The sequence below is a fragment of the Tenacibaculum tangerinum genome, assembly GCF_029853675.1.
In the GTDB taxonomy this organism is placed as follows: Bacteria; Bacteroidota; Bacteroidia; order Flavobacteriales; family Flavobacteriaceae; genus Polaribacter; species Polaribacter tangerinum_A.
This window is the reverse complement of record NZ_CP122539.1, coordinates 288,358-346,028: the sequence shown is the minus strand read 5'-3', so window position 1 is coordinate 346,028 and position 57,671 is coordinate 288,358. Positions and strand designations below refer to the sequence as shown.

General features: G+C 31.6%; 54 protein-coding genes, 1 other RNA gene and 2 pseudogenes (2 of these 57 only partly in view). 30 read left to right on the top strand and 27 right to left on the bottom strand.

Annotation, left to right across the window (positions count from 1 at the left end; translation table 11 throughout):
* The 6 genes from rplI to P8625_RS01505 form a co-directional block, all read right to left on the bottom strand.
* On the bottom strand, nucleotides 1-246 hold the 5' portion of the coding sequence (gene rplI / locus P8625_RS01530; RefSeq protein ID WP_279651742.1) for a 50S ribosomal protein L9. The gene continues 207 nt to the left of window position 1, outside the view; only the first 246 of its 453 coding nucleotides appear in the window; its start codon is at nucleotides 244-246; the stop codon falls past the left edge of the window.
* Nucleotides 247-261: 15 nt separating this feature from the next.
* Nucleotides 262-558: a 30S ribosomal protein S18 gene (gene rpsR, locus P8625_RS01525; RefSeq protein ID WP_028892048.1), complete on the bottom strand. Its 297-nt coding sequence runs from the start codon at nucleotides 556-558 to the stop codon at nucleotides 262-264.
* A 3-nt stretch (nucleotides 559-561) separates the two neighbouring features.
* Nucleotides 562-903 (bottom strand): 30S ribosomal protein S6, encoded by a 342-nt coding sequence (gene rpsF, locus P8625_RS01520; protein WP_279651741.1) that lies wholly within the window; start codon nucleotides 901-903, stop codon nucleotides 562-564.
* A gap of 112 nt (nucleotides 904-1,015) precedes the next feature.
* Entirely contained in the window at nucleotides 1,016-2,086 is a 1,071-nt protein-coding gene (locus P8625_RS01515) for a hypothetical protein (RefSeq protein WP_279651740.1), read from the bottom strand.
* A 68-nt stretch (nucleotides 2,087-2,154) separates the two neighbouring features.
* On the bottom strand, nucleotides 2,155-2,931 hold the full coding sequence (locus tag P8625_RS01510; protein WP_279651739.1) for a hypothetical protein: 777 nt from the start codon (nucleotides 2,929-2,931) through the stop codon (nucleotides 2,155-2,157).
* Nucleotides 2,918-3,478 (bottom strand): RNA polymerase sigma factor, encoded by a 561-nt coding sequence (locus P8625_RS01505; RefSeq protein ID WP_279651738.1) that lies wholly within the window; start codon nucleotides 3,476-3,478, stop codon nucleotides 2,918-2,920. The genes P8625_RS01510 and P8625_RS01505 overlap by 14 nt, the downstream gene beginning before the upstream one ends.
* A 336-nt stretch (nucleotides 3,479-3,814) precedes the next feature.
* On the opposite strand from P8625_RS01505, the gene P8625_RS01500 reads away from it, so the two are divergent.
* From P8625_RS01500 to P8625_RS01490, 3 genes are all read left to right on the top strand, one after another.
* Nucleotides 3,815-6,031 carry a RelA/SpoT family protein gene (locus tag P8625_RS01500; protein ID WP_279651737.1) on the top strand — a complete coding sequence of 739 codons (2,217 nt, stop codon included), beginning with the start codon at nucleotides 3,815-3,817 and terminating at the stop codon, nucleotides 6,029-6,031.
* Nucleotides 6,032-6,105: 74 nt separating this feature from the next.
* A complete protein-coding gene (locus P8625_RS01495; RefSeq protein WP_099214482.1) occupies nucleotides 6,106-6,555 on the top strand; it encodes a Fur family transcriptional regulator in 450 nt (149 codons plus the stop codon).
* A 25-nt stretch (nucleotides 6,556-6,580) separates the two neighbouring features.
* Nucleotides 6,581-7,852, top strand: a complete 1,272-nt coding sequence (locus tag P8625_RS01490; RefSeq protein WP_279651736.1) for an adenylosuccinate synthase — start codon at nucleotides 6,581-6,583, stop codon at nucleotides 7,850-7,852.
* Nucleotides 7,853-7,951: 99 nt separating this feature from the next.
* On the opposite strand, the gene P8625_RS01485 is transcribed toward P8625_RS01490, so the two are convergent.
* Entirely contained in the window at nucleotides 7,952-8,509 is a 558-nt protein-coding gene (locus P8625_RS01485) for an outer membrane beta-barrel protein (protein ID WP_279651735.1), read from the bottom strand.
* A gap of 123 nt (nucleotides 8,510-8,632) precedes the next feature.
* Between P8625_RS01485 and P8625_RS01480 the strand changes: the two genes are divergently transcribed.
* Nucleotides 8,633-9,556 carry a site-specific tyrosine recombinase gene (locus tag P8625_RS01480; RefSeq protein WP_279651734.1) on the top strand — a complete coding sequence of 308 codons (924 nt, stop codon included), beginning with the start codon at nucleotides 8,633-8,635 and terminating at the stop codon, nucleotides 9,554-9,556.
* Nucleotides 9,557-9,576: 20 nt separating this feature from the next.
* Here P8625_RS01480 and ffs read toward each other — a convergent pair.
* Nucleotides 9,577-9,675: signal recognition particle sRNA small type (gene ffs / locus P8625_RS01475), an RNA gene on the bottom strand.
* A gap of 176 nt (nucleotides 9,676-9,851) precedes the next feature.
* Here ffs and P8625_RS01470 point away from each other — a divergent pair.
* The 15 genes and pseudogenes from P8625_RS01470 (at nucleotide 9,852) to aroQ (ending at nucleotide 27,034) form a co-directional block, all read left to right on the top strand.
* Nucleotides 9,852-10,373, top strand: coding sequence for a DUF4199 domain-containing protein (locus P8625_RS01470; protein ID WP_279651733.1), 522 nt, complete (start codon nucleotides 9,852-9,854; stop codon nucleotides 10,371-10,373).
* A 79-nt stretch (nucleotides 10,374-10,452) separates the two neighbouring features.
* Nucleotides 10,453-11,409 carry a glycosyltransferase family 2 protein gene (locus P8625_RS01465; protein ID WP_279651732.1) on the top strand — a complete coding sequence of 319 codons (957 nt, stop codon included), beginning with the start codon at nucleotides 10,453-10,455 and terminating at the stop codon, nucleotides 11,407-11,409.
* Nucleotides 11,410-11,442: 33 nt separating this feature from the next.
* Complete coding sequence (locus P8625_RS01460; protein WP_279651731.1) at nucleotides 11,443-13,155, top strand: phospho-sugar mutase; 1,713 nt, start codon at nucleotides 11,443-11,445, stop codon at nucleotides 13,153-13,155.
* Nucleotides 13,155-14,977 (top strand): annotated as a pseudogene (locus tag P8625_RS01455) (ABC transporter ATP-binding protein). Before P8625_RS01460 ends, P8625_RS01455 begins: the two are co-directional and overlap by 1 nt.
* Before the next feature lie 345 nt (nucleotides 14,978-15,322).
* Complete coding sequence (locus tag P8625_RS01450) at nucleotides 15,323-16,186, top strand: RluA family pseudouridine synthase (protein ID WP_279651730.1); 864 nt, start codon at nucleotides 15,323-15,325, stop codon at nucleotides 16,184-16,186.
* 246 nt (nucleotides 16,187-16,432) lie between these two features.
* Entirely contained in the window at nucleotides 16,433-17,878 is a 1,446-nt protein-coding gene (locus P8625_RS01445) for an energy transducer TonB (protein ID WP_279651729.1), read from the top strand.
* A gap of 23 nt (nucleotides 17,879-17,901) precedes the next feature.
* Complete coding sequence (trmD, locus tag P8625_RS01440; RefSeq protein WP_279651728.1) at nucleotides 17,902-18,576, top strand: tRNA (guanosine(37)-N1)-methyltransferase TrmD; 675 nt, start codon at nucleotides 17,902-17,904, stop codon at nucleotides 18,574-18,576.
* A gap of 123 nt (nucleotides 18,577-18,699) precedes the next feature.
* Nucleotides 18,700-19,047 (top strand): 50S ribosomal protein L19, encoded by a 348-nt coding sequence (gene rplS, locus P8625_RS01435; protein WP_279651727.1) that lies wholly within the window; start codon nucleotides 18,700-18,702, stop codon nucleotides 19,045-19,047.
* 909 nt (nucleotides 19,048-19,956) lie between these two features.
* On the top strand, nucleotides 19,957-22,182 hold the full coding sequence (locus P8625_RS01430; protein WP_279651726.1) for an NADP-dependent isocitrate dehydrogenase: 2,226 nt from the start codon (nucleotides 19,957-19,959) through the stop codon (nucleotides 22,180-22,182).
* A 205-nt stretch (nucleotides 22,183-22,387) separates the two neighbouring features.
* The gene (murQ, locus tag P8625_RS01425; protein WP_279651725.1) at nucleotides 22,388-23,203 is read left to right on the top strand and encodes an N-acetylmuramic acid 6-phosphate etherase; all 816 of its coding nucleotides are present in this window, start codon (nucleotides 22,388-22,390) and stop codon (nucleotides 23,201-23,203) included.
* Nucleotides 23,196-23,441, top strand: coding sequence for a DUF6095 family protein (locus tag P8625_RS01420; RefSeq protein WP_279651724.1), 246 nt, complete (start codon nucleotides 23,196-23,198; stop codon nucleotides 23,439-23,441). The genes murQ and P8625_RS01420 overlap by 8 nt, the downstream gene beginning before the upstream one ends.
* Nucleotides 23,438-24,493: an ATP-grasp domain-containing protein gene (locus P8625_RS01415; protein WP_279651723.1), complete on the top strand. Its 1,056-nt coding sequence runs from the start codon at nucleotides 23,438-23,440 to the stop codon at nucleotides 24,491-24,493. Before P8625_RS01420 ends, P8625_RS01415 begins: the two co-directional genes overlap by 4 nt.
* A gap of 268 nt (nucleotides 24,494-24,761) precedes the next feature.
* Entirely contained in the window at nucleotides 24,762-25,661 is a 900-nt protein-coding gene (locus P8625_RS01410) for an IS982 family transposase (protein ID WP_456129264.1), read from the top strand.
* 324 nt (nucleotides 25,662-25,985) lie between these two features.
* Entirely contained in the window at nucleotides 25,986-26,516 is a 531-nt protein-coding gene (locus P8625_RS01405) for a DUF3575 domain-containing protein (RefSeq protein WP_279651721.1), read from the top strand.
* Between the two features lie 101 nt (nucleotides 26,517-26,617).
* On the top strand, nucleotides 26,618-27,034 hold the full coding sequence (gene aroQ / locus P8625_RS01400; protein ID WP_279651720.1) for a type II 3-dehydroquinate dehydratase: 417 nt from the start codon (nucleotides 26,618-26,620) through the stop codon (nucleotides 27,032-27,034).
* Here the strand turns inward: aroQ and P8625_RS01395 are convergent.
* A complete protein-coding gene (locus tag P8625_RS01395; protein ID WP_279651719.1) occupies nucleotides 27,011-28,195 on the bottom strand; it encodes a lipoprotein N-acyltransferase Lnb domain-containing protein in 1,185 nt (394 codons plus the stop codon). The genes aroQ and P8625_RS01395 overlap by 24 nt on opposite strands.
* Nucleotides 28,196-28,281: 86 nt before the next feature.
* On the bottom strand, nucleotides 28,282-29,259 hold the full coding sequence (locus tag P8625_RS01390) for a YheT family hydrolase (protein ID WP_279651718.1): 978 nt from the start codon (nucleotides 29,257-29,259) through the stop codon (nucleotides 28,282-28,284).
* A gap of 64 nt (nucleotides 29,260-29,323) precedes the next feature.
* Here P8625_RS01390 and P8625_RS01385 point away from each other — a divergent pair, with 64 nt between their 5' ends.
* Complete coding sequence (locus P8625_RS01385) at nucleotides 29,324-30,112, top strand: CDP-alcohol phosphatidyltransferase family protein (protein WP_279651717.1); 789 nt, start codon at nucleotides 29,324-29,326, stop codon at nucleotides 30,110-30,112.
* A gap of 150 nt (nucleotides 30,113-30,262) precedes the next feature.
* Here P8625_RS01385 and P8625_RS01380 read toward each other — a convergent pair whose 3' ends face one another.
* Nucleotides 30,263-30,757, bottom strand: a complete 495-nt coding sequence (locus tag P8625_RS01380) for a DinB family protein (protein WP_279651716.1) — start codon at nucleotides 30,755-30,757, stop codon at nucleotides 30,263-30,265.
* Between the two features lie 240 nt (nucleotides 30,758-30,997).
* Here P8625_RS01380 and P8625_RS01375 point away from each other — a divergent pair, with 240 nt between their 5' ends.
* On the top strand, nucleotides 30,998-31,717 hold the full coding sequence (locus P8625_RS01375; protein WP_279651715.1) for a hypothetical protein: 720 nt from the start codon (nucleotides 30,998-31,000) through the stop codon (nucleotides 31,715-31,717).
* A 513-nt stretch (nucleotides 31,718-32,230) separates the two neighbouring features.
* Here the strand turns inward: P8625_RS01375 and P8625_RS01370 are convergent.
* From P8625_RS01370 to P8625_RS01355, 4 genes are read right to left on the bottom strand one after another with little or no spacing between them, the layout of a single operon-like run.
* The gene (locus P8625_RS01370) at nucleotides 32,231-33,733 is read right to left on the bottom strand and encodes a lipopolysaccharide biosynthesis protein (protein ID WP_279651714.1); all 1,503 of its coding nucleotides are present in this window, start codon (nucleotides 33,731-33,733) and stop codon (nucleotides 32,231-32,233) included.
* Nucleotides 33,734-33,744: 11 nt separating this feature from the next.
* On the bottom strand, nucleotides 33,745-35,031 hold the full coding sequence (locus P8625_RS01365) for a glycosyltransferase family 4 protein (protein WP_279651713.1): 1,287 nt from the start codon (nucleotides 35,029-35,031) through the stop codon (nucleotides 33,745-33,747).
* Nucleotides 35,028-36,206 (bottom strand): glycosyltransferase family 4 protein, encoded by a 1,179-nt coding sequence (locus P8625_RS01360; RefSeq protein ID WP_279651712.1) that lies wholly within the window; start codon nucleotides 36,204-36,206, stop codon nucleotides 35,028-35,030. Before P8625_RS01360 ends, P8625_RS01365 begins: the two co-directional genes overlap by 4 nt.
* On the bottom strand, nucleotides 36,203-36,730 hold the full coding sequence (locus P8625_RS01355; protein WP_279651711.1) for a methyltransferase domain-containing protein: 528 nt from the start codon (nucleotides 36,728-36,730) through the stop codon (nucleotides 36,203-36,205). Before P8625_RS01355 ends, P8625_RS01360 begins: the two co-directional genes overlap by 4 nt.
* Before the next feature lie 299 nt (nucleotides 36,731-37,029).
* Here P8625_RS01355 and P8625_RS01350 point away from each other — a divergent pair, with 299 nt between their 5' ends.
* Complete coding sequence (locus tag P8625_RS01350; RefSeq protein ID WP_279651710.1) at nucleotides 37,030-38,718, top strand: helix-turn-helix domain-containing protein; 1,689 nt, start codon at nucleotides 37,030-37,032, stop codon at nucleotides 38,716-38,718.
* Here P8625_RS01350 and P8625_RS01345 read toward each other — a convergent pair.
* Together P8625_RS01345 and P8625_RS01340 are read right to left on the bottom strand one after the other, a co-directional pair.
* On the bottom strand, nucleotides 38,715-41,111 hold the full coding sequence (locus P8625_RS01345; protein ID WP_279651709.1) for a YfhO family protein: 2,397 nt from the start codon (nucleotides 41,109-41,111) through the stop codon (nucleotides 38,715-38,717). The two genes, P8625_RS01350 and P8625_RS01345, sit on opposite strands and share 4 nt — an antisense overlap.
* A gap of 2 nt (nucleotides 41,112-41,113) precedes the next feature.
* Nucleotides 41,114-41,395 (bottom strand): DUF4834 family protein, encoded by a 282-nt coding sequence (locus P8625_RS01340; protein WP_279651708.1) that lies wholly within the window; start codon nucleotides 41,393-41,395, stop codon nucleotides 41,114-41,116.
* Between the two features lie 138 nt (nucleotides 41,396-41,533).
* On the opposite strand from P8625_RS01340, the gene P8625_RS01335 reads away from it, so the two are divergent.
* The 7 genes from P8625_RS01335 to P8625_RS01305 all read left to right on the top strand — a co-directional run bounded on the left by P8625_RS01335 (nucleotide 41,534) and on the right by P8625_RS01305 (nucleotide 49,122).
* Nucleotides 41,534-42,934, top strand: a complete 1,401-nt coding sequence (locus P8625_RS01335; RefSeq protein ID WP_279651707.1) for a transporter — start codon at nucleotides 41,534-41,536, stop codon at nucleotides 42,932-42,934.
* A 9-nt stretch (nucleotides 42,935-42,943) separates the two neighbouring features.
* Complete coding sequence (locus P8625_RS01330) at nucleotides 42,944-44,062, top strand: GTP cyclohydrolase (RefSeq protein WP_279651706.1); 1,119 nt, start codon at nucleotides 42,944-42,946, stop codon at nucleotides 44,060-44,062.
* Nucleotides 44,062-44,772, top strand: a complete 711-nt coding sequence (locus tag P8625_RS01325; RefSeq protein ID WP_279651705.1) for a 16S rRNA (uracil(1498)-N(3))-methyltransferase — start codon at nucleotides 44,062-44,064, stop codon at nucleotides 44,770-44,772. The genes P8625_RS01330 and P8625_RS01325 overlap by 1 nt, the downstream gene beginning before the upstream one ends.
* Before the next feature lie 40 nt (nucleotides 44,773-44,812).
* On the top strand, nucleotides 44,813-45,979 hold the full coding sequence (locus P8625_RS01320) for a helix-turn-helix domain-containing protein (protein WP_279651704.1): 1,167 nt from the start codon (nucleotides 44,813-44,815) through the stop codon (nucleotides 45,977-45,979).
* Between the two features lie 556 nt (nucleotides 45,980-46,535).
* Nucleotides 46,536-47,177 carry a DUF4159 domain-containing protein gene (locus tag P8625_RS01315; RefSeq protein WP_279651703.1) on the top strand — a complete coding sequence of 214 codons (642 nt, stop codon included), beginning with the start codon at nucleotides 46,536-46,538 and terminating at the stop codon, nucleotides 47,175-47,177.
* Nucleotides 47,161-48,075: a bile acid:sodium symporter family protein gene (locus P8625_RS01310; RefSeq protein WP_279651702.1), complete on the top strand. Its 915-nt coding sequence runs from the start codon at nucleotides 47,161-47,163 to the stop codon at nucleotides 48,073-48,075. The genes P8625_RS01315 and P8625_RS01310 overlap by 17 nt, the downstream gene beginning before the upstream one ends.
* A complete protein-coding gene (locus P8625_RS01305; protein WP_279651701.1) occupies nucleotides 48,076-49,122 on the top strand; it encodes a lysophospholipid acyltransferase family protein in 1,047 nt (348 codons plus the stop codon).
* Here the strand turns inward: P8625_RS01305 and P8625_RS16230 are convergent.
* The 6 genes and pseudogenes from P8625_RS16230 to P8625_RS01280 form a co-directional block, all read right to left on the bottom strand.
* Nucleotides 49,103-50,353 (bottom strand): serine hydrolase domain-containing protein, encoded by a 1,251-nt coding sequence (locus P8625_RS16230; protein ID WP_407704784.1) that lies wholly within the window; start codon nucleotides 50,351-50,353, stop codon nucleotides 49,103-49,105. The two genes, P8625_RS01305 and P8625_RS16230, sit on opposite strands and share 20 nt — an antisense overlap.
* Nucleotides 50,354-50,419: 66 nt before the next feature.
* A pseudogene (locus tag P8625_RS16315) lies at nucleotides 50,420-51,864 on the bottom strand (glycoside hydrolase family 3 protein); the annotation flags it as partial.
* 231 nt (nucleotides 51,865-52,095) lie between these two features.
* A complete protein-coding gene (locus P8625_RS01295) occupies nucleotides 52,096-52,581 on the bottom strand; it encodes an ABC transporter ATPase (protein WP_279651700.1) in 486 nt (161 codons plus the stop codon).
* A 40-nt stretch (nucleotides 52,582-52,621) separates the two neighbouring features.
* A complete protein-coding gene (locus P8625_RS01290) occupies nucleotides 52,622-53,521 on the bottom strand; it encodes a carboxypeptidase-like regulatory domain-containing protein (protein ID WP_279651699.1) in 900 nt (299 codons plus the stop codon).
* An 88-nt stretch (nucleotides 53,522-53,609) separates the two neighbouring features.
* Nucleotides 53,610-54,437, bottom strand: coding sequence for a 3'-5' exonuclease (locus P8625_RS01285; protein WP_279651698.1), 828 nt, complete (start codon nucleotides 54,435-54,437; stop codon nucleotides 53,610-53,612).
* Between the two features lie 91 nt (nucleotides 54,438-54,528).
* On the bottom strand, nucleotides 54,529-55,254 hold the full coding sequence (locus tag P8625_RS01280) for a PPK2 family polyphosphate kinase (protein ID WP_322790505.1): 726 nt from the start codon (nucleotides 55,252-55,254) through the stop codon (nucleotides 54,529-54,531).
* A 267-nt stretch (nucleotides 55,255-55,521) separates the two neighbouring features.
* On the opposite strand from P8625_RS01280, the gene P8625_RS01275 reads away from it, so the two are divergent.
* Nucleotides 55,522-56,037 (top strand): flavodoxin family protein, encoded by a 516-nt coding sequence (locus tag P8625_RS01275; RefSeq protein WP_279651697.1) that lies wholly within the window; start codon nucleotides 55,522-55,524, stop codon nucleotides 56,035-56,037.
* Here the strand turns inward: P8625_RS01275 and P8625_RS01270 are convergent.
* The 4 genes in view from P8625_RS01270 to P8625_RS01255 are tightly spaced (at most 17 nt apart) and all read right to left on the bottom strand, a layout consistent with a single transcriptional unit that may run on beyond the window.
* Nucleotides 56,027-56,782: a LytR/AlgR family response regulator transcription factor gene (locus P8625_RS01270; protein ID WP_279651696.1), complete on the bottom strand. Its 756-nt coding sequence runs from the start codon at nucleotides 56,780-56,782 to the stop codon at nucleotides 56,027-56,029. The genes P8625_RS01275 and P8625_RS01270 overlap by 11 nt on opposite strands.
* A 17-nt stretch (nucleotides 56,783-56,799) precedes the next feature.
* Nucleotides 56,800-57,108 (bottom strand): 2TM domain-containing protein, encoded by a 309-nt coding sequence (locus P8625_RS01265; RefSeq protein ID WP_279651695.1) that lies wholly within the window; start codon nucleotides 57,106-57,108, stop codon nucleotides 56,800-56,802.
* On the bottom strand, nucleotides 57,095-57,433 hold the full coding sequence (locus tag P8625_RS01260; protein ID WP_279651694.1) for a 2TM domain-containing protein: 339 nt from the start codon (nucleotides 57,431-57,433) through the stop codon (nucleotides 57,095-57,097). Before P8625_RS01260 ends, P8625_RS01265 begins: the two co-directional genes overlap by 14 nt.
* Nucleotide 57,434: 1 nt before the next feature.
* Nucleotides 57,435-57,671, bottom strand: partial view of a 2TM domain-containing protein gene (locus tag P8625_RS01255; protein ID WP_279651693.1) — the 3' portion only. Its footprint extends 51 nt past the window's final position; only the last 237 of its 288 coding nucleotides appear in the window; its start codon lies beyond the right edge, outside the window — the gene reads right to left on this strand; its stop codon occupies nucleotides 57,435-57,437.

Genomic DNA, 57,671 nt, shown 5'->3' with positions numbered 1-57,671 from the left:
TTTAGAAGCTATTTTAATTTCATAACCTTTGATAGTTTCTGCCACTTTATTAGCATCTTCTATCAATTTAGCTTCTTTATAAGCACGTTGCTTTAAGTTTTCTGCTAACACTTTTTTAGCTGAAGAAGTAGCTAAAATTGCATATCCTTGAGGTATTAGGTAATTACGTCCGTAACCATTCTTAACAGTTACAACATCGTCTTTAAAACCTAAGTTTTCTACGTCTTGTTTTAATATCAATTCCATGTTTCTACTTCTTTATTATTTTAACATATCTCCAACGTAAGGCATTAAAGCTAAGTGACGAGCTCTTTTAATAGCTTGTGCCACTTTACGTTGATATTTTAATGATGTTCCTGTTAAACGTCTTGGTAAAATTTTACCTTGCTCATTTACTAAATACATTAAGAAGTCTGCATCTTTGTAATCGATGTATTTAATACCGTTTTTCTTGAAACGACAGTATTTAGCTTCCTTTTTAGTTTCGATATCAAGCGGAGTTAAGTAACGTACTTCTCCTTGCTTATTTCCTTTTGCTTGTTGTTCTATAGATGCCATTTCTTACTTTTTTGCAGATTTAACACGGTTTCTTCTCTTTTCAGCCCAAGCTGCAGCGTGCTTATCTAACTTTACAGTTAAATAACGCATAACGCTATCGTCACGTCTAAACTCTAATTCAAACGGAGCAATGGCATCACCTGCTACTTTGTACTCAAATAAGTGGTAAAATCCACTTTTTTTCTTTTCGATTGGGTATGCTAATTTTTTCAAGCCCCAATCTTCTTTAGAAATCATTTCTGCACCTTTAGAAAGTAAATAGTCCTCAAACTTTTTTACTGTTTCCTTTATCTGAGTTTCAGATAAAACGGGATTCAAAATGAAAACAGTTTCGTAATGATTCATAATTAAATTATTTAAAATTTATTTTTAAGCCTGCAAATATACTGCTTTTTGCTGCATAAACAAATTCTATTGAATTAAATAACTGGCAAGCAACTAAAATGCCTTCTTATTCTTAATTAATATCAAATCGAAGACCTAATGAGATGTTCCTAGTGTTAGTATTTTTGAACAAAGGGTTTAAATCATATTTAGCATATAATCCAATACCTTGGTAAGCAACATAAGCACTTAACCCGTAATTAAATGTATTCATATAAAAGTTATTCTTCTGAACTTCTTCAATCGTAACCCCTTGTATGTTTTTGTATTCTAAATATTGGCGAGTTCCTAGTTTGAAACCAAAGAAGCCACCTAGTCCAACCTGAAAGCTTTGATGTGTTCTATCAACAATTTCTCCATCAGAATACTTCCTGTTTTTAGAAAAATCAAATTCTAGATGCATCGGAAATGTCATTTGTACATGACGTAACCTACTTTCAGAAAGTTGTTCTGGATGAATACTCAAGCTTGTTTCATTTCCATTTACAACGTGATATTGATTGTTTTTGGCTCTTAAATTATTCCACAGAAAAGAGAAACCGTATTTAAAATATGTTTTAGATGGTTGTTTTGATAAACGTGTTTTCCAAGTAAAACCTACTTCGTAGAAGTGCGATTCCCAAAATTTGTAATCTGAATTTTCTAAAGAACTTAGTGTATTATTTAGCAACGTATTATTTGTACCTAAAGCAAAAACGAACTGCGTAGTGGTTCTCTTTCTTCTTCTTTTTCTTTCCTTTTCTACGTCATCTTGTTTATTCTTAGATAAGTCTAACTTAAACTTAGCCCCTCCGATACTAAAAACATTTTCGCTTACGCTGTCTTCACTGCCTATTATTTTACCCTCAACTTTTTCTTGTACCAGTTGCTGTAATTCTAGTTCTTGTATACTTACTTCTTTCTCTATTTGAGCTGCATGGTATGCCGCTGCTTCTTTTTTTAATACTGTTGCTTCATCAAACGATATTTTACTCTTTTCTAATTTCTCATTAATCTCTTTTACTTTTATTTTTAAAGAGTCTTTTTGCTGCTTGGTAATGCTATCAATACGTATTGAAATTTTCTTTACTTCTTTTTCAAATACTTTTTCTTGAGATTGGGCAATAGTTGTTACAAACAACACTAATAATAGTATTCTTTTCATTTTTATAATTTTAAATTAAACTGATAATAAATTGGAATGGTTAATTATCGATAATTAAATAGGCGCTTTTATTTATTTCTATCAACAATTGCAATAGCAATGTCAGATATTTTCGATTTTAATTTTTGCATAAAGTCTCCTTTAAACTCTTCATCATCAATCGTTCTTTCAACTTCTGCTAAAATAGTATTAGGATCTATTTTTAAGTTTGACTTTTTTAGCTCGTCTTCAATAGTTTTTAGCACATCTTCTCGTTTCAACCTGTGCTTTGCGTAATATTCTTCAATTTCTTCAGGAGTATGTGTTACTGAAAATAACAAATCATCGCTATTTACTTTTATTCTTGAGTTTGAGTTTTTCTTTTTTATTACTGATTTATTCAATTCTGCGACTACCACTTCTTCTTTTGGCAGTTTTTCATTCTGAATATTTTCATAAGCTACTTCTTCTTTTAATACTGGTTTCTTTGTTTCAACAATCGGTTTCTTTTTGTCTTGAAATCGTTCCTCTTGTTTGTTTTCTTCTAGTTTTACCACAACTTCATCGGTTTCTTTAATAAGTTCTTCTATACCTTTATTATTGATATTTAATGTATCAATCGGAATATTAACGATTACCTTTTCAATGTTTTTTTGTGAATCAGAGTCTTTAAAGTAAAAAACTCCAAAACTTATAAGTAAAGCCAAACCTGCAGCATAACCTATATATAAAAACCAGTTTCTTTTCTTTATAGCTTCTTCATTATCTAAACGATCCTCTAACCTTTCCCATGCTGAGTTAGATGGCTTGAGTTCTCTATTTTGTAGCTTTTCTGCTATATGCTTATCAATATTATTGCTTGACATTTCTTATTTGATTAATTTTCTCGTAATTAGCTTGTAAGCATTTACGGGCTTTAAATAATTGTGACTTTGAGGTACTTTCAGAAATTTGCAATCTTTCTGCAATCTCTGAGTGTTTATAGCCTTCAATAGCGTATAAGTTAAAAACCAACTTATACCCCTCAGGTAATTCATCTATTAACTTTTGTATATCTTCTACCGATGTATTTTCAAGGCTTTTAGTTGCTACCTCATTAAAAACAAATTCTTCATCCGATACGTGAACTGGATTCTTTTTCCGCAAATAACTAATACACGTATTTACCATTATTTTACGAATCCACCCTTCAAAACTCCCTTTCTCTTTAAACTTTTCAATATTGGTAAAAACTTTAAAAAAACCTTGTAACATTAAATCTTCTGCGTGATGTAAGTCTTTAACATACTGCCTACAAACTCCCAACATTTTTGGAGCGTATCTATCAAATAGTTGTTGCTGGGCATCTCTACTTTGCTTTTTTGCTTGTTTAATGAGCGAACTTTCTTTGTTATGTAATGAAATAATTTTCAAATCAATAGTTAGTTTTTTTTATAGCCTTACAAATATATAGACTACTAGATTTGTAAAAAGGTTGCCTGAAGAATAAAAAAACTCCGATCAATGTAATACTAGATGCTCAAATAGTATGAAGCATGATATTTTAAGGTGACTCGCGGTAAATTTTGTCTCCTCTGATTTTTTACGTTGCTAAATAATATATGCATGCTACTTATCGCAAAAATCCTGAATATTCAAGCAAAGATTAGTTAAAATTATTCACAAACATTTTGAATCAAAACTTGCTCAATATAATTCTTTACAGTACTTTTATTTTAAACCCCGTTTTAAGCAAAAGAGTTTTATTGTATGAATTATAATGCAACGATAGAAGAAGAGAATAAAGAAATTGCCAATAGGTATAAAAACTTGTTAAAAGGTACCTATCAAACATTATCTATAAATGATAAAAAATTAATCCGTAAAGCGTTTGAAATTGCAGTAGAAGCACATTCAAAGCAACGAAGAAAATCAGGAGAGCCTTATATCTTCCATCCCATTGCTGTAGCTAAAATAGTTGCAGACGAAATTGGTTTAGGAGCCACATCTATTGCTGCTGCTTTATTACATGACGTTGTTGAAGACACGCACTATACCTTAGATGATATGGAGCGGTTGTTTGGAGAAAATATTGCTCGTATTGTAAGCGGATTAACCAAAATATCGAACCTAAAACAAGAGCAAGACTACTCTATACAAGCAGAGAATTTCAGGAAAATGCTGCTTACGCTGCACGATGATGTTAGAGTAATACTTATTAAAATAGCCGACAGATTGCACAATATGCAAACTATGGATGCTATGCCAGATTATAAGCAGGTAAAAATAGCTTCTGAAACCTTATATATCTATGCTCCACTTGCACACCGTTTAGGACTTTATAATATAAAAACCGAACTAGAAGATTTAGGGTTAAAATATACAGAACCCGATGTTTACAGAGACATTGCAAACAAAATAAAAGAAAGCAAAGAGGATCAACAAAAATATATTGATAGCTTTACAAGTGTACTAAAAGAAGCATTAGATAAAGAAGGCTTTGCCTACGAAATAAAAGGGCGTTTTAAATCTATTTTCTCCATCCGAAGAAAAATGCGTAAGCAAAATGTAACTTTCGAGGAAGTATACGATAAGTTTGCGATTCGTATCATATATCAACCCACTTCCGAAGATGAAAAATTTGATGCTTGGAAAATCTATTCTATCGTTACCGACTTTTTTAAACCAAACCCAGCAAGATTGAGAGATTGGATTTCTCACCCAAAATCAACTGGATACGAAGCCTTACACATAACAGTAATGGGACCGCAAGCCAAATGGGTAGAAGTTCAAATTCGTTCTCAAAGAATGGATGAGATTGCAGAAAAAGGATATGCTGCCCATTTCAAGTATAAACAGGGCGCAGTAAAAGAAAACGGACTGGAGGGATGGCTAAATCGTTTAAAAGAGAGTTTAGAAAATCAAAGTATAGATGCTGTTGATTTTGTTGAAGATTTTAAACTCAACCTGTATGCGAAAGAAATTTATGTATTCACCCCAAAAGGAGATTTAAAATCACTACCCAAAGGAGCTTCGGCATTAGATTTTGCCTTTTCTGTGCATACCGACGTTGGTTTAAAATGTAGAGGTGCGAAAGTAAATGGAAAACTCGTTCCGCTAAGCCATGAATTAAAAAGTGGCGACCAAGTAGAGGTACTCACAGCTTCTAACAACAAGCCCAATGTACGTTGGTTAGATTTTGTAATTACTGCAAGAGCGCGTGCCAAAATTAAATCTGCCTTAAAAGCCGAAGAAAAGAAAATAGCCGAAGAAGGAAAAGCTATTTTACAACGAAAATTACGTCATTTAAAAATTAATTCCAGCGAAAAGGTAATTCATGAATTAGCAAGTTATTTTGGTCTTAAAACCAGCTTCGACTTGTTCTATAGAATTGGTAATGGTGCAATAGACAATACACAACTTAAAGATTTTGTGGCTCAAAGAAGCAATCGCTTTATGGGCTTTATTAAAAACACATTCAGACGAAATTCCTCAAAAGAAATATCTGAAAAAGAAGAAGTTACCGAAAAGTATGATGCTTTAGTTTTTGGAAAAGATGAACAGAAACTAGATTATACACTGGCAAAATGCTGCTCTCCTATTCCTGGAGATAAAGTTTTTGGTTTCGTTACTATTAATGAAGGTATTAAGGTACACAAGAACAATTGTCCAAACGCGATTTCTTTACAATCGAACTATGCTTATAGAATTATGCCTGCAAAATGGATTGATTCTACAAAGCAAGAATTTACAGCCATTCTACGTCTTTCAGGAATTGACAATAAAGGTATTGTAAACAACATTACAAAGATCATTTCTAATAGTATGGATGTGTTTATACACAGCATTAATATTTCTGGAGACAATGGTGTATTTGAAGGAAAGCTAGCATTGAGCGTTAAAAACAAAAATCAACTTAATGAATTAATTAACAATATGAAAAAAGTAGAAGGTGTTCAAAAAGTAGAACGTGTGAATTCGATGTAGATTTCGTTTTGAATATCCTTGTTTTTTGTAAAGAAATAAACGTAAATTTGTCCTTTTGTAAAATGTAACAATAAATGAGTAACTCAGCCGAAAATCAAGAAATTGTAAAAAAAGTGTTCACTTCTTTTTTAGAAGAAAATAAACACCGTAAAACACCAGAACGTTATGCTATTTTACAAGAGATTTATGATGCTGATGAACATTTCGACATTGAATCGTTGTACATTAAAATGAAAAATAAAAACTATCGCGTAAGTAGAGCTACGCTTTACAATACGATGGATTTATTGTTAGATTGTGGCTTGGTGCGTAAACACCAATTCGACGGACAGTCTATGGCACGTTACGAAAAGAGCTACTTCGATAAAAACCACGATCATGTGATTCTTACCGATAGTGGCGAAGTAAAAGAGTTTTGCGACCCAAGAATTCAAATCATCAAAAAAACAATAGAAGATGTTTTTGATATTGACATTCACAACCATTCACTCTATTTCTACGGAACAAAAAGAAACAACAAATAAAATACAACAATTAACAACACACTAAATGGCAGTAGATTTATTACTCGGACTACAATGGGGAGACGAGGGAAAAGGTAAGATTGTAGACGTTTTAACAAAAAACTACGATATCATTGCACGCTTTCAAGGAGGACCAAATGCCGGTCATACCCTAATTTTCGATGGAAACAAGCATGTATTACACACTATTCCCTCAGGAATTTTTCATAAAACAGCTTTAAACGTAGTAGGTAACGGAGTAGTTATTGACCCTGTTATCTTTAAAAAGGAATTGGAAAATTTAGATACGCATAATATCGATTATACCTCTAAATTATTAATTTCTCGTAAAGCACACTTAATTTTACCAACACATCGGTTGTTAGACGCAGCCTCTGAAACCTCTAAAGGAAAAGCGAAAATAGGATCTACTTTAAAAGGAATCGGACCAACATATATGGACAAAACCGGTAGAAACGGAATGCGTGTAGGTGATTTAGAGCTAGATAATTGGAAAGAAAAATACAGAGCCTTAACCGAAAAGCATTTAAGCATGCTAGCATACTTTGATGTTCAAATTGATTATAATTTAAACGAATTAGAAGCTGAGTTTTTCGAAGGAATAGAGAAATTAAAAACATTACAATTTATTGATTCTGAAGAGTTTTTAAACAAAGCCATAAAAGAAGGAAAAACGATTTTAGCAGAAGGTGCACAAGGATCGTTATTAGATATCGATTTTGGAACCTATCCTTTCGTTACTTCTTCTAATACGACTGCTGCTGGTGCTTGTACAGGATTAGGAATTGCTCCTAATAAAATTGGAGAAGTATTTGGTATTTTTAAAGCATACACTACCCGTGTAGGCTCTGGACCTTTTCCTACCGAATTGTTTGATGAAGACGGAGCAACGATGGCTAAAGTAGGTCACGAATTCGGTGCTACTACGGGGCGTCCTCGTCGTTGTGGATGGTTAGATTTAGTTGCCCTAAAATATGCCGTAGACGTAAATGGCGTTACCCAATTGATGATGATGAAAGGAGATGTTTTATCAGGTTTTGACACCTTAAAAATTTGCACTTCTTACAATTATAAAGGAGAAGAAATCGATCACTTACCCTATAACATCGAACCAGAAAATGTATCGGTAAATTACACGGAATTCAAAGGCTGGAGTGATGATTTAACTAAAATGACCACTGCCGATGAACTTCCTCAAAACTTATTAGATTATATCGCATTCATCGAAAAAGAAACAGGAGTACCTGTTAAAATTGTTTCTGTTGGACCTGATAGAAAACAAACAATTAATAGATAAAATTCAGTAGTAAATAATAAAAGAGGCTCCTTTTAAAAAGGAGCCTCTTCTGTTTTTATAAAGAGTTTAAAAATCTTTACTACATATTAACAATTACGCTTAAAGCTTATACGTTATACCGAAGTTAATATTCGACAAATCCAAGTTTAAACCAAAAGAACTTGTTGAAGGACTTCCATCTGAATCCATATTCACATAAGACAAAGCTCCAACAGAAGCTCTTAAAGCTAATCTTTCAGAAACAAAATAGTTTATCCCTGGTGCAACTGCTAAGGCAAAAGTATTCATATCCCCAGCGTCTATACCATCAAATTCTATTGCTCCTGAAGCATATGACAATCCTGCTCCTATAACAAATGAAAAGTCATTTTTTGGTGTAAAGTAATAATTCCCAACTAAACTTCCTCCAAATTGAGTAGACGAAATCTCACCACCAAATGACTCTGAAGTACTTCCTCCCACAATCAAACCTAGTTCCAATGAAATATGGTCTGTAATAAAATATCCTGCTGAGGGAGAAAAAGTATAATTACTAATATCAGTATCTTCCGCTTCTATAGAATTGTATCCTGCTGTACCTGTTACATACCAATCTTGTTTTTCAAAACCTCCTTTTGAGCTCTCTTGTGCACTAGCGGCTAATCCTAGAGCCAACATAGCAATTACTAATTTTTTTTCATAATCTTTAAATTTATAATTTTTAAGTTTGTCAAACGAAGATAATGGTATTTTTTAACTTGAGTATTATTATTTTCTTGATATAATTTCTTTATTCTTATAATGAACTGGAAACAAATTATATACGATTATGTTAATTTTTTAAAGATTGAAAGAGGGTTGTCTAAAAACTCGATTGAGAGCTATAAAAGAGACGTTAACAAGCTGGTCTTGTTTGTAGAGAATTTAAGCGCTTCCCCCTCTCCTATGAACATTACCCAAGAAACCATTCAACAGTTTATTTATGATGCTAGTAAAAACATCAATGCTCGTACCCAAGCTCGTTTAATTTCTGGCTTGCGCAGTTTTTTTGACTTCTTAGTTTTTGAAGATTATCGAAAAGACAATCCTACAGATTTAATCGAAAGCCCTAATATTACCAGAAAGCTCCCAGAAACCCTAGAAAAAGAAGAAGTAGATGCTTTAATTGCTGCGATTGACTTAAGCCACCCACAAGGAGAACGCAATAAAACTATTATTGAAACTATTTACAGTTGCGGACTCCGAGTAAGCGAAGCGATTAACTTACAACTATCTGACTTATTTTTCGAAGAAGGGTATATTCGTATTCTAGGAAAAGGAAATAAATACCGCTTTGTACCTATTCATGTTACCACCATACAAAGGCTCAACTTTTATATAAATGAAATTCGATCTAAAATCATTCCTAAAAAAGAAGATGAGGATACGGTTTTTTTAAACAGAAGAGGAAAACGATTAACACGTCAGATGATTTTCATTATATTAAAACAACTCGCTGTAAAAATCAACCTAAAAAAAAGTATAGGCCCGCATACCCTTCGACACTCTTTTGCCACCTATTTATTAAAGCATGGTGCAGACTTACGGGTAATTCAGCAATTATTAGGACATGAAAGTATTACTACCACAGAAATTTATGTGCATTTAGATACTAGTTTTCTTAAAGAAGTGGTTGAATTACATCACCCAAGGAGTGATTTAAACTTAAATAAAGATGAAAAGTAAACGAAACTATTGGGTACAAAAAAAGGCAAGCTACCTACATCACACCGCTACGACCTAATACCCTTGCTGCGTTCCCGCCCTGGGGGATTCAAAGGGAGCTGGTTGTGTAGGACTTGCCGATGCAAATTTACGACCATTTTTTCGTAAAAAACAATAAAATTTCCATAAAAAATCTGTAACATTTCTAAGTTTTTGAATACTAATAATTTGTTACTCACATTTTTTAACTTTAATAGTAAAAAGTAAGCACAAAAACTAAAAAGAATATATTTGTATCACTAACTAAATTCACACAATGGAAAATCAAGCAAACAGCAAAAACATTATTTTAAATTACGGATTATACTTAGGTATTATCGGTGTTTTTATCCACTTAGCCTTTTATGCAACAGGTACTTTAATAGAATTTGGCTGGTTAAATGGTATCATTGGTTTCGTAGCTATGATAGCACTAATCATCTTAGGTATTAAAAAATTTAAAGCAGATAATAATGGCTTTTTAACGTTCGGACAAGCGTTAAAAGTTGGAGTTGGTATTGCTGTGATAAGCGCTGTAATATCAACTATTTACACGTTACTCTTCACAAATGTAATTGAACCAGACTTTCAAGCACAAATGATGGAAATACAACAACAAGCATGGATAGATGCTGGTATGACTGACGAACAAATTGAAGCTTCTGAAGAAATGGCAAAGAAATTTAGCAGCCCTGTGATAACAGTTCCGTTGGCTATCGTTGTTTCAGCATTTTTTGGTTTTATTATCTCTGCCATTGGTGGCGCAATTATGAAAAAAACAGAAGAAGATAGCTATTAAATAGCGTTTAAAATGGTAAAAAGTTTCATGTAACCGTAATACTTTGTAACTTTACCTTTTCAAATTTTGAACAAAACCTATGGATATATCGGTGGTAATACCGCTTCTTAATGAAGAAGAATCTTTATATGAATTACACGATTGGATTGCAAAAGTTATGCAATCCAATCAGTTTTTATATGAACTTATTTTTATAGATGATGGTAGTACCGACAGTTCTTGGAGTGTTATTGAAGAATTATCAGCAAAAAATAATGCCGTAAAAGGAATTCGATTTCAAAAAAACTACGGAAAATCGCAAGCCCTAGATGCTGGTTTTAAACTAGCTCAAGGACGTGTAGTCATTACCATGGATGCTGACTTACAAGACAGTCCTGATGAAATTCCTGAACTATACAAACGAATTGTCAATGACAATTTTGACTTAATTTCTGGCTGGAAAAAGAAGCGCTATGACAACGTCATGACCAAAAATATTCCATCAAAATTATTCAACTGGGCAGCACGTAAAACATCAGGATTAAAATTACACGATTTTAACTGCGGATTGAAAGCTTATAAAAACGAAGTCGTTAAAGCAGTGAAAGTAAGCGGAGAAATGCACCGCTATATTCCTGTATTGGCAAAAAATGAAGGCTTCGATAAAATTGGCGAAAGAGTAGTACAACACCAAGCTCGCAAATACGGTGTTACCAAGTTTGGGATGGATCGCTTTATCAATGGCTTTTTAGATTTGATTACTATATCATTTTTATCAAAGTTTGGAAAACGCCCCATGCACTTTTTTGGCTTATGGGGAACATTGATGTTCATCTTTGGTTTCTTTGCTGCTTTTTATATAGGTGTCATGAAAATTTACCATTTATCAGCAGGAATCAAAACCATACTTGTTACCAATAATCCTTGGTTTTACATCGCTTTAACCTCTATGATTTTAGGAACTTTATTGTTTTTAGCAGGCTTTTTAGGAGAATTAATCATTAAAAGCAATCCGCATCAAAAACATTATATAATTAAAGAAAAACTGAATTTTTAAACCCGTATCTTTGCACGGTTTTTATTTTGATACATGAGAGAGATTTTAAATAACGCTAAACAATGGCTTTCTGACACTTTTGATGCAGAAACACAACAAGAAATTCAACAATTAATTGATTCTAACTCAGAGGAACTAATAAACGATCGATTTTATAAAAATTTAGAGTTTGGTACTGGGGGAATGCGTGGAATTGTTGGTTCAGGAACAAATAGAATTAATAAGTATACGTTAGGTAAAGCAACACAAGGACTAAGTAATTACTTACATAAAACTTTTCCGAACAAAACCTTAAAAGTAGCGATTGGTTATGACTGCCGCCACGATAGTGAATGGTTGGCAAAAGTAGTAGCCAACGTATTATCAGCAAACAATATTCAGGTAATGCTGTTTGAAGACATGCGCCCTACTCCCGAATTATCTTTTGCTGTAAATTATCTAGGCTGTGATGCTGGAATCGTTTTAACGGCTTCGCATAATCCACCAGAGTACAACGGATACAAGGTATACTGGAACGACGGTGGACAAATTGTTCCTCCACAAGACACAGAAATAATCAATGAAGTGAATTCACTTGCCTTCCATGAAATTAACTTCAATGCTAAACAAGAATTAATTACTTTAATAGGAACCGATGTTGACGAAGCTTTTTGGAAAGCATCGTTAGCTAATGGTACTTTTGATATTCAAGGACGTGAAAATTTAAAAATTGTATTTACTTCGTTACACGGAACTTCTATTAAATTAATTCCAGAAGTATTAAAACGAGCTGGCTATACACAAGTTCATATTGTTGAAGAGCAAGCTACCCCAGATGGAGATTTCCCAACGGTAAAATCACCAAACCCAGAAGAACCAGCAGCGTTACAAATGGCAGTTGATTTAGCTAATAAAATTGATGCTGATATTGTATTAGGAACTGACCCTGATTCGGATAGAATAGGTATTGCTGTTCGAGATTTAGAAGGAAACATGACTTTACTAAACGGAAATCAAACCATGAGTATCATGACCGATTTCTTAATCAACGATTGGAAAAAACAAGGAAGACTCAACGGAAAGCAGTTTGTTGGGTCTACTATTGTTTCTACCAACTTAGTCAATGAAATTGCCAGTTCTTACGGTGTTGAAACCAAGATTGGTTTAACAGGTTTCAAATGGATTGCAAAAATGATTAAAGACCATCCAGAACTTGATTTTATTGGTGGTGGTGAAGAAAGTTTTGGGTATATGGTTGGTGATTTTGTACGTGATAAAGATGCCGTTACTTCTGCCCTACTTGCCTGTGAAATTGCTGCTGATGCCAAAGCCAACAACAGTTCTTTTTATAAAGAATTATTAAATTTATATACGCGACATCACTTTTACAAAGAACACTTAATTTCTTTGGTAAAAAAAGGAATGGATGGTGCGCAACAAATCAAACAAATGATGGTGGATTTACGTAACAATCCACTAAGTGAAATCGACGGTTCAAAAGTGGAATTCTTGTACGATTATCAATCTTCGATAAGAAAAAATTTAATCACAGGAGAAGAAACCACCATCAACATTCCCAAATCGAACGTATTGATTTATCAAACTCAAGACGGAACTAAAGTTGCTGCTCGACCAAGCGGTACTGAGCCAAAAATTAAATTCTACTTTAGTGTTAACAGTACATTAGATGATAGTTCAAATGCGAAAGAAGTAGAAAAGACGTTAGATACTAAAATCCAACGAATTATTAAAGAATTAAACCTGTAATGGATTATTTTAAGAAGATTATTAAATATGCTATTCCGTATAAAAAATATGGATACTTAAATATCTTATTTAACATCTTATATGCTTTTTTTCTACCCTTTCTTTTTTGGTGTTGATGCCAATGTTGGAGGTTATTTTTAAAACAGAAACATCTAAGGTAACTGAAAAACCGACCTTTGAAGGAATTACTAAAGTCATAGATTATTTTAAGGAATATATGTCATATTATATAAATGATATTGCGGGCGACGATAAATCAAAAGCTTTGATGGTTGTTGTAGGCTTGGTTATTATCACTTTCTTCTTTAAAAACATCTTTAATTACTTAGCCATGTATTTTATTACATTTTTGAGAAATGGCGTTTTAAAAGATATCCGAAATGATTTATATAAGAAAACCTTAGAATTGCCTATTTCTTATTTTTCTGAAAAAAGAAAAGGTGATACCATGGCAAGAATCGGGACGGATGTATTGGAAATTCAGCATTCATTTTTATCCATATTAGAAATGATTGTTAGAGAACCTTTAACCATTGTTTTTACCATAATAGCAATGATTGCTATCAGTTTTAAACTGACTATTTTTGTTTTTATTTTTATCCCTATATCTGGATACATAATTTCTTTAATAGGAAAAAGTTTAAAAAGAAAATCTGATAGCGTTCAAAGAGAACAAGGGTATTTCTTGTCTTTATTAGAAGAAACTTTAGGAGGATTAAAAGTAATTAAAGGATTTACTGCTGAAAAAGAGTTTCAACAAAAGTTCGAAGCTTCTACCAATAGATTTTATCATTTTTCAAATACGTTGATTAACCGAACTAATTTATCAAGTCCTATAAGTGAGTTTTTAGGTATCGGCGTTATTGCTGTATTGCTTTGGTATGGAGGTAAATTAGTACTTATAGAACAAGTTCTTACTGGTGAAGCATTTATTCCATATATGGGACTAGCATACAACATTTTAACTCCTGCGAAACAAATTTCGAAAGCAAGTTATAGCGTTAAAAAAGGAAATGCAGCCGCAGAACGTGTTTTAGAAATTTTAGAGACCGAAAATCCTTTAAAAGATGCTCCTAATGCTATTGACAAGGAAACTTTTGATTCTACAATTGAAATCGATAATATTTCCTTTAAATACCAAGACAACTATGTGTTACAAGATTTTTCATTAACCATCCCTAAAGGAAAAATGGTTGCCTTAGTTGGTCAATCTGGAAGTGGAAAATCTACCATAGCTAATTTGTTAACTCGTTTTTACGATGTAAATAAAGGTAGTATTTTAATTGATGGCATTGATATTAAAAGCATCACAAAACACTCGTTACGACAATTAGAAGGATTAGTTACGCAAGATTCTATTTTATTTAACGACACCGTAAAGAACAATATTACTTTAGGGGTTGAGGATAAAAGTGATGAAGAAATTATAGCAGCTGCTAAAATTGCCAATGCTCACGAGTTTATAAAAGATTTGCCTGATGGTTATGATACTAATATTGGTGATAGTGGGAACAAACTTTCGGGCGGACAAAAACAGCGTTTAAGTATTGCACGTGCCGTACTTAAAAATCCGCCAATCATGATTTTAGACGAAGCTACTTCTGCTTTAGATACTGAATCTGAAAAACTAGTACAAGACGCTTTAGAAAAAATGATGCAAAATAGAACTTCGATTGTTATTGCACATCGTTTATCAACCATTCAAAAAGCAGATTTGATTGTAGTCATGCAAAAAGGAAAAATCGTTGAGCAAGGAACTCACGAAGAACTCATCTCTAAGAGCGGAACGTATAAAAAACTGGTAGAAATGCAGTCTTTATGATAAACAAATCAATTCTTATTTAACTTGAATTCAGGATATCATAACGTTCATTTTAATATTTGTACTTCTAAACCTCATTTAAAAACGTTAATTCCGACCGGAGGGAGTAATCTCATGTAAACAAGTAACTCCTATTATCGAGATGCCTCATCACTCATACTTCTCACTATCGACATGGTTTAAATGCGAAATAATAAACCATAAATCGTATAACATCAAATAAACAAAGCACCCTTAAAACAAACACTTAAAAAACACCTCAAAATAACTAAGCTTTTACAACGGTTTCATAAATTCTGCTATTGAGAAATATTTACTTAATTTTGAACCAAACAAGTGCTTTTTTTGAAAAAAATTGAAACTCACAACGTAAAAAAAATACTAATTCCTATTCGGTTACAAGAATATGCAGTGGGTATTTTTAAAACGATTCCTACGAAATCTGGTATCAAAAAAGCTATTAAAAAAGGATTTGTAAAAGTCAATGGTAAAACAGCTACTACAGCTTTATATATTAATGAAGGAGATACTATTCACTTATATGAATCAGAACAAAAAAACGAGGGAAAACAATTCAATTTTCCGCTTGAAATTCTTTTTGAAGATATTTATTTAGCTGTTATTTACAAACCTGCAGGAATCTTGGTTAGCGGAAATTCTTTTGCAACAATTGACAACGCTCTTATACAGAACTTACAAAAAAGCGCATTGACCGATGCCACTCGTCCACGACCCGTACATCGATTAGATTACCCGACTAGTGGGTTGTTACTCATTGGAAAAACCACTGAAAGTATTATTGCTTTAAACCAACTCTTCGAAAAAAAAGAGATTCAAAAAACATACTATGCTATTTGTATTGGCAAAATGGAGAAAAACGGAGAAATTGATTTTTCAATTGATGATAAAAATGCCTTTACTTCGTTTGAAGTTATACAAACCATTAAATCTCCTCGTTTTGATTTCTTGAACTTAGTAAAATTATATCCTAAAACTGGAAGAAAACATCAATTACGTAAACATTTATTTGCTATTGGTAATCCTATTTTGGGTGATAAAGAATACTTTCTAGAAGATAAAATTCTGAAAGGAAAAGGATTGTTTCTGCATGCTTCTTCCCTATCCTTTACACATCCATTTACTAAAGAAAAAATAATTATTACAAAAGAGCTTCCTAAGAAATTCAAAAAATTATTTCCCGAATTCTAAATAAACCTCTCTGATACAAGCATGTAGGAAATTCAAAAAAGTTATTTAAGAATTCCGAATCAAACATCTATAAATCAAATATTTGACTATTACTCAGCGATTAAAACAATGTTTTTAAGCATTAATACAAAACAACTAGTTAGAGGTTTATGTATATTATTTCGTCAATAAACCAACACTGTTTCAATTTTATTCTAAAGTAAATTAGATGTTTTTTATACATTTGCCCAAACTATATTTATTGCAATGAAAAAATTATTTTTACTATTATTTCTATCTTCTTTCTGTTTTTCTCAAACCGCTAAAGATCAATTTTATGATGAGTTTACCAATCCAAATATCAACAATAAACTTTCAAATTACCTAAAAGAAAACCTTCATAAAGACTTATTAAAAGACATTACATATCCAGAAAAAAGTAAAAAAATTATTTTGTCTTTTCAGATTAATAAAGAGAATATCCCTTATCGAATTGATATTAATTCTTCTCGTAATAGAGAATTAATAAAATCATTAAAAAAACTTTTCAAAGAATACAATCTAAACAATTTCACAACGAAGTTTGATACAAGAAAAAAATATTCCCTTCAAATTATTACGCCCAATGGAATAAGTAACATTATAAATTGCAGCACTATTCCATTAGAAATTTCTTCTCCAAACTATAAATCTTGTGAAGATTTAGATTTTTACGATGATATTAAGTATTGTGTAAATAAAAACATCAAAAATCATTTTTATAATTCAATCAATTATGATTTAGCTGATAGCATACTTACAAACGAAGAAGGGGTTACTTTAGATTTTAAGGTATTAATTGATAAACACGGCAAACTAAAGTTAACTGAAATAGAAGCACCTGAAGTTTTCAAAAAAAACATTGCTAAAATTACAGAAAAGTATGATACTGTTTTTCTACCAAAAATGATAAACAATAAACCTACTAATTACTACTACCATATAAAACAAGTATTTGAAAAAGGGGAAAAACCAATATCTGACTTAGAATTAGATTACAATTTTGATAGTATATTTAAAACAAATTCAACAAATGAATTAGCAAACTATTTCAAAAAAAATCTATCGCCAGAAGATTTAGAAAAGGCGAACCTAAATAGGGTACATGACAGACTAAAACTTTATTTCGAATTAGACGTTACCGGTAAACCTTTTAAAGTCTCAACCAATTCTAGATCTGACCTATTAGAAAGAAAGATTATTAATATTTTCAAAAGGTATGATCTTTCTAAATCGACTTTTAAAAATACACACCCTATAAATAGATACTTTACAACTGTAATAAAACATGAAAATGGTGTTAATAAAGTAGTTACGAATAGCATAATGGGATATAGTAGAATTCCCGTTTTTCCTAATTGTGAGAATTCCTTAAATGCTACTATGGGAAAAAATTGTTATAACAGAACGATTTCACAATTCTTTGTTAAACATTTTAATAGCAATTTAGCAGCCAAACTAGGACTTATGCCAGGAAAAAAAATAATATATGTTAAGTTTACAATTGATAAAGATGGGAAAGTTACTAATGTAAGTTGTAGAGCTCCACACCCAAAACTAAAAGAAGAATCTATAAGAGTTATAAAAAAACTAACAAAAGCTACTCCTGCAATGTTTGGTGACAAGCCAGCAAAAGTAAGTTATACTTTACCAGTAACTTTTAATGTTGAATAAGTATAATACAATATCTTTGCCGCATGCGAATAGATATTATTACGGTAGAACCCGACTTAATAAAGAGCCCATTTGAAAACTCGATGATGAAAAGGGCTATTGATAAAGGACTTGCTGAAGTTCATTTTCATAACTTACGAGAATATGGTTTTGGTAACTATCGTCAAATAGACGATTACCAATTTGGTGGAGGTGCTGGAATGGTTTTAATGATTGAACCTATAGCGAAATGTATTGAGAAGCTACAATCAGAAAGAACTTATGATGAAATCATATACATGACTCCAGATGCCAAAACGCTGAATCAAGCCACTGCAAATACCCTTTCCTTAAAAGAGAATATTATTATTTTAACAGGTCATTACAAAGGGGTAGACCAGCGTGTACGTGATAAATTTATTACTAAAGAAATTTCTATTGGTGATTATGTGTTAACTGGAGGCGAACTGGCTGCTGCCGTTTTATGCGATGCTGTTGTTCGATTAATTCCTGGGGTTTTGGGTGATGAAACCTCTGCTTTAACAGATAGTTTCCAAGATAATTTATTATCACCACCCGTATACACAAGGCCTTCAGAATATGAGGGAATGAAAGTACCCGAAGTACTGTTATCGGGTAACTTTCCTAAAATTGAAGAATGGCGTTCAGAACAAGCTTATAAAAGAACAAAAGAGATACGTCCAGATTTATTAGATTAATTAATAATCAGTAATTTATTTATTTTTTTTATCAAAAGAAAAGTTTTAAATTTGCAGCCACAAAATCAACCTCTGACGAGAATCGTGAATGTTGCTTTTATACAACCATAAATAACAAGAAAAATGGATTTAGTAAAATTTGTTCAAGACGAATTTGTAACAAAAAATGAATTACCAGAATTCGCAGCTGGAGATACTATTACAGTATACTACGAAATTAGAGAAGGAGATAAAGTACGTACTCAGTTCTTTAGAGGTGTAGTTATCCAAAAAAGAGGAAGTGGTGCTTCTGAAACATTTACAATCAGAAAAATGTCTGGTACTGTAGGTGTTGAGCGTATTTTCCCTATCAACCTACCATCTATCCAAAAGATTGAAATCAACAAAAGAGGTAAAGTACGTAGAGCTCGTATTTACTACTTTAGAGGTCTTACTGGTAAGAAAGCAAGAATTAAAGAAAGAAGACACTAAAAAATTCTTCACAAAAAAAATTAAAAACATCATGATTTTCATGGTGTTTTTTTTATTCACAATTTGTTCATAAAGCACTTCACTTAACTTGTTGATAACAAAACACTTGAAGTTACTAAAAAAACCAAACTATTTTTTTATATTTGAAACAAGAGTTTACAAAATAAGTGACGTCAGAATTATAGTTAACTATATCAATCACCCAAAAAGTAAACCATTAAAGTAACGTTCTTTATATGTTTTGTTTTTAAACGCTCGGTATGATTAAACGTAATCTTAAACGTAGTAATTTTAATTTTTGATTGATTATAAATTGTTATTTATAATTTACTAGTTATTAGTTTATACATATTACATTACTGATTATCGGTTAATTAAATGAATTTGTTTAAAAACACAGAAGTTTTATTTTATACACAACTGATTTATAAAGTAAAGTTTCTTTTTGAAATAGTAATGTAGCTTTTTTCTTATAAAAGGGCGTAAACAACGTTTTTTATTTGACAATGTACTAGTTACTAGTCAATACTATTATTATTTCAAAAAAAGCCATATCAATTACAAGAAATTGTTTGATATGGCTTTTGTTTTAAACCCGAATTATGTATCAAAACTTCGTAATAAGAAGTATAAACGCAATAAAACCAAGAGCTTTCTAAATTTTAACATAGCACTGCTATGTTAAATTTAAAAGTACAACAAAGTAATTGGTTTTGCAGCGTTTATATTTTGTAATAGACTTGCTGATGTAGAATACAGGTTAAATAACAAATTCTCTATTTTGCTTTCTTAAATTATCACATTCTCAATAAGCTACCCTAATTAATAACAGTTTTGCATCAAAAAACTCAACCGTAATCCTTAAATTTGCATCACTTCAAAATATAATTTAAAATATTACTTATACATATGACTAAGACTGCTAAAATTATGTACACAAAAACGGATGAAGCTCCGGCATTAGCTACGCGTTCGTTTTTACCAATCGTAAAAGCTTTTACCAAATCATCTAACATAGAAGTAGAAACTAAAGATATTTCTCTTGCAGGTCGTATTCTTGCTAATTTTTCAGATTTTTTACCTAAAGAACAACAAGTTGAAGATGCTTTAGCTTTTTTGGGAGATTTAGCAAAAAAGCCAGAAGCTAATATTATTAAACTTCCCAATATTTCAGCTTCTGTTCCTCAATTAAAAGCGGCAATAAAAGAGCTACAAGCTTTAGGATATGCGTTACCTGATTATCCAGAAGAAGCTACCACTGATGAAGAGAAAGCAATTTTAGCACGCTATAATAAGGTAAAAGGATCTGCTGTAAATCCTGTTTTACGTGAAGGTAATTCTGACCGTAGAGCACCCAAAGCCGTAAAAAACTACGCAAAAAAGAATCCACATTCAATGGGAGCTTGGAGTGCTGACTCAAAGACTCATGTTTCCACAATGACAGCGGGTGATTTTGCTCACAGCGAAAAATCGGTTACCGTACCGAATGCTACTGACGTACAAATTGTACATACAGATAGTAACGGTAACAAAACTGTTTTAAAAGAAAAAGTATCTTTATTGGCTGAAGAAGTAATTGATGCTTCTGTAATGAGCAAAAAAGCATTGTTAACTTTCTTAGAAGAGCAAGTACAAGATGCGAATGATAAAGGGGTATTATTCTCCTTACACATGAAGGCAACCATGATGAAAGTTTCAGACCCTATTATATTTGGTCATGCCGTTCGAGTTTTCTTTAAAGATTTGTTTGCAAAGCACGGTGATACTTTTAAAGAAATTGGGGTAGATGTAAACAACGGATTTGGGAACTTGGTAAGTAATCTAGAAGAATTATCAGCGGATAAAAAGGCAGAGATTTTAGCAGATATTGAAGCTATTTATATCAAAAACCCTGATGTAGCCATGGTAAATTCTGATAAAGGAATTACCAACCTACATGTTCCTTCTGATGTGATTATTGATGCTTCTATGCCAGCCATGATTCGTACTTCTGGACAAATGTGGAATAAAGAAGGAAAGCAGCAAGATACGAAAGCTGTGATTCCTGATAGTTCGTATGCTGGTTTATACCAAGAAACAATCGATTTCTGTAAAAAGAATGGTGCGTTCGACCCTACTACCATGGGAACTGTTCCAAACGTCGGTTTAATGGCGAAAAAAGCTGAGGAATATGGTTCTCACGACAAAACTTTTGAAATCGCTTCTGATGGAAAAGTTGAGGTGATTGATGCCAACGGAACTACTTTATTAGAGCATACTGTTGAAGCTGGTGATATTTGGAGAATGTGCCAAACCAAAGACGCTCCTATTCAAGACTGGATTAAATTGGCAGTTAGCCGTGCAAAGGCAACTGGAGTTCCTGCTGTTTTTTGGTTAGGAAAAGAAAGAGCCCACGATGCTGAAATCATCAAAAAAGTAGAAAAATATTTACCAAATCATGATACTACAGGTTTAGAAATTAAAATTTTGTCTCCTGTAGAAGCTACTAAATACACTTTACAAAGAGTTAAAGAAGGAAAAGATACCATTTCTGTAACAGGAAACGTATTGCGTGATTATTTAACAGACCTATTTCCTATTTTAGAATTAGGAACTTCTGCTAAAATGCTATCTATCGTACCATTAATGAATGGCGGTGGTTTATTTGAAACAGGTGCAGGTGGTTCTGCCCCTAAACACGTTCAGCAATTAGTTGAAGAAAACCACTTACGTTGGGATTCTTTAGGTGAATTCTTAGCCTTGGCTGTTTCTTTAGAGCATCTAGGTGAAACAACAAACAATAGTAAAGCGAAAGTATTGGCAGAAACCTTAGATGATGCAACAGATAAGCTGTTAGAGAACAAAAAAGGACCGTCAAGAAAAACTGGAGAACTAGACAACAGAGGTTCGCACTTTTATTTAGCCATGTATTGGGCACAAGCCTTGGCCTCTCAAGACAAAGATGCTGACCTAAAAACGCTGTTTGCTCCTATTGCAGAGAAACTGACTGCAAGCGAAACTACTATTGTAGAAGAGTTAAATTCTGTTCAAGGTAAAGCGGTAACTATTGGAGGATATTATGAGCCAAATGATGATCTAGCGAATGCAGTTATGCAACCTAGCAAAACTCTTAATTCAATTTTACAGAGTATCTAAACCGTTATTTTTATAAAAAATCAAAAGCAGGTGATTTCTCACCTGCTTTTTTTATAAAATTCAAACATCTATTATAATCACAATATCCCCCCAGATTATTGTTTTATAATTATGATGTAAGAAATTTTCTTCATCATTTCAGACACTGATAAATTTATAAAAGTCACAGTTACTTACAAAAATTTTTAATTAGTAACTTTGAATTATGAAATTTACAAAAACGACAGAGCAAAGCTCTATATATAATAACTTAGAAAAAATGAGTATTCCTGAGTTGTTATCTAACATAAATAAAGAAGATCAAACAGTAGCTTTTGCTGTAGAAAAAGCACTTCCTCAAATAGAAAAACTCACAGAGCAAATTGTTTTAAAATTAAAGCAAGATGGTCGATTATTTTATATTGGTGCTGGTACTAGCGGACGACTTGGCATTGTAGATGCTAGCGAGTGCCCCCCAACATTTGGTGTCTCACATGAATTGGTTATAGGCTTAATTGCCGGGGGTGATACTGCTATAAGAAAAGCTGTTGAGTTTGCCGAAGATTCAACAAAGCAAGGATGGAAAGATTTACAAGAACACCAAATTAGTTCAAAAGATCTTGTAGTTGGAATTGCAGCATCGGGTACCACTCCCTATGTAATTTCAGCTTTAGAAGAATGTAATAAGAATGGTATAATTACAGGCTGTATGACTTGTAATCAAGGAAGCCCTTTAGCATTAACTGCCAAATTTCCTATTGAAGTTGTTGTAGGACCAGAGTTTGTAACAGGAAGTTCTCGAATGAAAGCAGGTACTGCTCAAAAACTAGTCTTAAACATGCTCTCTACAGCAAGTATGATTCAGCTAGGCAAGGTAAAAGGAAATAAAATGGTCGACATGCAACTATCGAACAACAAGTTAGTAAATAGAGGAGAAAAAATGTTAGCTTCTGAATTAAATATCGACCAAAAAACCGCTCACGAACTCCTAAAAAAATACGGAAGTGTTCGAAAAGCTATTAAAAACTTTATGAATGAATAAACCGATTACTTTTGAAACTGGTGTAAAAAAACTTGTAATTTTATTAGGGTTACTCATCGCTTCACCTATTATTTTAAGTCTTGCTTTTAAAGCGATACGAATTTTTAAAGAAGCTCCTAAAATTTACATAGCTTATGGTTTGCTTGTTATAGGAATAATATTGCTACTTTTTACCGTATATTTCGGTTTTAAAACATTTAAAACACTATTAGATTTCCTCTTTAAAAACAACCTTTGAATAAAAATACATCCATAAAAAAACTTACAAATTGGGAGCACTGGCCGTCTGCCATGTTTTACCTTCCTAACCTCCCCTACGCTTTTTATTTAGCACTAAGAGCCAAACACCTAACCTTCTTTAGTGCCGCTAATCCTTGTATAAAAAGTTCTGGAAATGGTACGGAGAGTAAGTATGAAACCATTTTATTGGTTCCTGAAAAATGCCGTCCAAAATCAGTTTTAGTACAACCGAACGCCGACTTTGGCAAGGTATTAAAAGAACTACAGCAACAAAAAATCAATTTCCCTTTAATAGCCAAACCCGATGTTGGATTTAGAGGATTGTTGGTATCTAAAATTTCTTCAGAAAAAAAATTAAAAAATTACCTTGAAAAATACCCTATCAATATTATTATTCAAGAGTTTTTAGATTATGAAAATGAATGTGGTGTTTTTTATCATAGAAATCCTAATAGCAAAACGGGCAAAATTTCCTCATTAACATTAAAACATTTTTTATCGGTTACAGGAGATGGTAGTGCTACACTTAAAGAATTAATTTTAGCTGATAACAGAGCAGCATTGTACATCGATTTGTTTACCGAAATTCATCAAGAAAAACTCACACACATTCCAAGTAAAAACGAAGTTGTAAAGCTAACTTCTGTAGGTAACCATTCTAAGGGCACACAGTTTATAAATGGCAACCATTTAATTAGTGAAAAGCTGACAAACACCTTTGACAAGTTAAGTAACTCCATACCAGGATGGTATTACGGAAGAGTTGATTTAAAATATAATAGTTTTGAAGAACTAGAAAATGACATCGATTTTAAAGTGCTAGAAATAAACGGAATAATTGCTGAGCCCACGCACATGTATGACTCAAAAAATTACACCTATTTTAAAGCTTTAAAGGCTGTTAGAACTCACTGGAAATCTTTATTTGAAATAGCCGTTACCAATCATCGAAATTTTAATATTTCTTATGTAAACACGTATGATTTCATCAATCAAATAATTGATTTAATATCCTACACAAAAAAAATAAAAAAATTGACTAAGCTTTGATACGATTTAGGGTTTATTATTTCGCATTTTTGCCTATTGTCTCTTCTGTAGAGATAACCTAATTCGTTGATATTTATCCCTACCACGTTATTTAAAACTGGGTAATAAATCCAATGTATATCAAAAACTTAAAAAAGCTAGTGTATATTAACCAGTTATACTATTTAACGTGAGTTTGACGTAAGAAATTTCGTTTTCACCTACTAAAAAAGCAGAATATTTAGCATATTAAAGTACTGAATTTCAACAAACTAAAACTATCCTACTTATTGTTTCTGACATTAAAATAATTGAAATTTTCTGTAATCTTGACGATTTTATGAAAGAATTTAAAACTGGTTTTACAAAAAACAGTATTTCAGACACTTCTCAAACAAAAAAACGAAAAAGAAAATCCAAAATGAGTAAAAGTGAAGTAATGACCATTATGGTTATTTTTCATTTAAAATCATATCGGAATTTAAAACACTTTTACCTTTATTATGTTTGTAAACATATGAATGACTTTTTCCCCAATCTTGTATCCTATAACCGGTTTGTTGAACTCCAAAAGAAAGGTATCCAACCGTTAACTGTCTATTTAAAACTTCATGGATTAGGTAAGTGTTCAGGTATTTCTTTTATTGATTCTACAGCACTAAAAGTTAGCCATTATAAAAGAGAAAAGCAACATAAAGTATTTAAAGGAATTACAGAAAAAAGTTATGGAACATTAGGCTGGTTCTATGGTTTTAAATTACATCTAACTTGTAATGATAGAGTACAAATTATTGATTTCCTTATTACTAAGGTTAATATAGATGACAGATATACACTTAAAAACAAAAAATTTTACGATAAAGTATTTGGAAAAATATATGTAGATAAAGGATTTGATTCCAAGAAGTTTAGAAGAGTCATTCACAGAAGAAACATGTTCGCCAACATTGTTGAAAACAAGCGTAATAGAAAAGGAAAGAAAAGAGGAAGAAAACGGTTTTTCAACCAATATATTTATGACCAAAGATTTTTCAATGAGCGTACTTTTGCTTGGTTGGATAGTTTTAGAACACTTCTAATACGATTTGATTCTTTAGATTCTTCTTGGTTAAGTTGGCATTATTTGGCTTTTGCTCTTATATTACTAAAAGTCAAAATGAGTTCAATATATAAACAAGTTTATCTTTGATAGAAATATCAACAATATTAAAATCAGTATTGTTTAAAATACACAACGGGTAAATACTATTAGTTAGTGTAATAAAACTGTTTTCTTTTGTAAAAAGCTATTAAATGCCATATTTTAAATAATGAAAATTGTATGTTTTTTTGTGAAAAACACATAAATATATAAATGATTGTGTATAGCCTATTTTAGTCGGAAAGAAACTTTAGGAACTTTAGTCGATGGTGGTTTAACGATGAAACAAAAAAACTTTTATAAAAAAATAATCACAGTTTATAAAATAATTCTATTTTAGCCCTACAAACATAAAATTATAAATTAAAAATTATGAAAAAACTATTTTTAGTAATTGCTATGATTGCAGTTGGATTTACTGCGAATGCACAAAAAAATGTAATTAAAGCAAACCCACTTGGCTTAGCTTTTGGAATTGCTGAATTATCTTATGAAAGAGTTGTATCTGATAAAGGATCTTTTGAGATTGGATTATCATATGCAGGGGCCGATGTAACAACTGGTAGTGAAGTTATTGGAACAAGTGCAATTGGAGGTGAAGCAAAGTATAAATTTTACTTTTCTTCGGAAAAAGATGCTCCAAGAGGATGGTACGCTGCTCCTTTTGTAAATTATTCTGCCGCTTCTGCAGAGTCAAGTTCTGGTGAAGATGTTGGTTTTTCGGCATTTTCAGGAGGAGCTTTAGCAGGATACCAATGGGTATTTGGTGGAGGAGATTCTGGTTTTGCGTTGGATCTAAATTTCGGTGCACAGTATATTTCGGCTTCTGCTTCAGGAGGAACTTCTGTTAGTCTTGAAGGATTCTTACCAAGATTGGGAGTATCATTAGGATACGCTTGGTAATAAAGAATTATTATGCATATTATGAGAAAGGAAGCTATTTGGCTTCCTTTTTTTATAGATATCATTTAAAAAGTTATTTTTACCTCACAGAAAAGTAATCAATGAAAAAAATAATCATTATCAACGGACCTAATTTGAATTTATTAGGAAAAAGAGAACCCACTATTTACGGATCCAATTCTTTTGAAGATTTTTTTAAAGAGTTGAAAAGTAAAAACTCCAATATACAATTAGCGTATTTTCAATCTAATATTGAAGGAGAAATCATTGATAAGTTGCACGAAGTTGGTTTTGATTATGATGGAATAATTTTAAATGCAGCGGCATACACACACACCTCTGTAGGTATTGGTGATGCTGTAAAAGGAATAGATACACCTGTGGTCGAAGTACATATTTCTAATATTCATGCTAGAGAAGAATTCCGACATGCAAGTTACATTGCACCCAATGCTAAAGGAGTTATTTTCGGATTTGGCTTGCAAGGGTATGAATTAGCGCTTCAAAGCTTTTTGTAAATACCCATAACGAACTCCTAACAAAACAAACAACGGAATAAGAGGGTAGGTGAATAATTGGGTTTTAGTAAGCCATACAATAGGAATCAGCAGCATAAAAACCAATAAAACTTTACCATACATACTCACCCATTTTGGAGGCTTACTTTTCAGTAAAAGAAAAGCAACAAGTAGGTTAGGAGCGAATGCCCATAAAAAGTTAAAATTATTTGGCGCAGTAGAATGATTGGTGAAAAACCATAAAAAAACGATTAATAAACCTAAAATTCCCGTTGTAAAAAACAGGACGAAATCCAACCACTTAGTTCTTTTTGACTTTTTAAAATCAGTGTAGGTAATAAATACCCCTACTAAAGCAATTAGTAGTACTATTAAAAACGGACTGAAGGTGTCGCTTTTTGATTCTTTTTCTTCAAAGTCGACTAAAGTAGTTGTTTTTTGAACTAAATTTTCTTCCTTTTCTTCTTTTAGTATTTTTGAGGCTTCCAGCGCTTTAAAAACATAATCGGGTAAGTATAAGTATTCTATTGGAGTAGCTATTTTATCTAGCCTATTTCCCAAAGCAATATTAATACCTAAACTACCCCAGGTATTCGGATGAATTTCTCTATTCATCAATTGTCTGAGTGATACATCTTCTTTAACAAAATCACTTTTAAAAACGAGATGATCGCCTGTAATTTTTTGAATAATATCACGAGGTCTGGTAGCACAATTATCAAAATAAGGGTCGTAAAAATAGCTCGCATTTTCTGGTAATGCATTGTTCTCTAAAAACTGAAAAAATGTATTTCGTTGCTCTTGTGTTAAGTTTAAAATTTGTTCTTTTACCCAACGTTGCTCTTGTTGTGCGTCTTTTAAAGATAAATAAAACGGGTAACGAGCTAACTTATACTGCATATATCCTTTGGTAAAGTTCATATAAAAGTTAGGGTCATTAAAATCGAAAATACCATAATTGTACAATAAATCTAATTGTAAAACAGGGTCTTTTACCCGAATAGCCGTATGTCCGAATTTTTCATATAAAGCTTCTCCAGGACCAGAAGTGATGACACTTATTTGAGAAAATTTTGATAAACCTACAGTGTTAACTGTTTGAGAAAAACCTACGTTTATAGTAGTTAAACAAAGTAAAAGAAATGCATATTTTTTTATCATCACAAAAAGCTGAGAAAATTAGTGTTGCTATTTTACAAATATCATAAATCCCTTTCACATAGCTAAAGCTTTTTAACGTTATTGTTTTAGTTTGCTATTCCGATAATTTCTTTAATAAATTGAGCTATTTGTTGTTCTAACCACCTGTTTTCAGTATTAGAAAATGAAGAAATAAAACCTACATGACCTCCATAATTAGGAGTTAGCAGATAAAAATTATGCATGTTTTTAGCTTCTTTTATGGGGTAACATTCTTTGGACAAAAAACTATCATCCAACGCATTTATAAGCAATGTAGGAACTTTTATTTCGGGAATAAAAGGTTTTGAACTCGCTTTTTGCCAATAATCTTCTGAGCTTTCAAAACCAAAAACAGGTACTGTATATTGCTCTTCTAGATGTCGAAACTTACTCGCTTTGAACAGAAGTTTTTTATCCAGTGGGTAATCAGGAAATTTTTCTGATTTCTCCAAGAGTTTTAACTTCATAGTACGTAAAAACTCATTGAGGTAAATTTTGTTTTTTAACTTATGTAGTTCAGCTTGAGAAGAAGTTAAATCTACAGGAACAGAAACCGCGATACCTCCCTTTACTTCCGAAGGAATATTGCGATACTCTCCTAAGTACTTTAAGGTTAAATTTCCCCCTAAACTAAATCCAGTAATTACGATGTTTTTATAATTATAGTTATTTTTTAAATGTTTAATAATAAAATCAACATCATCGGTTTTTCCGCTATGATAGGTTTCTAATAATAAATTATCTTCACCACTACAACCTCTTAAATTCATACAAACCGTATCGAAACCAATGCTGTTTAAATGATTAGATGCTGTAATCATATAATTTGATTGAGCGCTTCCTTCCAATCCGTGAATTAAAAGCACCAATGTTTTTGAACCCACTATAGAAAAATCTAAATCAATAAAATCGGCATCCCAAGTGGTAATTCTCTTACGTTGGTAGGTTATCGTATCTTTCATAAACAAAGGACGATATACCGTATTAAAATGAGCACTTTTAAAAGGGAGTGTTGGTGTGAATGTATCTGAAATAATTGGCATAGTATAATAATATAGCTTTTTAAACAAATATGATAAAAAATAACTAAAATGTAAAAACCATTGAATGATTTCTTATTTTAGCTCTAAAATGATAAACATGGTGAATATTAAGAAATACATTCCAAATTTATTGACCTTAGGCAATTTGTTATGTGGTACTGTTGCCACTATTTTTGCAGTTAAAGGAGATTTTTTTGCCACCGCAATATTAGTAATGGTAGGCATACTTTTTGATTTTTTTGATGGGTTTGCTGCTAGGGTATTACAAGTTCAAGGTGAATTAGGGAAACAGCTAGACAGTTTAGCAGATATGGTTACGAGTGGGGTAGTACCCGGTATTGTAATGATGCAGATGCTAGTAAATGCTATAGATGTAGATGCTGTTGGATATTTTGGAGTAGACGAATATGGAGTTACAGGAAGTAATTTACCTTATTTAGGCTTATTACTAACATTAGGAGCAGGATATCGCTTAGCAAAGTTTAATATTGATACACGTCAATCGGATAGTTTTATTGGAGTACCTACACCAGCAATGAGTTTATTTGTAATTTCGTTGCCTTTAATAGCTCAGTTTGATAAAGAATCGTTTTTTATAGGGCTGATTCAAAACCAATACTTTTTACTATTAATTACCTTAGTGTTTACTTATTTAATGAATGCTGAAATTCCGTTGTTTTCTTTGAAATTTAAAAATTTCTCTTTTAAAGACAACGTAATTAAATATGTGTTTTTACTATTGTCAGTCATATTGATTGTAACACTAAAAATAGTAGCAATTCCACTGATTATTCTGTCGTATGTAGTGCTATCTCTCGTACACAACTCAGACAAAAAACTTTCAACTAAGTAGTAAACCTATTCATAGACGACATTTTGTTGATTTTTAGTGAATTCCATTTGATATTTATCCCTATCACCTTATTTAAAACTGGGTAATAAATCCAATGCATATCAAAAATTTTAAAAAAGCTAGTTTTATATTAACCAATAGTTATATTATCTATTTTACAAATTGTTTCTTTGGAGTTGTTGGATTGTATCCAAAATCTTCGTCTGGCAGCTCAATTCCTAGCTGATTTATGATAAAACCTACGCTTGCAAAATGATGTATAGCATGGCTATGCGCTTGTATTAAAGCACTTCCTAGTGTATAATTTGCCGTTATCTTTCCAGTGCCTAAATCATCGGTAACAGAGATAATTGTATCAAAATCCGATTCTTCTAAACAATATAATTGATTAATAACTTTGTTAAAATAAGCAATACCGAATGCTGTTTTTTGCTCAGCAAGCTCATTACGTTGCCTATCTGAAAAATCTATACATTTATTATCCAATCCATTAAAAACACAAGTAAAAACATCTAAAATATGCCTCATATTAGCACCTATACTAGAATAGTAAGGAGGAATTGATGTATCACTATATTGTTCGTCACTAATCGTTTCTAATAGTTTAACTCCTCTTCGTAAGTTTTTTTCAATGGCGGTTATCATTTGTAAGTATAAGTTTTCTAGTAAATCGCATAAATATAGAACTTTTTATGGGGAGAAATAAATTATTTTTTCAATTGAAAATAAGACCCTATAAATCAATAACATAAAATAAAACATCACTTTATATTACTATTAAAATAAAGCATTCAACTATTTTTTGGCATGTTCTTTGAAAACTATTGAATCAAATGCGGAAGCTGAAAAGCATATAGAGTAAGCTTAACCCTAAAATTAGCAATTATGAGAACAGGGATACTATTATTATTAGCAATGCTGTCATTAACAACAGTAAGTGCTAAAAACATTGAAAAATCAACTAGCAAAATTGGGGTTACCTATGGTTATAATGATGCTGTTACCTTTGTGGAAAGAGGAATACAATTTCATGTATTTTTAAATGGTGATTTCGACTTTAATACCCATTACAATAGATATTCTGACTATGGTATACGTATAAAACGAGACAGAAGAGGTCGTGTAAGAAGTGTAGGTAACGTGTACATTAACTACGATGCAAGAGGAAATGTAAATCGAATTGGTAGCGTGTTTATGAGATATAAATTCGGCAACCTTTTTAAAGTCGGAAATTTACATATACAGTACGACAGATGGGGAAATCCACGTTATAGAGGTTTCGTAAAACCTGGATACCACAACCATTGTGACACTAATTATTACCATAACGATGGTTTTGATGTAAATATTGATATTAATGTAGGTGATATTTTTGATTATGACGATGTTTATTTCTACAGAAAAGATTTTAGAAGAAATTACCGTCGATTCAGAGAAGACAATAATTTTTACTACTATAGAGCGTTACCAAATGCTAAAATTGGAAAACGTGGTGAAATTATAAAAAGACGTAAGCAGAAAGCTCACAACAACAAAAAGTATCAGAATAAACGTTACAAAGGTAAGCCCGAACAACGAGGAAAGTCTAGAAGACTTCAAGATTAAGTAAAAATCTACAAAGAGAAAAACCTCTCAATAAATAACTATTTGTTGAGAGGTTTTGTCTGTATATAACTTCCTATTCTGCCAATCACTTCTCACATTATCAATCATACTATTTAACGTGAGTTCGGGATACAATGTCAAATAGAATTTACTAAAAATCAACACAATGTTATTTCGATAAAGTGAAGTATGAGTGATGAGACGTCTCAACAATAGGAGTTAGTTGTTTATATGAGCTTCCTCCCTCTGGTCGGAATGACACTTTTAAATGAGCTTTGGAAATAAAAATCTTAAAATCAATGCAATGATATTACGAACTAAATTTATTGGAAAAACAGCAATGCTAGGCATTCATATTGAAACTTACTAATTCTATGTATTCTCACTAATATTGAACAAGAGAAGACCTGACTTCATCTATAAATCATCTTGGTCGCTTTCAAAAATCACTATTCAATTTGGTTTACAAAGAATTATACACTCAAAAAAACAACTCTTTTTGAATTCACCTACTTATTTCACATACCTACTTACTAAACTATTTATTTGCACTGATATCTTTAGTTTTATTACTACAAACAAATAAAGAGCTACAATGAGTATGCTTTTTAAAGCAATATTTACTATTGGATGGATGGGAAATTTTAAAAAATAAAATTCAGGGGTGGAGAAGTTCCAGAAATAAAATCCTAAAAACATAATTAAAATGATTAAGATCATTGAAAATGTTTTGTTAGTAAAAGGAGTCATTTGAAATTTTTCTTTCACAAACCACAACTTAAAACCATTGAATACCACAACAGTAATAAAGGTAGCTAAAGCCAACCCTGTTGTTCCCATTTCTAAATCGTTATAAAAATACGTATTTAGAAAATACACAGAAATCGCCATTCCTAAGTTTACAGGTAAAGCAATGCGATATAATTTAGAGTTATTAATAATCGCCCCATTGTTACCCAATAACATTAAAAATAATTTTGCAGAAGAGATTAACAATACTACTAATATACCCCCTGCATAATTCTTATTTGGCAAAAGCCTAAATAACTCCGATACATTACAGTTTACCAAAACAAAGAATAAACCTCCTATTAACAATAAGTTTATTGAGCTTTTTTTGTACAAGTTTTCGGTTTCTTTGGTGTTATCTTCATTTATAGATTTTGATGTTAGAGGCTGTAAAATTTGTCCCATTGCTCTACTAGGAGCTTCTATAAACGACCCTATAAAAACTGCTACTGCATAGTATGCTGCTGTTTCAAATCCATCTTTTCCTGGAATCATTACTTTGTCTATATCTAAAATAATTGCTCCAGCACTACCTGCTAAAATAATATACAACGAATACCTAAAAACTTCTTTAAAATTATGGGGTAGTGAAAATGAGAATTTGGGTATGTATAAATAAAATGCATACAACATCATTAACAAGGTTCTTAGAATATATGCAATTGATAGATACATAATAAACTCTTGTTTTGTTATAATTTGAAAATAAACAGCAAATAACAAAACCATTACTGCCACTCTATTGTAAAGCTCTTTTAATACATTTCCAAACACCGATTGCATTTGTACTTTTGCCCAAGAATAGAATACCTCATAATAGGCACAAGACACTGCTATTATGTAAATATAAATCGTGTAATTTTCAATAATTAGGTTTTCTTCTGAACCACTTTTAAGCACATAACTCATAATCCAGTTATGAAAATAATCCCAGAAGTACCCAATCGGAATTGCTATGAGCAATGGCAATAAAACAACTGAACTTAAGAATTTATCTTGCTCTTTTTTAGATGTATACGCCGAAAAAAACTTGATGATGGTAAAATGTATTCCGAAGGCTATGATTGGCATTATTAAGTTTGAAGCAGATAACACATATGTAACCAACCCATAATACTCATCTTTTAAAAAACGTGTATACAAGACCAACGTGTTAATTCCACCTATTAAAAACCCAAGGTAAATAATAAGGGTATTTTTGAAAGATTGTTTAAAAATAATTCCCAATATACTTTATTTTAATGTTGTGCTACCTGTCGTATATAGTCTGCTAACTTTTCGGTTAAGTTTTTTCTATGATACTTGTTTATTTTACTTGCTAAAGTAGGAATTTTACCTTCTTTTTTATATTGATGATAAAGATTTAAGATAAACTCTTTTAATTCTTTTTTATTATCATAATCAAAAACATTTCCTGAACCTGATTCTCTAATAATTTCTGCCATACTTCCCTCTTCTGGCCCGATGCCAATTATAGGTCGCTGGGCTTGTAAATACTCAAATGTCTTCCCAGGAATCATTTCTTTTGCACTCGGATAATCGTTTACAACTATTAATAAAACTTGCGTTTGCTGCTGGTATTCTTTCGCTTTATGATGCGGAACATATCCCACTTCTTCTATATTTTTTACATGGCTTGCTCTTATTTTTTTTGAAATCACCTCATCAACTTTGCCTACAAACCTGAGCACAAAATCATCTGCAAATTCTTTATGTTCTTTTGATAGTTCTGACAATACATCCCATAAATTTTCAGGATTTCTCTCAGCATTCATCATTCCTATGTATGTAAGCGTAAACTTTGTATCGATAACAACTTCTTTTAACCGCTCCTCTCCATCATCATCGAAACCATTGGTTATTACGGTTATATTTTTAGCTTTCTTTTCATATTTCTTTTTTGCTTCGTTACTCACCATCAATATTCCATCTGCTTCTTTTACCACTTTCTCTTCTAAGAAATAGTGTTTTTTTAATGATTTTTTTGTTAGCGGTAATAAGTGAAAATAATCTACGCTCGTCCAAGGGTCTCTAAAATCGGCTATCCATTTTAGATTTAACTGTTGCTTTAATTGCAAGCCTATAAGATGAACACTAAAGGGAGGTCCTGTAGTTATTAAAACATCAATTTTATTTTCAAAAAGATATTTTTTTAACATGGCAACTGATGGACGAACCCAGAATTTCCGTGCATCTGGTATAAAATAATTTGCTCTAATATACAGTAAGGCTTTGTCTAAAAAAGTTGGATTGGGGTTTAAAAAGCCTAAACTTTTTTGCGTGTCTTTCTTTTTAATTTTTGATAAAATTCCGTTGGGTTCTATTATAGGGCATTTTAGCACTTCTATTCCTTCAGGAACCTCTTTTTCGAGGGAAACATCAGTTATTGGATAACTGGCATTTTCTGCTGTAAAAACAACTGGTTCAATATTAAAATTTCGTAAGTATTTTACAAACTTTAACCAACGCTGTACACCCGGTCCACCAGCAGGTGGCCAATAATAAGTAACGATTACTACTTTCAAGCTAGTTTGTTATATAATTCTTTTAATTCTTTTGAAGTTTTATCCCAAGTAAACTGTTCTTTTACAAACTTTTTTCCGTTCTGACCCATTGTTTTTCGTAACGATTCACTTTCATACAAAGTTATCATTTTTTGAGTAAAGTCTTTCACATTTTCAGCCTCATGTACCAAACCTGCATGTACTTTTTGTACAATTTCTTCTTGCGCAGTTGCATCACTCACAAGCAAAGGTTTTCCTAGACTCATGTATTGAAAAATTTTGTTTGCATACGTTGTATCATGATGAATATTTCTATGCAATGGCGATAAACATACATCTGAGTTTTGAATCCAGCTAGGAAAGGTGGTATCTTTTTGCCATCCCACTAATTTTACCTCATTGGTCAGCCCCAAATCAACAACCAACCTTTCTAGTCTCGGGTTTGTTTTTCCTACAACAACAAATGTTAAATTTCTAATCTGCTTCTTAAGGTCGACCATGCTCTCTAAAACTGTTTTAAGACCTCTTCTTGCTCCTGTATCTCCTAAATATAGCATAGTGAATTCATTTGCTTTTTTTTGATAAGAAATAGGCGGAAATGAGCTTTTTTCAAAAAAAGAAGTTCTAACGGTATTGGGTACCACAACAATCTTATCAGCAGGAACCCCTACTCTATTCATAATCTCTTTTTTTGCTTCATTGGTAACCACTACAACATTGGTTGCCTTTTTAATAAATTCTTCTTCTTTCCGTATCCATTTTTTTATAGATATGAGTAATTTTCCTCTTAGCTTTTGCATGTGAGGATAAAAACGCATGATTTCTGGTCTATTCTCATGCAAGTCAATAACTACTGGTAAGGTATTTTTGTTTGCTCGAAATGCTGCTTCTGCAATTCTTATATCATGTATATGTACGCTTTCTATTTTATTGGATTTTATAAAATCTGCTATTTTCTTTTTCATTAAAATAGTATACACTGGTATCGTATATGCTAATGCAGACATTTTATATTCAAAAATAGTCGTTTTATACCTTCTTACGTGAATTCCTTTAACCAGTTCCTCTCTTTTTTCATTTGTGTAGGTTAGGCAAAATAAAAAGACTTCATGCCCGCTTTTTATGAGTTCTATGGCTTCATTCTCAACCCTTGGATCGGGCGGATAAACGGCATCTAAAATCATTCCTATTCTCATTTCTCTATCTCTTTTTCAGCATATACTGCATAATACCTAGGTACATAATTTCTTAAAATAGGTCGTATTCCTAACTTACGTACTGGGCTTGTCCATTTTTCGGTAGCTACTATACGCCAACCCGACTTTTCTAGTAACCAATCGTATTGCCAGTCTTCAAATTCATGATAATGTCTATCCCACATATCTGTTTTGCTTCTGTAAGCATTCGCAAACCATAATTTTAAAGGAACTGTTGTAATAATTTTCGTTGCCTCTATTGCTCTTAAAACATTAAAAGGTGCCAATAAATGCTCAAAAATTTCAAATGCTGTTACTGCATCGACCTTATACTCTTTTACTATTTGAGGTAATACATCTAAGTCTTCTCCATTGGTATTGTATACGGTGTAGCCATTTTTTTCCATGATTTCAGAAAAAGGATTACGAACTCCAAGATCTAGAATAACTGCGGGAGCTGGAAGATGTTTTTGTAAAAATGTTAGGGTGTGTTTATATCTTTTCTCAGGTAATTTAGAATACATGAACTTTATTTTAAAACAAATGTATTACTATTTTGCCATTATAAACAACAGAAGTAAAATTAGGTTCTTAAAAACTTATAAAACAAAAGCGACAGAGTACTCTATCGCTTTTAATTTCTACGTTTCTCATAGCAACTCGTACTAACTTAGTACTCATTACTTGTATAAAAGTAATACTCTTTTTTGCATAAATAAAACCTTAAGTACTCTATTTTATAAAAAGCACAAACAAAAATGGTATATTTGATTTTTGTTTTTCACGCTTTTTATAAAAAGTAACTCTACTGACTGTATGTAAAATGAAGAAAATTTTAAACATATTATTTCTACTTTTTCTTTTTCCTATAAAGGCTACATCGCAAACTCAATATATAGATTCAATTCATTTGAATAAAGCAAATTATTTTAAAAATACAGATTTAGATAGCTTATTTTATTATGGAGAAAAACTAAATGAATCTGAAAACGTGTGTAATAAAGTATTGTTATTTAATTTCAAAGCATTCGGTTTTTACAAATTAAAAGATTACGACAAAGCAGAAGAGTTCTCGCTAAAATCACTGCAACAGATAGACAGCTTGCTACAAGAACAAAACTTACCATGTCTTACTGAAGCTAAAATAGCAACACTTAATAGATTGTTTTGGGTAAAAAAAAATCAGGAAGATTACAATGAAGCCTATCGTTACATAATGTTAATGCAACAAACTAACGAGCAAAACAGCAAAAAATCTATCAACTATCATACAAATGATATTTCTATAAAGGTAGCCAGAGCAACTGTAAAAAGAGCCTTAAAAATGGAGTCTGTTGCTAAAAAAATTCTACTCAATGCCTATGCTGATTTAGAACATCACTCTTTAGATGAAGTAAAAAACAACAATTCATTTTTAGAACAAGAGGTTGCTATTATTAACAGCTTGGGAGATTTGTATATGGATTTAAGCACTCAAAGAAACAGCACTATTTTTATAGACTCTGCTGCCTATTATTATGATAAAGCCTATGACATAACCAAACTATTTGATCCTCCTCATAAAAACTCTGAAATTACCTACTATTTTAAAAAAACTGAAATTTTAATGGCTCGTAAAAAGTTTTCTGAAGCCTTAGAATTAATTAACAATTATAAAAATGTTTGTAATGGTTACAATTATCTTCACAAAAAACATTTTCAAAAGGCAATTTGTTTTCATGGTTTAAATAACTCTGACTCTACTATTTTTTATGCAAATAAATTTTTAAAAGACCCTAAAAAATGTAAAACAAGCAGGTTAATTACCATATATGATATTTTATCTAATACTTATGACCAATTAAATAAGTTAGACAGTGCTTATAAGTACTCTAAACTTACTATGGATAAGTTCAATCTTGCCGAGAAAAACAAAGAAAAAACATTTAGCTTATTTTACAATAATAATTTCAGCAAGGCACAAATACTAAATGATTCAATTCTTAAAAAAGAGGGACAGAAACAAAAAAAACTTATTTTTTCTTTTGTTTTTTTATTACTTGCTTTTGTCAGTATATCATACTATTTATTTAAAAAAGAAAAGAAAAAGAAAAAAGAACTTATTTCAATTGTGAACAAAAGAAAACCCTTTGAGGCTGAAAAAAAAGAGTACAACATCGATGAGGCTTTAGAAAATAAGATTCTTAACGAGTTTAAAAATGTGCAACAGAATTTAGACTTTTTAAAGTGTGATTTTTCAATAAACTCCATTGCTGAAAAACTCAATACCAATACCACTTATGTTTCTTTTGTTTTTAATAGGCATCACGATGAACCTTTTAAAAAGTATTGTACCAAACTTAAAATTAATTACGTTGTAAAAAAACTAAAAGACGACAAAAGGTTTAGAAAATACTCTGTACAAGCAATAGGAGAAGAAATAGGCTACACCAACGCCTCTGCCTTTGCGAGAGCATTTAAAAAGCACGTTGGTGTAACTCCTTCTGTTTTTTTAAAGGATCTAGAAGATTAACTTTTCCTTTTTTTTATAACAAACCAACCTATTGAAATCAACAATAGCAATACATAACTAAACACAGCTATTGTGCTTCCTGTTTTTATTATTTTGGGTTTGTATTTAAACGTTATCGTGTGGTTTCCTTTAGGTACTTCAAGTCCTCTTAACACGTAGTTTACTCTGTAATATGGCACATTCTTACCATCGATATATGCTTCCCATCCATCTTTATAGTAAATCTCAGAAAATACGGCAAATTGCTTCGTATTTGTAGTCGCATTATACACTAACTTTGTTAAGTCGTTTTCAACTAATTCAATTGTAGCTGTACTATCTTTTTGATAAGTACTTACCCCTTTAAAATCAAATTCTTTGGTATTTATAACTGCTTGCGATTTTGTTTGCAAACTATCAAGAGCAAAAATTTCTTCGTTGGCAGATTGTACCTCTTTTAACGAATTTACAAACCACACAGCTCCATTGGCTTCTGGATTTTCTTGATAGTTTTCATCACCTAAAATAAAGTACTTTGTATTGAGCATATTGAGCACCTCCATATTATTTTTTGCGATTTGGTAATCAAATAACTCTTGATAACGTTTCATTTTAGCTGCATGATAACCACCTATAGAATTATGGAAGTACGAAGTTCTTCCGTCTTGTAACGGATTTACACTGAAATTAGCAACACGATAATACCCTGTATCCTTCAGTATCTCTGTATCGGCTTTTGTTGCTGTAAATGGTTTCTGTACTTTTCTCGCCAGGGTAAAGTCTTCTTTATTCACATAATTAACATCAATAGACACTAAGTCGAAGAGTATCAATCCTCCTAGGAGTACTATGACAGGTAGTTGTTTTAGTTTTCCTTTTAAATATAACCATAGCACACCTGAGCTTGCTAAAACCAACAAAAGAGAACGCAAACTGTCGTTAAATAACATTGATTTTCTATCTGCTATCAAGGCATCTATCAACTCAGGAAGTTCTTGGTACTGACTATCTCGTAATCCTTCAAAAGCAAATAAACTAGAACCAAATAATAGGAACAGCAAAGAGATTCCTCCTACTATATAACATGATTTTTTTACTGCTTGCTCTTTTTCATCAGCTGAAGTTTCAGATGAGAAAAACTCTTTTAGTGCTAAAACACCTAGAAGTGGAACACATAATTCTGCGATAACTTGTATTGAAGAAACTGCTCTAAACTTGTTATACAAAGGAAAATAATCGATAAAAAAGTTTGTTACTGCAGGAAAGTTCTTACCCCAACTCAACACTATTGAAAAAATAGTCGCTCCGACTAGCCAGTACTTCAACCTTCCTTTTACTAAGAAAATTCCTAAAAAAAACAAAAGGAAAACGACTGCTCCTATATAAGCAGGTGCTTCAACAATGGGTTGTTTTCCCCAATAGGTTAACACTTGACTCGAATAATCTCTTGCAACACTTTTACCAGCCTTTTCCTCTAACACTTGATAAAAATTAGAATCTTCTCCTAACTTTTCTACTGTTCCTCCTCCAGTAAAACGAGGTATCAATAAGTTAAATGTCTCTGCAATTCCGTAGCTATACTCTGTTATGTATGCTTTATCGAGTCCTGTAGATTTTTCTTTAGGCGTTCCATCAGGGTTTATGGTTAATTCTGACTTTCCTCTGGTACTATATTCTGCGTATTGTTTGGTCGCTAATAATCGGGTGGCATTGACACTAATTCCTAAAAAACAGGCTGCTATAATAACTCCTATTTGCTTAAAATATAGTGATAACCTTTTACTTTTATAAGCAAATACAAATTCTACAATTCCTAAAATGAGCAAACAAAAACCTAAATAATAAGTCATTTGTAGGTGATTGGAAAAGACCTCTAAAGCCATAGCCATTGCGGTTAGCACAAAGCCCAACAAATACTTATTTCTAAAAACATATACAAAGCCTGCTATTACCAATGGCATATACCCAATAGCATGTGCTTTGGCATTATGACCAGCACCAAAAATTATAATTAAATACGTAGAAAAGCCAAAGGACAAACTTCCTAACACCGCTAATTTCCAATCTACCTTTAATGCCATTAACAGCACAAAAAAACTTAAAAAGTATAAGAATAAATAATCTGCTGGTCTGGGTAAAAATCGAATGGCTTTATCTACATAACGAATAAAATCATTTGGGTAATAAGCCCCTGCTTGATACGTAGGCATTCCTCCAAAAGCATTCGACAGCCAGTATGATTCTTCTCCTTTTTCTATACGATAGTTAGAAGACTCTCTAGCCATTCCTATATACTGAGTAATATCGTTTTGCTTTATTTGTTTTCCGCTTAAAACAGGGCTAAAATACAATACCGCCGCAATTACAAAAACAACAACTGCAATTGCATAAGGTAACATTTTCTTAAAATTCATGGTTAGTCTATTTCTTCATAGTCAACGTATTCGCCAACAGAATTATTACTTTGTTTTGTGTTATTTGGTTTTTTATCAATAACCGTTTTTCCTACCTCTACATCTGGTGATTGCTGCTGACTATTATATTGTTGCTGAGCTTTCTTTTGTACTTTGTCAACTGCTTTTTTAATTAAATAAGGCGCAAAAAGTCTGACTAAAAACTTTACAGCATAATAAACTAATAAGATAATTAATATGGTTTTTATAAAATTCACAGGTCCAGCTTCATTAAAGTTTATCATTTTTCTCTTAAAATAAAAAATCAATCAAAAATAACAATTTGAAGCAAAAGGAAGCGTTAAGACTTTATAAAACTTATATAATATAGGTAATTGTATTTTTACGTATGTTTGTACAACCTGAAAATTTGAATCTAATATATGATTAAAAAACTTCTTAGCTTCTTTGTTTTTTGTTCTATTATAGCCGCAAATGCACAATATACTCCTGTTATAAATTCAAATAAACCAGGTTTTTCTGAAAGTCCTTACAGTGTTGGTTCAGGTGTTTATCAATTTGAAACGAGTATTTTTTATAGAAAAATAAATGCAACTCCAACCTTTACCAACCCAGAAGCTCTTGGTTTAAATTTATTTTTTAGAACCAGCTTTATTTCTGAAAAGTTAGAATTAAATTTAAACACCTCATTACAAAACGATAAGATTGCATTTAAAAATATTTTTGAATCTTCATACAACGAAACCGGATTAAGTGAATTTAGTATAGGAGCTAAGTATATGATATTTGCGCCTAAATATGATGATAAAAGCAAAGAGATTAGAAGTTGGAAAGCACGACATTCATTTGATTGGAAACGGTGGATACCTCATGTAGCTATTTCGGCAGGAGCAAATATTGGTAGTTTTTTAACCAATTATCACGAAAGAGGTGGTATTAGTCCCAAAGTAAGTATTTTGTTGCAAAATGAATTTTCAGACAAATTAAATGTCATTACCAATTTTCACTACAATTACATCGGAACTGACTTTTCTGAGTTCTCTTATATCTTAACAGGTACTTATAATTTTGATGATTATTGGTCGGGATTTGCAGAAATGCAAGGTATTTTTGAAAAATATGAAAAGAAAACGAACATAGGAGCCGGAGCTGCTTATCTATTTAGCGAAAACATGCAATTCAACGCTTCTTTAAGAGCGAATTTAATACAAGATGAAATAGGTTTTTATGGTTCTCTAGGGGTTTCTTACAGAATAAACAAACACGTAGATGATTATGTTGAAATTGATGAGTTTGGAAATAAAATTGAAGAAGAAAAACCAGTTAAGTACGATAAAGATAGAAACTTCTTTGGCCGTATGTTTAGTAAATTTAAAAAGCTATTTTCTAAAAAACGAGAACAAAAAGTTGATTTAGATATCGAATCAGGTAACCCTGAGGCTGTAGGGGGTAAATCGAAAAGAGAACGCCAAGAATCTTTAGTAGATATTATTATTAAAGAAGATAAAAAGCAAAAAAAGAAAACAGCAAAAGAAGAAAAGAAAGCTGCCAAAAAAGAAAAAAGGAAAGCAGAAAAAGAGGCAAAGCGTAAAGAAAAAGAGCGTTTAAAACTCGAAAAAGAAATACAAAAGGAAGAAGAAAAAGAAGCGAAACGTAAAGAAAAAGAACGTTTAAAACTTGAAAAAGAAATACAAAAGGAAGAAGAGAAAGAAGCGAAACGTAAAGAAAAAGAACGCTTAAAATTAGAAAAAGAGATACAAAAACTAGAAGAAGAAATAAAAAAAGAAGAGCAAAAAGAAAAAAAGGATAACCAGAAGCCTTAAATTCAAAAAATGATTCAAATTAAAGAAATAACCACCAAAAAGGAGATGAAACAATTTGTTAAGTTTCCTTTTTCTCTTTATAAAAATAATAAAAATTGGGTACCTCCCATTATAAAAGATGAAATAGAGAATTTTGACAAAAACAAAAACCCTGTATTTGAATATGCAAAAGCTCATTTTTTCATTGCGCTAAGAAATAATAAAATTGTAGGCAGAATCATAGCCATTATTAATTCTTATGAAGTAGAGAAACAACACATAAAAAAAATACGCTTTGGATGGTTTGATGTTATTGACGATATTGAGGTTTCTAAAGCATTATTGAATAAAGTAGCTGAGATTGGACGTGAAAATAATTTAGAATATATAGAAGGCCCTGTAGGCTTTAACAACCTAGACAAAACAGGAGTACTTATAGAGGGATTTGACCACATAGGTACTATGATTACTTGGTACAATCACCCTTATTATGCAAAACATTTAGAGCAACTTGGATTTAAGAAAGAAAAAGAATATATAGAAAGTATTTTTCCTTTTAAAAATGTCGATATTAAGAAATATCAAAAAGCTAGTACTATTATACAAAAACGGTACAACTTAACTCCTTTAAACTTTACTTCTACAACTAAGATTATGCCCTATGTAGATGAAATGTTTAATTTATTTAGTGAAACATACTCAAAACTATCAACCTATGTACCTATTTCAGATGCGCAAATAGCGTATTTTAAAAAGAAATACATAAGCTTTATAAACCCCGAGTACATAAAGTTTGTAGTCGACAAAAACCACAAACTTGTAGCTTTTGCCATAGTAATGCCCTCTTTTTCAGAAGCACTACAAAAAGCCAAAGGAAGACTTTTTCCTTTTGGAATTTTTCATTTATTAAATGCTAGAAAAAACTCAAAAAATGTTACCTTTTATTTAATAGGCGTTCATCCAGAATACCAAAACAAAGGAGTAACTGCCATTATTTTTGAACAATTTCACCATGCATTTTCAGCCAAAGGAATTCAAAACTGCATCAGAACCCCTGAATTGGAAGAAAATCATGCAATTCATCAAATATGGAAAGATTTTGACCCCATAGCTCACAAACGAAGAAGAACCTACAAACTCGATTTATAATGCAGCTTTTTTATAATTCAGATTTAATTTCCAGTTCAAAAGAAATAACTTTCAACAAAGATGAAAGTCGACATATAGTGCGTGTGTTAAGAAAAAAAGAAGGCGATATTTTACATATTACCAATGGAAATGGACTCCTCTTTTTTGCAGAAATAACTATAGCTAGCGATAAAAAATGTGTTGCAAAAATTATTAACTGCGAAGAAAAATTACGTACTCGTAATTATTACCTTCATGTGGCAATTGCCCCTACTAAAAATAACGACCGTTTCGAGTGGTTTTTAGAAAAAGCTACAGAAATTGGTATTGATGAAATAACTCCTATCATCTGTAAAAACTCCGAAAGAACAGTTATAAAAACTGAGCGTTTTGAAAGAATCATTCAATCGGCTATGAAGCAATCTTTACAGTTCACACTTCCTAAATTAAATGAGGCGACAGCCTTTACCGATTTTATAAGCAAGGACTTTAATGAAGAAACTTTTATTGCTCATTGTGAAGACAATACTGAAAAAAAGTTTTTAAAAAATAGTGCTACTCCTAATTCTAGGTACATTATTCTTATCGGCCCAGAAGGTGACTTCTCAATCGATGAAATTCGATATGCTATACATAAAAACTTCACTCCTATTTCTTTAGGAGATAATAGGTTACGAACAGAAACAGCAGGATTAAATGTAGTACAGAGTATTTCTTATTTACATCAATAGCTGATTTTTTGTATATTTAACTATTGTTAATTTTTTTATTTTGACTGTAGCAGATTTATTTAATCTCTTTTTGCTAATTAGCGCTATTCATGGGTTTGCTTTCAGCATCATACTTTTCTGTTCTAAAAACGGAAGGGAAAAAAGTATGGTTTATCTAAATCTCTTAATCTTAGTTATCTCTTTAAATAATATTCAATCTTGGGCACTTGAAAGAGGACTTCTTCAAAACAAGTTTGAGCTTGTTTATATGCAATTTTCTTGGCATTTTTTAGCTATGCCTTTTTTATATATGTTTTTAATACATTATCTAAATTTAGCTAAAAAGTCTTTTAATATTTTAAAAATAGTTATCCCTGTTTTTTTACTATTAGTTATTGCTCAAATAAGTTTTGTGGTTTATTATAGTGATTCTGCTTCTGAAGAAAGATTAGAGTATATTTACAAACGTTATTCTTCTTTAGAAGAACTTTTTAGTATGCTTACTTCTGTGGGTATTTTTATCTATTCGATGTACATTCTTTATAAAAAAGAAAAACTATTTCCAAAGATATTATCGTATGATAATTTGAAGTGGTTATACACTTTTTTTATACTATCCACCATTGGATATTTATTATGGATTATTGCTTTAACTGTAACAATACGCTCAAATTTTGATAATTTTTTAGTTTCATATTATCCGTTAAGAATATTTACTACAGTATTAATTTATTGGTTAGGCTACCAAGGTTTAAGACAAATTCGTTTATTAAAAGAGCGTGAGAAAATAAGAGCCTCACTTTTAATTGATTTAAACGGTAATTTTAACATTGATACTATTAACCTATCTTCTGAAAAAAATTGCTCGGATCATCATTTAGAAAAGCAAAAAGAACAATTTATTCAAATTGATACATTCATCAAATCACAAAAAAAATTTTTGCTAAACAAATACACATTACAAGATTTATCAAAAGATATAGAATTAAGTTCCAGCACACTTTCTTCGATTATTAATAACATCGCTAAAAAATCATTCACCGATTACTTAAACGAGATGAGGGTTAACTTAGCAAAAAAATTATTGTTAGACCCTGATTATGGGGAATATACCATTACATCAATAGGTTTAGAATCTGGATTTAATTCTAAGTCTACTTTCTATACAGTTTTTAAAAAGTATACCGGACATACTCCTGTAGAATTTAAAAATTCAACAAAAACATAACTAAAAAACTAATTGTATTTTATAAAAAGGTAGTTCGAAAACATCCAATTTGGATGTTTTCGAACTACCTCTTTGTGGCAATTAGCTATATTTACAGAGTGAAATTTTAAGGATTAGTAGTTGAGAATACTTGAAGGGGTTTTCAATTTTTTAAAATTACACTTTTAACGATACTATTGAGAATTCTCTTATTCTCAGTGCGAAAGGGAGAAAGGGAAAAAGCTATAAAGCTAAAAACACCAATTTATTGTATTGGTGTTTTTTTTATCTTGACTCGTCATAGCCAACTACATCTTTCTTTTGTATCTATAAAAAGCCAAAAAACACTCTACTTTTTATAAAAAGTTGGTCTTAAAACACCCATCTGGATGTAACCGAACTCAATTTGCAACAACTTTTAATAAATTCACCGCATAGATTAACTGCTTTTTGAAAAACCAAGGAATTTTCAAAATTGAAAGCCTAATTTATTATTTAAGGGGAAATTAAACACCAACAGACTCAATGTTGGTGTTTTTTTATTGCCGTTTTACTATATTGCTTCCAAATTTTATATATGAGAAATTTCTCCATCATTATTTTCTTTCTACTTTGTATGAATTTATTCTCTCAAGAAGTAGCAATTATACAATATAAAGGAGGTGGCGATTGGTATGCAAACCCAACTGCCCTACCAAATCTAGTAAAATTTGTAAATCTACATACAAAAACACAAATAGATAACGACATTCAAACTGTTACCTTAGATGACGAAACTATTTTTAATTTCCCAATAACGTTTATTACTGGGCACGGAAATATATTTTTTACAACGAACGAAGCTACAACATTAAGAAATTATTTAACCTCTGGCGGGTTTTTGCATATTTCAGATAATTACGGGTTAAACACATACATACAACGAGAGTTGAAAAAAGTTTTTCCTGAATTACAACTTCAAGAAATTCCGAATAATCACCCGATTTATCATCAAACGTTTTCTTTTCCGAAAGGGCTTCCAAAAATTCACGAACACGATAAAAAGCCCCCCCAAGGTTTTGGGTTATTTTTTAAAGGTAGACTTATTGTTTTTTATGATTATGAAAGTGATTTGAATGATGGTTGGGAAGATGCTGCTGTTCATAACGATCCGAAAGAAATAAGGGAAAAAGCTTTACAAATGGGTTCTAATATAATAGAGTATGCTTTCAAAAATTAATACCTCACAAATAGATACTATCCGAATTAATTTTGATACCGAAGCTCTCTGGATGCTAAACATAGCTTTAGCTATAATTATGTTTGGAATTGCTTTAGATATTAAAATTTACGATTTTAAAAGATTAATTAATAAGCCTAAAGCATTACTCGTAGGGCTTTTATCTCAATTTATTTTACTGCCTTTTTTAACTTTTATATTAATTCTAATTATAAAACCTTATCCTAGTTTTGCGCTAGGTATGATGATGATAGCCGCTTGCCCTGGTGGAAATGTTTCTAACTTTTTTAGTAAAATGGCAAAAGGTAATGCAGCACTATCGGTTAGTTTAACTGCTTTTACTACATTGATTTGTTTAATCATGACTCCTTTAAATCTAGAGTTGTGGGGTAGCTTATACGAACCCACAAATAAAATTTTAAAAAGTGTCTCTTTAAACCCTTTTGAAATTTTTAAACTCGTACTTCTTATTTTAGGAATTCCCATCGTTTTAGGAATGTTAGTAAACCATTACCATCATACAATGGCTAAAAAAATAAATAAATTATTACGCCCCTTTTCAATTTTCTTTTTTCTTTTATTAATAGTAATTGCTCTTTACGATAATGCCGATGTTTTTAAAAATTATATACATCTCGTAATATTCCTTGTAATATTTCATAATATTTATGCTTTTGTAATAGGCTACCTAACTGGAAAATCATTCAAATTAGATATGAGAGATTGTAAAACTATTTCTATTGAAACTGGAATACAAAATGGCGGCTTAGGCTTACTTCTAATTTTTAGTTTTTTTGACGGATTGGGCGGTATGGCTTTATTAGCAGCTTTTTGGGGTGTTTGGGATATTTTTTCTGGAATGTTATTAGCCACCTATTGGGGTAGAAAAAGAGAATAGATGAAAACACTAGTATACTATTTTTTTAAACTTTATGTTAAAACAGGCTTGTTTTTTTATGCAAAGAAAATAACCGTTGTTGGTAATGATAACATCCCTAAAAAACAGGCAGTAATTTTTACTGCAAATCACCCAAACGGATTGTTAGACCCCTTGCTTATTGCTACACACATTCAAAGAAGAACCAATTTTTTAGTACGAGCTGCTGTGTTTAAAAACCCCACAATTGCTAAATTTTTTAACTTACTAGGAATGATGCCTATCTACCGCATACGAGATGGAGTGAAGCAATTGGGGAAGAATGAAGAAATTTTTAACAAGTGTCAAGAAATTCTTAAAGAGAACAAAACTTTATTGATCTTCCCTGAAGGAAGTCATAATAAAAATAGAACCATACGACCTTTAAGTAAAGGGTTTACTCGAATTATTTTTAAAACTTTAGACAATTTTCCAAATACTCAAATTCACATTGTACCTGTAGGAATTACGTATCAACAGGTATCTAACTACCCTTCAAAAGCGGCAATTCATTTTGGCTCTCCTATTTTAGCTAATGACCATTACGACAAAGAAAATCTAAATCAATCAATCAAAGAAATTAAAGAACAGGTGTCTAATCAGTTAAAAAGCCTAAGTGTACACATAGAACAAAACGAGAACTACGAAGCTACATTAACAAATTTAAACAACGCTCAAATTGATTTTACAAAGGTTGCTAAAGTAAACAGCATTATAAGTAGTAAAAAACAACTTGCACGGCAAACAGCCAGTATTAATTATGCTTTACCGCTATTTTTACTTATTATACTAAATAGTTTTATTCCTTATACAATTTGGAAATCGTTAAGTAAGAAGGTAGATGAAATAGAGTTTATCGATACTTTTAGGTTTGGACTTAATGCGTTTTTGTTCCCTATTTTTTATACTATTCAAAGCTGGGCACTAAGTTTATTCTTTGATTGGAAAATAGCGTTTGTATACTTTTTTTCTTCCTTGTTCATCGTACTTCTTTACACAAAGCTCGCACCTACTCCACCATCAAAATAGCGTCTTGAATATCTTGTTGAATTTTTGTTCGCATGTTACTTCTTACCAAACCATAATTTTTCATCGTCGGATACACTCTATTTGACAAAAACACATATACAACACCGGTAGCTGGATCTGCCCACGTATAGGTTCCTGTAAAACCACTATGACCAAAACTAACATCAGACACGCAACCGCAAGTAGCTTTTACTTTAGGATTTAATTGGGGTTTGTCAAAACCTAAACCTCTGCGTACCTTTTTTTGCTCATAGTAACGTTTGTTAAATTTATGTATCGTCTCTGGTTTCAGATATCTTTTTCCTCCGTAAGATCCGTCTTGCAAAAATAACTGCATCATTTTTGCAACATCATTAGCATTTGCAAATAAGCCAGCATGACCACCGACCCCTCCTAACATAGCGGCACCCATATCGTGTACATACCCATGTACTAACTGATTTCTGTAATAATTATCTTTTTCCGTAGGGACAATTTCATCTTTTGCAAATTTGTTCAAGGGTAAATAGGTCATTCTATAAGCTCCCAACGATTTATAAAACTGTTCTTCTACCAATCTATCTAGAGGCCGATGGTATTTTCTTTCTAAAACTTCTTTAAATATATAATAGCCTAAATCACTGTACTTATACCCTTCGCGTTCTCGTTGTTCAGAGTCTACAATATGTTTATAAATCGAATCTTTATATTCTTTTGCTAGGTATAAATTGTTGGCTACCTTGATATTGAATCTAGGAGTTCGCTTTCTTCTATAAAATTTTGTAGAATTTTGTCCTGTTACACTGTCTTTAGTGTCTAAATAAAAAGGAATCCACGAACGTAAACGACCAAAATGTGATAATATCTCTTTTATTAATAAGGTATCTTTATTTGAATTCCTATACCTTGGCACCAAGTCTCCTAAACTAGAGAATAAACTGATTTTTCTCTCTTCTTCTGCTTTCATTATCATAGGCACAGAAGCTAGAATTTTAGTTAGAGAAGCTAAATCATATACGTCAGAGTTTTTAACAGGACGTTTTTTTTCTAAGGTATGGTAACCAAAGCTCTTATTATAAATTACTTTTCCATTTTTAGCTACCAGTATTTGGCCTCCGGGAGTCATTTTTTCTTTTAAAATAGTATCGATTCTTTTATCGATAATTGATAATTTTTCTGATGAAACTCCAGCTTCTTCAGGTATGGTATATTGCAATACGTCTAGCCCTTTTATAAATACTCCATCTCCCACTTTAAAATCATCATTAATAGATACTGGTAATTTTCCTGTAAGCTCGAAAGCTCCAAATAGCGCTTGTGCTGATAATTCTTGAGCCAACTTACTATTTTGATAAGACATAACTACCGCTTCGATATTGGTAAAAGAAGGCACTTGAAGTAAACTATACGGACTTGCAAAAGCATCTAATATAACGGTATGGTTTCTTGCTATTTCTTGTAACCAAACTAAGTCTTTATTCGAAAACTTATATCCTTTCCATGGATTTTTATTTGATTTGTGAAAGCCTACGATTACTACATTATATTTTTCCAATTTCTGAAGTAATACATCTAAGTGCGTATCTGAAACCTCATCAACTTTTGTGTAATTTTTAAGCATTTCATAAAAATGTGAACCCTCATCGTTTCCTAGAGAAACATATGCTATTTTTTTATCTTGAAGATTTTTTATTGGTAATACATTCCCTTCATTTTTTAAAACCGTAATTGAACTTTTAATCAACTTACGGTGCAAAACTTCATCGTAAGGAGTATTCAAATCTTTAACTACGTTTTCTGTGGATATCGGTTGATACTTATGTAAACCTGCTATGTATTTTGCTTTTAGTATTTTTTCTACGGAATGATTTAACCGTGCTTCGGTTAATTTTCCTTCTAAAAGTGCTTCTTTTATCAGCTTTATTGAACCGGGTACATCTTGTGGAATCAACAGCATGTCGTTCCCTGCTAAGATGGCTGCTAAATCAATTTCTGCGGGTGTTGAATAATTTGCAGCTCCTTTCATATTCAATCCATCAGTAATTACCAAACCTTTAAATCCTAATTCATTTTGTAATAAATCGGTTACTACATTTTTTGATAGCGATGTTGGTAATTTAGGGTTGCTTTCTAATGCCGGAATGCTTAAATGTGCTGTCATTATACTTCCCACTCCTGCATCAACTATTTTTTTAAAAGGGTATAACTCTACCGAGTTTAATCGCTCTTTGCTAAAATTAATGGTAGGTAAGGTATGGTGTGAATCTGTCTCTGTATCTCCATGCCCTGGAAAGTGTTTCGCATTTGCCAACACTCCTACTCCTTGCATTCCTTTCGTAAATGCAATTGCTTTTTCAGCAACATTCTCTTTTTTTCTCCAAACGAACGGTTTCCTATAATGGGGTTATTGGGGTTGGTATTTACATCTACCACAGGAGCAAAATTCATGTGAATTCCTACACGTTTACAGTGCTCGCCTATTCTCTTTCCTACTTCTTCTAATAAGGAGTTATCTTCAACAGCTCCTAACGTCATATTCCACGGAAAACGGTAGGCATTTTTTAAACGCATATCTAACCCCCATTCGCCATCAAACCCTATGAGTAAGGGTGTTTTAGCTAACTCTTGGTATTTGTTATTTAAAACGACTTGCTTATCTGGTGTGCCTTGCATAAAAATAAGATTTCCAACATGGTATTTGGTAATCATATTTGAAATAAAGTTTTCATGCTCTTTATCTTTGTTTGAATAGGCTTGCACCATAAAAAGTTGTCCGATTTTTTCATCTATAGACATATTCTTCATAATACTATCAACCCAAACTTTTTGAGCTATGGAATCTTTTGCTAATAGTGGGTCAGCACCTATTTGTTGGGCTTTTATTATTTGGATGAAAGCAAAAGCTAATAACGTAAGAGTCTTTCTATTCATATAGACTTATTTTTAAATAATTTCGAAAATTAATAGGGGAATCTATAAAAATAACTTCAATAGTTATACCAAAAATCGTGCATGCCAACTTTCTTTTGCTGGCACTTCCCATTTTGTTTCAAAATCTTCTTTGGTATTTACCATATTGTTAAACACCACTGTTTCTGCTGTTATTTTTTGTTTTTTGGCAAAATCTTGAAACTCTGGAAGTTTTACTGTATTAATCGTATCTCCATCTTTAAAAGAGACATTCATTTTATCCATTAAATCTAACCCTAACTCTTTTTCGAGTTCTTGTACAAAATGTACCGAAGCATCGATGGAGCATCCTGAAACGTTATTAAAGTTCTCATCGACTCCTAAAATTAAAAACTGATTGTATTTAATAGTGAATGATGCTTTTAAATCGTCTCCATGACGTGTCCAATTATCAATAAAAAGGAACGCTTTTGCACTAATAAACTCTATTTCTTCTTGCGTAAATTCTCTATCAGACTGATATACCCAAACTCTAGAATTTTGGGGTAGGTTGTTATATTCTATAAACATTTTTTTGTATTTGCTTTTTATGTATTTGTATTTTGTCTTCTCAGTTACTCAAAGTTACGGAAATTGCTGGTTTTAATGCATTCCCTTTGTAAAATTCTTGTGGAAAATAATGCTTTCTCCATTTTCCTCTATTCTTTATAAAAATAGTATCTTTAGTAAATACCGCTCCAAAACTGGGAGCTACAATCGTGTCTTTATATTTTTCTCTACTTCCATTTCTTGTGTAGGTTCGTTCGTGAAAATTGTAGGGTATATGTAAGCGTTCTAAGCCAATAAAAAAGCCTTCTTGTGGAAACACTATATCAAGCTTAGATACATCAACTTCAACTTTTCCATTTGTCTTTTTTACATCAACAATTAAATCTTCTTTTAGCATATCTTCTGATGGTTCACCTGTGTTTTCATCTATCTTAAAGAGACGAATTCTAAACCTTGCTTTTTTTCTAAGCATAAGGCTTGTGAAATAAACGGTTATACTCTTTAAAAAAGGAACACTTTCATATTCATTTTTATAAGGAAAATACTTCGCTACAGTCCAAGGCGATCCTTTTCTGCCCGAAAATCCTGATCTAATATCCCTTCTTTTATACTTATCAACAACTAACTCTCTATCCGCTTTTTTAGAAATTACCACTTCCTCTAACTCATATAACTTTGGCTGGAGTTTAAGAGGCTTACTTTGTAAAGTTGACGCTAACACAATAGTATCTTTGTAATTCAAACAAGAAATATGTACTTTGCTATGTAATAATTGCTTGTTGATTTGTAGTGAAAAGACTCCATTTTCATCAGAAGAAACTCCGACATTCTCATTTAAAAAACTAATATTTGCGTACGCAACAGGTTCATTTGTATGCCAATCTATCACTGTGTTTTTTAAAACTACTGTTTGTGAAAAAATAGTGGTGCTTATAAAGCAGAATAAAAGAAAAACTCTCATAACCTAACTTTTAACGAATGTAAAAATTGAAAATTATAAGAGTTCTTAAGCTGTTGTTAATTTTTCCTGTTTGTACTAAAAAAAGAAATTACCTTAAATTAAACTTCTGTTGCAAGGCTTGTAACTTTTCTGCATCGGTCATGGTATTTTTCGGTGTCGACATTCGTTCTTTTATTTCTCGTAATACTTTTTTTGTATACAATGGAAAATCGGCATTTTGAATCCACGCATTATACCCTGGGTTTTCTTTTAATACTTCTTCAACGGTTCTTCCTTTATACTTTCCAAAAGAAAAAATTTCTTGATTTTCATCGTTAAACAAGATAAAACCTGCAAAATCTGCTCTTTTTCCATGTGTTGAAAAGTCACTCAATGCTTCTACAGAGTTTTCTAAATCGTCGTATTTTTCAACTTGTGCTAATAAGATTTCATAGGTTGCATTGGTATCTGCCTCTGCCCCATGTGCCCCTACTAATTCTTTTCCGCAGTAAAATTGATATCCAGCACTTAATGTTCGTTGTTCTTTTTTATGAAAAATGGTTTGTACATCGACTGCTTTTCGGTTGCTCATATCAAAATCAATGCCCGCTCTCAATAATTCTTCAGCCAATAACGGAATATCAAATCGGTTAGAATTAAATCCTGCCAAATCTGCATCTTTGATAAGCTCGTTAATTTGTGGTGCTAATTCTTTAAAAGTTGGCTCTGTAACTACTTTTTCATTCGTAATTCCATGAATTTCTGAAGCTTCTATGGGTATTTCTATTTCAGGATTTACCAACCATGTTTTGCTTTCTTTATTTCCGTTCGGAAACACTTTTAAAATAGATATTTCTACTACTCTATCTTTCGCTATGTTAATTCCTGTGGTTTCTAAATCAAAAAATACGATTGGTTTTGTTAAGTTTAATTTCATTTGTATTGTTTCATGTGGTTTGAAAGTTTTAAAAGCATGCTAGCTTGCATACTTTTAAAAACGTCTTACTTTTTTGTTACTTTCTAACTCTTTATTCGTTATTCAATTCTTCTTTAAATTCGTCTATTTGGTCTAACACTTTTGGCGGCAATGTAGGTTCTTTAAAATTATATTTTTCTAATTCTTCTTCTAATACTTTAGCTACAATATAGCGCGCTGTTGGTTTATCATCGGCAGGTATTACATACCAAGGGGCAAAGTCTGTTGAGGTTCTTTCTAGCATGTCTTTGTAACATTCTTGGTATTTATCCCATAACTTACGTTCTTCGAGATCTCCTGCAGAAAATTTCCAATTTTTTTCTGGAATATTTAACCTACGAAGCAGTCTGTTTTTTTGTTCTTCTTTAGAAACATTTAAAAAGAACTTTAAAATAATGGTGCCGTTTTGTGAAATATGATTTTCAAACTGATTAATTCGCTCCATTCTACTATGATAAAAAGCATCGTCTAAATCGTCGAGACTGTTTACTGTTGGAATATTTTCGGCAAATATATATTCTGGATGCACTCTGGTAACCAATACGTTTTCGTAGTGTGTGCGGTTAAACACACCAATCTTTCCTTTGGCAGGCAACGCTATATAATGGCGCCATAAAAAATCGTGCTTTAACTCCAACTCCGTTGGAACTTTAAAACTGTGTACTACAATACCTCGTGCGTTCACATCTTTAAAAACTTCACGAATCAGGCTATCTTTACCAGCAGTATCCATACCTTGCAAGCATAACAACACGCTATACTTACCTTCTGCATACATGGTATCTTGTAAGTCGCTAATTTTTTTCTTGCTTCTTTTAATCTTTTCTTCGCTTTTTCAACAACTTCTTTGGTCGCAAAGTCTTTTAACTCCTTTTTTTAGAAAATTTATATGTATTTGTGTCCATGTGGCTTTTGTATAGCATAAAAGTACAAAAATATAGCCTTTTTTAATTGATTTTTCCTTGGGAATTATCAATTATTACAATTACATCTAAATTCTTTTTCTATCTATTTTCTTGAGATTTACTTTAAAATTAAAAAATACATGAATACAACGATTATTATACAAGCAAGCTCTAAAAGTACAGGAAACACCCACAAAGTAGTCAACTACCTCAACAACAACAATTCTTTTGATTTTGTTGATCTAAAAACAAAAAACATTGGTGTATTTGAGTATGATTTTAGCAACGCTAACGACGATTTTATTCCACTAATGGAAGAAATTATTCATAAATACGATACATTGGTATTTGCTACTCCTGTATATTGGTATACCATGAGTGCTACTCTAAAAACTTTTTTCGATAGGCTGTCTGATTTATTGCATTATAAAAAAGAGTTGGGTAGAAAGTTACGAGGCAAAAATATGGCCATGATTAGCAACTCTGGTACCAACGACCGTAAAGAAGGTTTTGATATGCCTTTTATTGAAAGTGCCAATTACTTAGGCATGAACTATCTTGGTAGTACGCATGCTTGGTTTACTGAAGATGGAAATGATATTCATGCTGAAGCAAAATTAAATATTGATAGCTTCAAAAAAAAACTTACTCAATAAAACACTTAAAATCTTTGACACGCTCTCTGCTTACAATGAGTTCTGAATCTTTATAAGAATGTAGTTTTAGTTGTAAGCGTGAGTTCGTGTAAGACACTATGTCTTTAATGGCATTTACATGTACTATAAATGTTCTATTTACTCTAAAAAACTGTTCTGGGTCTAGTTCCTCTTGCCAATATTCTAACGAATTATCTATCAAGTAATTTCTATTAGTATTTGTATGAATATAGGTTGCTTTGTTTGCTGAATAAAAACATTCGATATCTTCGGTATTGATAATTTTTAAATGCTGACCTACTTTTATGGTAATTCGCTTTTTGTATTTTCTATCAACAGGATTAATTAGCAGCTTACGAATGTCGTTTATATTAACTTGTAAGTTGCTCTGTAATGGTTGATGCTCTTTAAATTTATCTACTGCTATTTTTAGTTCGTCTTCATCAATTGGTTTTAATAAATAATCAATTGAATTAAGCTTGAATGCTTTTAATGCATACTCGTCATAAGCAGTTGTAAAAATAATCGCTGAGCGCACGGTTACTTCTTCAAAAATTTCAAATGACAATCCGTCTGAAAGTTGAATATCTAAAAAAATTAAATCGGGGTGTTTGTTGTTTTGAAACCAGTTAATCGACTCTTCTACAGAGTGTAATAGTTGTTGTACTTCTAAATTAAGTTCGGCTAACATTCTACTTAATCTTCTAGCCGCTGGTCTTTCGTCTTCAATAATAATCACATTCATAGGTTTGCTTTTAGCTCTTATTGGTTCATATATTCTTTAATTTTACGTTCTTCCCATCCTTTTGAGAATAGTTTTTGTTTTCCAAAAACGACAAACCCATGAACACACACTGCTACTCCCCACCAAAAAAACAAATAATAATTATGACTATCGGAAAGAGCGTCTAAAATTGATTCATCTCTATATACAACGTCTTTGTATATTCTTCTTCCTATGAAAACTAAGTTGATAAGAATATATACTGTTAGGTGCTTATAGAACTTTTTAATTTCATTTACTCTTTTTTGAGCTCTTTTATATTGTTGTTCTTTATTAAAATTTTCCATTTCTTCTGTCTTCAAATTCGTTTATATATTCTTGTATTTTACGCTCTTCCCAATCTTTACTAAATAAAGATTTTGTTCCGAATACTCCTAACCAATGAAAAACAATTCCAATTCCCCAAAAAAGCCATGTGCTGTATACTCCGAAATTGCTAATTGCTTCAGTAAAAGTATCCTTATCATCTCTCATTAAACCTGTAATGATTATGGCAGATATAAATACATTAACTACTACATATACTAGTAAATGATGGTAAAAACCTTTGATTTTATCAACTCTTTTTTTAGCCAATAGGTATTTTTGTTCATGTAAATTATCCCCTTCCATCTTATTTTTTTTTGTTTAAATATTCATGTATCTTCTTTTCTTCCCAGCTTCTTCCAAAACCTAGCATATTTACACCAAAAACCAGCATCCAATGAATAAAAGTAACGAATACTATACCTATTACAGCAAACCAAAACCAATGATACTGAGGTGAAAACTTTACGTTTACCAAAACAATAATGATTGTAGAAATGATATTAACCAGCACATGCACATAGAATGCTTTTACTTGCTTTAC

Coding starts and splice junctions, on each gene's coding strand:
- rpsR (WP_028892048.1), bottom strand. CDS start 558: ATGGCATCTATAGAACAACAAGCAAAAGGAAATAAGCAAGGAGAAGTA.
- rpsF (WP_279651741.1), bottom strand. CDS start 903: ATGAATCATTACGAAACTGTTTTCATTTTGAATCCCGTTTTATCTGAA.
- P8625_RS01515 (WP_279651740.1), bottom strand. CDS start 2,086: ATGAAAAGAATACTATTATTAGTGTTGTTTGTAACAACTATTGCCCAA.
- P8625_RS01510 (WP_279651739.1), bottom strand. CDS start 2,931: ATGTCAAGCAATAATATTGATAAGCATATAGCAGAAAAGCTACAAAAT.
- P8625_RS01500 (WP_279651737.1), top strand. CDS start 3,815: ATGAATTATAATGCAACGATAGAAGAAGAGAATAAAGAAATTGCCAAT.
- P8625_RS01495 (WP_099214482.1), top strand. CDS start 6,106: ATGAGTAACTCAGCCGAAAATCAAGAAATTGTAAAAAAAGTGTTCACT.
- P8625_RS01490 (WP_279651736.1), top strand. CDS start 6,581: ATGGCAGTAGATTTATTACTCGGACTACAATGGGGAGACGAGGGAAAA.
- P8625_RS01485 (WP_279651735.1), bottom strand. CDS start 8,509: ATGTTGGCTCTAGGATTAGCCGCTAGTGCACAAGAGAGCTCAAAAGGA.
- P8625_RS01480 (WP_279651734.1), top strand. CDS start 8,633: ATGAACTGGAAACAAATTATATACGATTATGTTAATTTTTTAAAGATT.
- P8625_RS01470 (WP_279651733.1), top strand. CDS start 9,852: ATGGAAAATCAAGCAAACAGCAAAAACATTATTTTAAATTACGGATTA.
- P8625_RS01465 (WP_279651732.1), top strand. CDS start 10,453: ATGGATATATCGGTGGTAATACCGCTTCTTAATGAAGAAGAATCTTTA.
- P8625_RS01460 (WP_279651731.1), top strand. CDS start 11,443: ATGAGAGAGATTTTAAATAACGCTAAACAATGGCTTTCTGACACTTTT.
- P8625_RS01445 (WP_279651729.1), top strand. CDS start 16,433: ATGAAAAAATTATTTTTACTATTATTTCTATCTTCTTTCTGTTTTTCT.
- trmD (WP_279651728.1), top strand. CDS start 17,902: ATGCGAATAGATATTATTACGGTAGAACCCGACTTAATAAAGAGCCCA.
- rplS (WP_279651727.1), top strand. CDS start 18,700: ATGGATTTAGTAAAATTTGTTCAAGACGAATTTGTAACAAAAAATGAA.
- P8625_RS01430 (WP_279651726.1), top strand. CDS start 19,957: ATGACTAAGACTGCTAAAATTATGTACACAAAAACGGATGAAGCTCCG.
- murQ (WP_279651725.1), top strand. CDS start 22,388: ATGAAATTTACAAAAACGACAGAGCAAAGCTCTATATATAATAACTTA.
- P8625_RS01420 (WP_279651724.1), top strand. CDS start 23,196: ATGAATAAACCGATTACTTTTGAAACTGGTGTAAAAAAACTTGTAATT.
- P8625_RS01405 (WP_279651721.1), top strand. CDS start 25,986: ATGAAAAAACTATTTTTAGTAATTGCTATGATTGCAGTTGGATTTACT.
- aroQ (WP_279651720.1), top strand. CDS start 26,618: ATGAAAAAAATAATCATTATCAACGGACCTAATTTGAATTTATTAGGA.
- P8625_RS01395 (WP_279651719.1), bottom strand. CDS start 28,195: ATGATAAAAAAATATGCATTTCTTTTACTTTGTTTAACTACTATAAAC.
- P8625_RS01390 (WP_279651718.1), bottom strand. CDS start 29,259: ATGCCAATTATTTCAGATACATTCACACCAACACTCCCTTTTAAAAGT.
- P8625_RS01385 (WP_279651717.1), top strand. CDS start 29,324: ATGATTTCTTATTTTAGCTCTAAAATGATAAACATGGTGAATATTAAG.
- P8625_RS01380 (WP_279651716.1), bottom strand. CDS start 30,757: ATGATAACCGCCATTGAAAAAAACTTACGAAGAGGAGTTAAACTATTA.
- P8625_RS01375 (WP_279651715.1), top strand. CDS start 30,998: ATGAGAACAGGGATACTATTATTATTAGCAATGCTGTCATTAACAACA.
- P8625_RS01360 (WP_279651712.1), bottom strand. CDS start 36,206: ATGAGAATAGGAATGATTTTAGATGCCGTTTATCCGCCCGATCCAAGG.
- P8625_RS01355 (WP_279651711.1), bottom strand. CDS start 36,730: ATGTATTCTAAATTACCTGAGAAAAGATATAAACACACCCTAACATTT.
- P8625_RS01350 (WP_279651710.1), top strand. CDS start 37,030: ATGAAGAAAATTTTAAACATATTATTTCTACTTTTTCTTTTTCCTATA.
- P8625_RS01345 (WP_279651709.1), bottom strand. CDS start 41,111: ATGAATTTTAAGAAAATGTTACCTTATGCAATTGCAGTTGTTGTTTTT.
- P8625_RS01340 (WP_279651708.1), bottom strand. CDS start 41,395: ATGATAAACTTTAATGAAGCTGGACCTGTGAATTTTATAAAAACCATA.
- P8625_RS01335 (WP_279651707.1), top strand. CDS start 41,534: ATGATTAAAAAACTTCTTAGCTTCTTTGTTTTTTGTTCTATTATAGCC.
- P8625_RS01330 (WP_279651706.1), top strand. CDS start 42,944: ATGATTCAAATTAAAGAAATAACCACCAAAAAGGAGATGAAACAATTT.
- P8625_RS01325 (WP_279651705.1), top strand. CDS start 44,062: ATGCAGCTTTTTTATAATTCAGATTTAATTTCCAGTTCAAAAGAAATA.
- P8625_RS01315 (WP_279651703.1), top strand. CDS start 46,536: ATGAGAAATTTCTCCATCATTATTTTCTTTCTACTTTGTATGAATTTA.
- P8625_RS01310 (WP_279651702.1), top strand. CDS start 47,161: ATGCTTTCAAAAATTAATACCTCACAAATAGATACTATCCGAATTAAT.
- P8625_RS01305 (WP_279651701.1), top strand. CDS start 48,076: ATGAAAACACTAGTATACTATTTTTTTAAACTTTATGTTAAAACAGGC.
- P8625_RS01295 (WP_279651700.1), bottom strand. CDS start 52,581: ATGTTTATAGAATATAACAACCTACCCCAAAATTCTAGAGTTTGGGTA.
- P8625_RS01290 (WP_279651699.1), bottom strand. CDS start 53,521: ATGAGAGTTTTTCTTTTATTCTGCTTTATAAGCACCACTATTTTTTCA.
- P8625_RS01285 (WP_279651698.1), bottom strand. CDS start 54,437: ATGAAATTAAACTTAACAAAACCAATCGTATTTTTTGATTTAGAAACC.
- P8625_RS01280 (WP_322790505.1), bottom strand. CDS start 55,254: ATGTATGCAGAAGGTAAGTATAGCGTGTTGTTATGCTTGCAAGGTATG.
- P8625_RS01275 (WP_279651697.1), top strand. CDS start 55,522: ATGAATACAACGATTATTATACAAGCAAGCTCTAAAAGTACAGGAAAC.
- P8625_RS01270 (WP_279651696.1), bottom strand. CDS start 56,782: ATGAATGTGATTATTATTGAAGACGAAAGACCAGCGGCTAGAAGATTA.
- P8625_RS01265 (WP_279651695.1), bottom strand. CDS start 57,108: ATGGAAAATTTTAATAAAGAACAACAATATAAAAGAGCTCAAAAAAGA.
- P8625_RS01260 (WP_279651694.1), bottom strand. CDS start 57,433: ATGGAAGGGGATAATTTACATGAACAAAAATACCTATTGGCTAAAAAA.